Consider the following 57671-nt stretch of genomic DNA (forward strand, 5'->3'; position numbering starts at 1 on the left):
AGTCGGCCCCTAAGGCGAGGCTGAAAAGCGTAGTCGATGGGAAACGGGTTAATATTCCCGTACTTGGTAAAGCTGCGATGTGGGGACGGAGAAGGTTAGGTTAGCGTACTGTTGGAGATGTACGTTTAAGTTGGTAGGTGGGTAGACTAGGCAAATCCGGTCTACTGTCAACACAGAGAGATGATGACGAGGCTCTAAGGAGCTGAAGTAACTGATACCACACTTCCAGGAAAAGCCACTAAGCTTCAGGCTTTACTAAACCGTACTGAAAACCGACACAGGTGGTCAGGTAGAGAATACTCAGGCGCTTGAGAGAACTCGGGTGAAGGAACTAGGCAAAATAGCACCGTAACTTCGGGAGAAGGTGCGCTGGCGTAGTGTGAAGTTCTTTGCGAATGGAGCATGAACCAGTCGAAGATACCAGCTGGCTGCAACTGTTTATTAAAAACACAGCACTCTGCAAACACGAAAGTGGACGTATAGGGTGTGATGCCTGCCCGGTGCTGGAAGGTTAATTGATGGTGTAATCGAAAGAGAAGCTCCTGATCGAAGCCCCAGTAAACGGCGGCCGTAACTATAACGGTCCTAAGGTAGCGAAATTCCTTGTCGGGTAAGTTCCGACCTGCACGAATGGCATAATGATGGCCAGGCTGTCTCCACCCGAGACTCAGTGAAATTGAAATCGCCGTGAAGATGCGGTGTACCCGCGGCTAGACGGAAAGACCCCGTGAACCTTTACTATAGCTTGACACTGAACCTTGAATTTTGATGTGTAGGATAGGTGGGAGACTATGAAGCGGTAACGCCAGTTATCGTGGAGTCGTTGTTGAAATACCACCCTTTAACGTTTGATGTTCTAACGAAGCGCCTGAAACGGGTGTTCGGACAGTGTCTGGTGGGTAGTTTGACTGGGGCGGTCTCCTCCCAAAGCGTAACGGAGGAGCACGAAGGTTTGCTAATGACGGTCGGACATCGTCAGGTTAGTGCAATGGTATAAGCAAGCTTAACTGCGAGACAGACAAGTCGAGCAGGTGCGAAAGCAGGTCATAGTGATCCGGTGGTTCTGAATGGAAGGGCCATCGCTCAACGGATAAAAGGTACTCCGGGGATAACAGGCTGATACCGCCCAAGAGTTCATATCGACGGCGGTGTTTGGCACCTCGATGTCGGCTCATCACATCCTGGGGCTGAAGTAGGTCCCAAGGGTATGGCTGTTCGCCATTTAAAGTGGTACGCGAGCTGGGTTTAGAACGTCGTGAGACAGTTCGGTCCCTATCTGCCGTGGGCGTTGGAGAATTGAGAGGGGCTGCTCCTAGTACGAGAGGACCGGAGTGGACGCATCACTGGTGTACCAGTTGTCTCGCCAGAGGCACTGCTGGGTAGCTAAATGCGGAAGAGATAAGTGCTGAAAGCATCTAAGCACGAAACTTGCCTTAAGATGAGTTCTCCCTGACTTTAAGTTGGTAAGGGTTGTTTGAGACTAAGACGTAGATAGGCTGGGTGTGTAAGCGATGTGAGTCGTTGAGCTAACCAGTACTAATTGCCCGAGAGGCTTAACTATACAACACTCAAGGGTTTTGGCTTGTTTTTGATTGAAAGAGTAGGGATTTTAGAGCGTAAGGCTTTGAAGTCTGTGAAGAAGAGATAAGATTTAGATGAGATAAAGAATTATCTTGGCGGCGTTAGTGCAGTGGACCCACCTAAATCCATGCCGAACTTAGAAGTGAAACGCTGTAACGCCGATGGTAGTGTGGGAGTTTCCCATGTGAGAGTAGGGCACCGCCAGGTTTTGAATGAGAGAAGAACGCCATTGAGGGAACTCAGTGGTGTTTTTTGTATTTGGAGGGAATGAAAGCAGATAAGTATCAGTGAGAATGAATAGGCTATAGTCATTTCAAATAAAAATAATATGGTTATTACTAGCCCCTTATGTATGTATTAGTTGTACGTAGCGGTCGCTGTCACCTTGTCTTATTTTCATTTTAAACGATTATAGAAAAAGGAAAATCACCTTATCTTCTATACCTCAAATAAATTATTGATTAAGGCATAGGATCAGACTAATGCTAAATTAATTTTCATTTCTAGAATGGCTTTTTGTGCATTGTCTAATAAATCCTGATCGGAAATAATTCGATCAAATTCATTTAATGCACAAATATGAAAGGTTGCGCTTTTTCCGTATTTAGACGAATCTGATACTAAAACTTTCCGTTGGCTAGATTGCAAAATCGCGCGCTTCACTGGCAGCTTGTTTTCATCTGGTGTAGTAAGTCCTTTTAAATTCCAAGAGGAGGTGGAAATAAAGGCAATATCAATAGCCAGTTGCCTTAAGAGTTGGGCTGCTAACTCACCCACTGAAGAATAATTAGATTTATTTACCGTTCCACCGCAGTGTATCAACTCACATTGCCCATTTTTCATTAGAAAATCTGCGATAATAAAATCATTGGTAACCACCAAGAGATCTTCCCTATCAATAATTCGATGGGCGATTTCCAGCGTTGTCGTGCCGGCATCTAAATAGATTGTTGTATTTTGTGGAATGGATTGGGCGGCACAAATACCGATATTTTCTTTCTGTGATGTAGAGAGTAAAGATTTTGCATTATGAGTAAGTTCATCTGATAAATGTTCTAATAATTTTACACCACCAGAAACGGAAACCACACGCCCTTCTTGCTCTAGTTTTTGAATATCTCGGCGGATTGTCATATGGGATACGCCAAGTGCTTCGACTAATTGTGCGATACTAATAATATTATGCTGTCGAATAAGATTAAGCAGTTGTTTTTGTCGCTCTGCAGGAATCATCACATACTCCGAAAGGATTAATTTCCCCTATTATAAAGTCTTTCTCAGAAAAATCCTATTTAATGAATTAACAATATTTAACATTTAATGTTAAATGTTGTGATCTTTGTCGCAGTTTTTTATTTCAGAATAGGTAAAATGACTTGCATCTTAATCATTATTGCAGAGGAGAATGGGAATGAAAAATTATTCAGTTGCAGTTATTGGCTTAGGTGCGATGGGAATGGGCGCAGCGAAATCTTGCGTGAATGCAGGGTTAAATACCTATGGTGTAGATCTCAACCCTGCCGCCTTAGAAACCTTAAAACAATATGGTGCGAAAGCGGTGAGTCAAAGTGCGGTGGATTTTTCACAGCAATTAGATGCTGTCATTTTATTGGTGGTCAATGCTACACAAGTGAATGCGGTATTATTTGGGGAAAATGGCTTAGCTCAGTATTTAAAACCAGGAACAGCAGTGATGGTCTCTTCTACTATTTCTGCACAAGATGCAAAAATAATTTCACAAAAATTAACAGAATTAGATTTGTTAATGCTAGATGCTCCAGTTTCTGGTGGTGCAGCAAAAGCAAGTGCAGGGGAAATGACTGTGATGGCATCAGGTTCAAAACAGGCTTTTGATAAATTGCAACCGGTGTTAGATGCCGTTGCCGGTAAGGTTTATAACATTGGTGAAGAAATTGGGTTAGGCGCAACGGTAAAAATTATTCATCAGCTTTTAGCGGGGGTACATATAGCCGCAGGTGCTGAAGCAATGGCGTTGGCTGCGAAAGCAGGTATTCCACTTGCATTGATGTACGATGTTGTGACCAATGCAGCAGGAAATTCGTGGATGTTTGAAAATCGAATGAAACACGTTGTAGAGGGTGATTACACGCCACTTTCAATGGTTGATATTTTTGTTAAAGATTTGGGTTTAGTGAATGACACTGCGAAATCCCTCCATTTTCCACTTCATTTAGCGAGTACTGCTTATTCAATGTTTACCGAAGCGAGTAATGCAGGCTATGGTAAAGAAGATGATAGCGCGGTCATCAAAATTTTTAGTGGCATTACCTTGCCAAAAAAAGAGGAGAATTAAGATGTTAGGGGTGATTGCAGATGATTTTACTGGCGCGAGCGATATTGCCAGTTTCCTTGTTGAAAATGGGCTTCGCACCGTGCAAATGAATGGTGTACCAACACAACCTTTGCAAGACAGCGTTGATGCCATTGTGATTAGTTTGAAGTCTCGTTCCAATCCAACTGAGGAAGCAATTCAACAATCGTTACACGCATTAGATTGGTTAAAACAAAATGGTTGCTCACAGTTTTATTTTAAATATTGTTCCACCTTTGATAGTACCGCAAAAGGGAACATCGGTCCGGTAACTGATGCTTTGTTGAACGCGTTAAATGATGATTTTACCGTGATCACGCCAGCATTGCCGATTAACGGTAGAACTATTTTCAATGGTTATCTGTTTGTAGGTGATGTGCTACTCAATGAATCGGGGATGCGTCATCACCCCATTACGCCAATGAAAGATGCCAATTTGTTACGTTTAATGGATGCCCAGGCACAAGGAAAAACAGGCTTAGTAGCTTATGCAGATGTGATTCAAGGCAGTGAACAGGTTAAAGCACGCTTTGCTGAATTAAAGCAACAAGGTTACCGCTATGCGGTGGTTGATGCGGTAGATAATCAACAACTTGCTGTGCTGGCAGAAGCTGTTGCTGAGTTCAAATTAGTAACAGGCGGTTCAGGATTAGGCGCTTATATGGCGGCACGTTTAAGCGGAGGGAAGAAAGGAGAAAACGCATTTGTTCCACAAAAAGGAAAAACGGTGGTGTTATCTGGCTCTTGTTCTGTAATGACTAATCAACAAGTGGAAAATTATCAGAAAAAAGCACCGCACTTATTTCTTAATGTAGAACAGGCTATTCATCAGTCTGATTATGTAGATACCTTATATCAATGGACGATATCAAATTTGCAGTCGCCATTCGCACCTATGATTTACGCCACCGTGCCACCCGAGCAGTTAAAAGCCATTCAGCAGCAATTTGGTGCAGAACGTGCTAGCCACGCGATTGAACAAACTTTCGCACATTTAGCTAAAAAACTCAAAAATGCAGGGGTGACCAATTTCATTACTGCTGGAGGCGAAACTTCGAGTATCGTGGTGCAACAACTTGGTTTTAGTGGCTTCCATATTGGTAAACAAATTGCTCCAGGTGTGCCTTGGCTAAAAGCGCTGGAAGAACCTATTTATCTTGCGTTGAAATCGGGTAATTTCGGCAAAGTGGATTTCTTTGAGTTTGCACAAGGAATGGCAGTATGACAGAACGAGAACAAAAAATTGAAATGGTAAATCTTGCCCGTTCGTTTTATGAACGAGGTTATAGTGTGGGTGGGGCTGGAAACTTATCTGTTCGTTTAGATGAAAATCGGATTTTAGTGACGCCAACAGGCTCTTCTTTAGGTCGATTAGATGTTGAAAAACTCTCTATTGTGGATATGCAAGGTAATTGGCTGGCTGGTGATAAACCTTCTAAAGAATATGTGTTTCATTTGGCGCTGTATCAGAACAATCCGCAATGTAATGCGGTTGTTCATCTTCATTCCACTTATTTAACCGCACTTTCTTGTTTGGAGGGATTAAATCCAACCAACGCAATGCGTGCCTTTACTCCCTATTATGTTATGCGAGTCGGTAAGCTACCTGTGATTCCTTATTATCGCCCCGGTGATGTAAATATTGCGCGTGAATTAGGGGAGCGAGCTTTATCTGGCAACGCTTTTTTGCTTGCTAATCACGGTGTTGTTGTGACGGGAACGAGCTTGGTTGATGCGGTGGATAACACGGAAGAATTGGAAGAGACCGCCAAACTGTTCTTTATCTTACAAGGACAAAATATCCGTTATCTCACTGATATGGAAGTAAAAGATTTAGAAAACAGAGGAAAATAATTATGCCGAAATTTGCAGCAAATCTCACAATGATGTTTAACGAAGTGCCATTTTTAGATCGTTTTGAAGCAGCAGCTAAAGCCGGTTTCAAATATGTAGAATATTTGTGGCCTTATGAATATCCAGCCATAGAATTAAAACAACGTTTAGATCAATTTGGCTTAAAACAAGTGTTATTTAACACGCAAGCAGGTGATGTTACCCAAGGAGAATGGGGCATTGCAGCAATTCCAGGGCGAGAAAATGATGCACGCCGTGATATTGATTTAGCGTTGGAATATGCCCTTACCTTACATTGTCCGAATATTCACGTTATGGCGGCAGTTGTTCCTGAGGGGAAAGAGCGTGAAGTGTATAAAGCGATATTTATTGAAAATGTACGCTATGCGGCGGATAAATTTAAGCCTTATGGCATTAAGGTGCTACTTGAGGCACTTAGCCCGGAAGTCAAACCCAATTACTTACTGAAAAGCCAATACGATACGTTAGAAGTGGTTGAATTGGTTAATCGCGATAATGTGTTTGTTCAGTTAGATTATTTTCACGCACAAAATGTAGATGGCAATTTATCCCGCTTAACGGACAAACTGGCGGGTAAATTTGCACATATCCAAATTGCTTCTATTCCCGATCGCGTTGAGCCTGATGAAGGAGAAATTAACTATCAATACCTCTTTGATAAGTTAGATGCGATGGGTTATGAAGGCTATATCGGGTGTGAATATAAACCAAGAGCAAACACAGAAGAAGGGCTAGGCTGGTTTATTCCTTATCGCCATAACTAGTTAGTACATCAGATTTTCATTCTCTTATTAGATTTATTTGCGTACTGGTGAAAGCCAGTGCGTTGGGTGCTTTCATCTTGTCATTTAGCCAATATAAGGAGACAACTATGTTTATGTATTTATCTCACCCTCTTGATCCGAAAGACGTCGCTTGGCCAGGAGAACCTGTCGTAAAAGTAACAAGATGTACAGATGTTACGGAAGACTGTCCATTTAGTAGTTTTATTAGTGAAATACCGAATCATTGTGGCACACATATGGATGCCCCACGTCATTTTGTAAAGGATGGGTTGAGCATTAATGAATTACCGATAGATTATTTTTGCCACAAAAAAGTCGCATTAATTGAAATACCCAAAGGAGAGGCAGAAGGGATTACTAAAGAAGATCTAGAACCTTATGCTGAGATGCTATCTCAAGTCTCTTTTGCTTTTTTACGTACAGGATTTGAAAAATATCGTACAGAAAATCCCGCACTTTATCAAAATGAAGGCCCTTATATTGCCACCAGCGCAGGAAAATATTTATCTGATACTTTTCCAAATTTGAAAGGTGTTGGTATTGATTTCCTCGCCTTAGGTTCACCATCATCACGCATACCAGACAGTGAAAATCCGAAACATTGCCATCAAGCCATTTTAGGTTATCACACCGGACGTTTTACTACGGTGATTGAAGATATGCACCTAGCTGAGCTACCACATAATGCGAAGATTGTGCAGTTTATTAATGCACCCTTGCGTATTACTGGGCTTGATTCTAGCCAAGTAACTTGCATTGTTGAGTTGGAATAATCGGTGAATAGATGTGCTGTAAGGTGCATCTATTTTTCTTGCAGAAGGAGGTCATTATGGAAAATTTGAACCTTTACCTTGGTGAATTGGTAGGAACGGCCTTTTTTATGGTATTAGGGTTAGGTGTTTGCGCCAATATTTCCTTAAAAAAATCAGGAATGTACGGTAGTGGTGGTATTGTCGCCGCTTGTGGTTGGGGACTAGCGATGGTTTCTATTGCTGTTATCTTTGGGCCGCTAACTGGGGCGCACGTTAATCCTGCCGTTACCATTGGCTTTTGGGCAGTAGGGCGTTTCCCTGCATCTTTAGTCGCAGGATATATTCTCGCTCAGTGCATTGGTGCTTTTATCGGTGCGGTAATAATTTGGCTGTTATTTAAAGATCATTTAGATGAAGAAGATAATGAAAATAGCAAATTAGGTGTGTTTGCAACTATTGCATCTAACCAAAATAATTGGCGTAACTGTCTGTCTGAAGCCGTTGCCACTTTCTCATTATTATTCATTTTATTTGCCTTAGGACATCAAATTCCAGCTAATGGTATGGCAATGTTTTTTGTCTTTGCTGCGGTAGCAGGGGGCGTAATGTCTTTTGGCGGTCTGACAGGGTATGCAATTAATCCAGCAAGAGATTTTATGCCGCGATTAGTGCATTACTGCTTACCTATTAAAAATAAAGGGCGTTCGCATTTTGACTATGCTTGGGTGCCTATTGTTGGCCCCATAATCGGCGCCTGTTTAGCCGCTTTATTATACCGAGCATTATTTGCCTCTTAATTTATTCGTCGCAATTGAATATGTATCCACTTCTCATAAAAGGAGCGCACAATGAAAATCGTCATTACTGGCGGGCAAGGATTCCTTGGACAACGCTTAGCAAAAGCCTTACTCACACAAACCAGACTTCCTATTGAAGAACTGGTATTAATTGATCTCGTCAAACCTATTGCGCCAAATAATGATTCAAGAGTACGTTGTATCGAAATGGATCTACGTCAACCGCAGGGGCTAGAGGAAATCATTACCACAAAAACCACCGCACTTTTTCATTTGGCTGCTATTGTGAGTAGCCACGCGGAACAAGATCCTGATTTAGGTTATGAAATTAACTTTCTTGCTACTCGTCATTTATTAGAAGTATGTCGGAGAATTAACCCTAATATTCGTTTTATTTTCTCCAGTTCTTTAGCAGTATTTGGTGGTGAATTACCTACGGTGATTACTGATAGTACAGCTGTAACGCCACAATCTACTTATGGTTCACAAAAGGCAATGTGTGAGCTATTGATTAATGATTATAGCCGTAAAGGCTTTGTCGATGGTTTAGTAGTACGTTTACCCACCATTTGTATTCGTCCGGGTAAACCAAATAAAGCGGCATCTTCATTTGTAAGTAGCATAATGCGTGAACCGTTACATAGCGAAGAGAGTATTTGTCCCGTTTCAGACGATCTCGGTTTATGGCTCTCTAGCCCTAATACTGTCGTGAATAACTTCATTCATTGTTTGCAATTAGCCAAATTACCAGAACGGAGTTGGCATATTGTGAATTTACCCGGCTTTAGCATTTCAGTGAAAGAAATGTTAGCTAATCTTGCGGAAATAAAAGGTCAAGACATTTTACAGTATGTTAAATACCAATTTGATCCACAAATCAATGACATTGTAGCAAGTTGGCCTGCGCACATTGATAACTATAAAGCGTTGGCATTAGGTTTTAAAGCAGATAAGGATTTTAAATCCGTCATTCATCAATTCATTCAATACGATATGTAAGGAGACAATATGTTTGGTTTACCTACGCCAATCATTGGCTTAATTATCGCTGTTTTTGTACTCGTTTATTTAGTTTTGAAAACCCGTGTTCACGCCTTTATTGCGATGTTAATTGCGTCCTCCATTGCTGGATTAATTGGTGGAATGACGGCTCAAGAAACCTTAGGGGCGATTTCCAAAGGATTTGGCGGCACCTTAGGGGGAATCGGAATTGTGATCGGTTTAGGTGTGATGATGGGAAGCATCCTTGAAGTATCGGGTGCGGCCGAAAAAATGGCATATAGTTTTATCAAAATACTTGGTAAGAAAAAAGAAGAATGGGCATTAGCGATTACCGGTTATATTGTGAGTATCCCCATTTTTGTAGATTCTGCTTTTGTGATTTTATACCCCGTAGCAAAAGCTTTAGCTAAAAATGGTAAACGTTCTCTACTTACACTCGGCGTTGCACTTGCAGGGGGCCTAGTGGTAACGCACCATACTGTGCCGCCAACACCAGGTCCTTTAGGCGTTGCTGGGCTATTTAATGTGGATATTGGGGCAATGCTATTGGTTGGTATGTCAATGGCCGCATTTCCGGTTATTGGTATCGTTCTCTATGCAAAATGGCTTGATAAAAAATATCCTGACTTTAATCAACAGGTTTTCACTCAAGAAGAACTTAAACAAAAATATGATGACTACATTGAAAGTCGTGAAAAGAAAAATTTACCAAGTTTAGGGCTTTCTTTACTGCCAATTTTATTACCTATCGTGTTAATTTTTATTAAAGCGATTTTAGATTTAATTGCTAAAAGCGCTCCAGAATTATCACATAATGTAATTTATCAAACCTTTGTCTTCCTTGGGCATCCTATCATCGCTCTGGCGATTAGTGTATTAATTTCTGTTTATGCACTCTTACCAAATGTAGATAAAAATACCACCGCACTTCATTTAGAAGAAGGGGTAAAAACGGCAGGGATTATCTTATTAGTAACAGGTGCCGGTGGCGCATTAGGTGCGGTATTACGTGAAAGTGGTGCAGGGGCTGAGTTAGCCAAACAAGTAGCAGCTTTACCGATTTCCCCTATCTTAATTCCTTTTATTGTTTCAACACTTGTTCGCTTTATTCAAGGTTCTGGCACCGTGGCGATGATTACCGCTGCCTCTATCTCAGCACCAATTTTAGCGCAAATTCCGGGGGTGAATATGTTACTTGCTGCACAAGCTGCCACAATGGGATCACTCTTTTTTGGTTATTTCAATGACAGTTTATTCTGGGTGGTAAATCGAATGATGGGCATTAGTGATGTGAAAAAACAAATGATTGTGTGGTCTGTTCCTACTACTATCGCTTGGGCTATAGGGGGTTCTATGGTGATTTTCGCAAATCTAATTTGGGGAAATGATGGCTCTATTTTCGATTTAATTCTTCCTCTTGGGGTATTGGGGGGCATTTTGTTGTATGTCAATAGACAAAATAAACAACTTTAACGTTACATAAATTCCGTGTGTTGTTTTCAATACACGGAATTTTTCTTATGGAGGAAATATGAAAAAGTGTGGTCTTTTATTTTGTAGTTTTTTATGTGGGCTAAATATGGCTAATGCCAATGATCAGCCCAAACCATTGGATAAACCTATAAAAATGAGCTTAATTGGTGAGATTACTGAACAAGGGCAAAAAATTAGTGGCATCGCCTTAGAGTATGAAGACAATATTTTATCGGGATCAAACTTACGCCAGCTTTATCGGGTTCAAACCATATTGGATCAACAAGCACCAATTTCTCGGACTGTGTTGAAAGCCTATGTTAATAATCAAGCGCAAAAAGCTTATCAAGCAAAGGCTGGGAAATTTGTTATTATTGAGCTAGATACCCAAGATAAAAATGCCATTCCTTATAGGTTACGCGAAGAAAATGCACAACCAATGAGATTTCAAGCAAAGGATAAAAATGGCAAGATTATTTCCGTGGAAAAAGTCCAACGCTCAAAAGTTCCTGAATATTACAATGATCGATTAATTTATACCGTTGAACAAACCAGTCTGCTTAAATTAACGAATGGCAAAACCTTAGATAAAACAAGTATTAAGAAATCAGCCAGTCAAGCAATGATCCATACACCTTATCTTGATGAATTTATTGCCAAAACAGTGGAAGGAAATGCTGATGAAAATCAATTAGCTTATCGTTTTTATCGTCCACAACTTAATACTAATCAAACTTATCCGCTCACCCTATTTCTACACGGTTCAGGGCAAGTGGGAACAGATAATCTTGCTCATTTACTGTCTAGTAAAGGTGCTATTGCAACCTTAATTTATGAAGCAGGGTTTGTACTTGCTCCACAATATCAGACGGTATTTGATCCCTTTGAACCACAAGGTGGTATTCATTGGCAAACTGATAATCGCCTTGATTTATTGCTCAAAATGATCGATCGCACTTTAGAGAATGAACCGCAAATCGATCCTACACGGATTTATTTAATTGGATTGTCACGTGGCGCAGAAGGGGCATTAAAACTTTTGCAAAAACGACCGCACTTTTTTGCGGGAGCCTTATTAATGAGTGGGCGAGAAGCGAATACATTAGAGTGGATTGAGGGGAATGCGAATGTGGCTAATTTAGCAATGCTCAAAAATGAAAATATTTGGTTTTTTCATAGTAAAGAAGACAAGGTTTCCCCAGTGAATGGCTCTAGGATTAATTACCACATTTTGCACGACAAGCTCAATGCACCAAATGTGAAATATACCGAATTTACTATGCAACAGGCAGGTGATAACGGCATTGTAAATGCGAATCCACATAACACTTGGGATGCAGTGTTTAATAGCCCCGAAATAATTCATTGGTTGTTAGCGCAACGCAGAGCCATTAAACCATAGAGGAAACAAATAATGAACACCAAAACGAACTATATCATTGCCTTAATCTTTCTTATCATTGCAGGATTGTCTTCTTACTTAGGTTTTCAAATTGAGCGCGATTTTGGGCGTATTGATGTACGAACAATCACGATTCCCACAGAAGAAAAACAACCAATGGTGGCAAAACTTTATCGTCCACTTTCTGCCACAGCTCAAGCACCAAAACCCGCCTTGTTAGCGCTATACGGTTATCAAAGTGATAAAGAAGCAACAAATACTTTTGGTGCATTAGAGCTGGCGAAAAGAGGGTTTGTTGTCCTTGCAATCGATCATTTTGGACACGGTTATTCCACCAAATTACCTGCGTCCAATAAAACCATTAGTGGTGCCAATAATGGCTATCAATATTTAAAAACGTTACCTTTTGTTAATAAAGATCAGCTTGGGATTTTCGGTCATTCCACAGGGGCATTAAATGCTATTCGTGTGGCAAAATTAAATCCTGACCATAAAGCGGTAAATGGCTTAAGTAGTCATGGTGGTGATCCTGAATTGCATAATTATCTACTCACACAGGGATTATATGAAGAAATAGGAGGTTACCGTGAAAAAACTTTTCCTGTCAAAGAGTTAGTAAAAAATTCAGCTCGCTTAAATGCTTTTTCTTTGCCTCACAATGCCCAATTAAAATGGGATCATACCTACGGTTCTTTTGAGAATGGAAGTGCAAGGCGTGCCGCTTTAGTGAATGGCACACATCTTGGCGTGATGATTGCAGAACAAAGTAATAAAGAAGCGATTTTATGGTTTAACCAAGCACTACAAAATGGCGTGAAAGATAAGGATTGGATTGATCCTGACCAGCAAACTTATTGGTACAAAGAATTTTCTGGCTTAATCGCATTATTTAGTGCAGTTCTTTCAGCATTATTTTTAATTAATGGATTATTAAAACGACCTTATTTTTCTGCAATTACTCAGCAAATTTCTGAGAAAACCGCACTTTCTTGTAAGAAATGGTGGTATTTTGCTGGAATTAATATTGTACTTACAATGTTGCTCTACCCTATTTTTACCCAATGGGGCGGTGCCAATGAACCGATCGCAGCAAAACTCAGCTTTATGCCGCTTGAAATGGGAAATGGTATTATTAGCTGGCTTTTTGTAAGTGCGGTCATAAATTTACTCTTTTTTGTATTATGGAAAAAAGCCAATCAAACGATTTCATTACAGGAATTGGGGCTTCTTAATCAAGCGAGTATTAGTTTGATTTCATTAGTGTTACGCACGTTATTATTAAGTATGATTGCAGTAGGTTATCTTTATGTTTTAACTTGTTTTTTACACGCTTGGTTGGGTGTAGAATTGCGTTTCCTATGGCCACTGTTAAAGCCACTCACCATTGAACGAGCAGAATTGTTTTTGATTTATTGGTTACCTATTTTATTCTTTTTCTTCGTTTTCAATGGGTTGATCATCGGCGTGCAAATGAAACAACCATTACAGAAAACATTTTCTGCGACATTAATGATGTGGTCGATAAAAACGCTTATCTTTGCTGTCAGTGGCTTAGTTATTTTATGGCTATTTCACTTCATTCCTGATTTTATGCAAATCGGACCGGGATTTGATCTCATTGGGTTACCACAATTTGGTGGGCGTTGGATGATGATGCTTGCTGTGATTATCCCACAATTTATTGTATTCATTGTGATCAATCATTGGTGTTATCTCAAAACAGGATATATTTATCTAGGCGTGTTTTTTACTTCAATGCTAATGACCTGGATTTTAGTTGGCGGACAAGTTATTGGACGGTTTTTGGCTTAGTAAAATTTAATCAGTAGGCAAGGGGCTGTTGCCCCTTTTTAGATCTTATTCTCATTATAACTTTGTAAAACAATATGCCAGTTTTTCTCATTAAAGAAAATGTTTCGTTTATTTCCCTCTTTATTAAAAGAGCGGTGTAATCTGGCGAGATTTTTGGCTTTCCAACTATTCCCCGATTTTTCTGTGCATTTGTCGAAATCTAATAGCCAATATTTTTGTTCTGGCGTGGCGAAATGTTGTACTAAAATATTATGGGCGTTGAGGTCGGTGTGGCAAATTTGTCGGTCGTGTAATTGGCGGATTAATTGCCCGATTTGTTGCCAACTTTCAGCAGGCAAACTATGGTGTTGTAACAGCACAGTGAGATCTTGTGCATTTTCGATTTTTTCACTGAGTAAATCCGCTTGATAGCAAATGCCTGTTTTGCCTTTGATAATTCTTGCGCCAATCGGTTTTGGCACGGGTAACCCCTCTTGATGTAATTTATTTAACAGATGAAATTCAGCGAAACTACGCGTGTGCTGAAGATCGCTGAACCAATAGCGATCTTTATTTAGTCTGCCTAATAAACCACCGCGATAATAATGACGTAAAGCCCCATTCACGCCAAACAGATCGGCGCTTTTTACGAACCAAGTGATACCCCGCCCTTTGGCCGAACCAAGAATACGCTGTTGTTGCTGCCAAAATTGCGGTTCAAAATAGAGGCTTGGCTCCGCAGGTTGCGTTTCCAGATTAAAAATAAAATATTGGTTTTGCTGTTGCAGTTCAAGCATATTGGGTTGATTTCTTATAGAATAGATGAATGAAAACATTCTACTGAAAATAAAAAAGAATGCTATATTAAACAGAAAAACGAAGGTAAATCTATGGCACTTTTTTCCACGCCTCCAAAATCCATTTGTATTTTACGCCTTTCCGCCATTGGTGATGTATGCAATGCCTTGTCGGCAGTGCAACAAATTCAACGTTATTGGGAAAATACCCAAATTACTTGGATTGTTGGCAAAACAGAAAGTCAGTTATTGCAAAATGTGAAAGGTATCCGCTTTATTCCTTATGATAAAAAAACTGGCTGGAAAGGCATTTGGGCGTTATGGAAAACATTGCGTAATGAACATTTTGATGTGCTATTGAATATGCAAACCGCATTGCGTGCTTCAATGATCTCCTTAGGTATTAAAGCCACTTATAAAGTTGGATTTAGTCAAAATCGTGCGCGAGAAGGGCAATGGCTATTTACCAATCGTAAAATCAATGAGCCGAATAATCCGCACGTTCTAGCAGGATTTTGGGCCTTTGTGGATTATTTGGGCTTGCCTATGGGCGATCCGAAATGGGATTTAGGGATTGGGGAAAAAGAACGCTCTGCGGTTCGACAATTTATTGATCCAACAAGAAAAAATCTACTCATTTCGCCTTGTTCAAGTAAATCAGAAAAAGATTGGTTGGCCGAACGCTATGCTGAAATTGCCAATATTGCGCACAGTCAAAATATCAATGTGATTTTATGTGGATCAACAGCATTCAGAGAGCAAGCAATGATTGAAAAAATCATCGCATTGTGTGATTTTCAACCAGTAAATGCGAGCGGAAAAACCTCATTAGTGGAATTGGCCGCACTGATTGGAATGGTTGATTTGCTGATCGCGCCTGATAGTGGCCCCGCCCATATTGCGACTGCACAGGGTACGCCAGTTATTGGCTTGTATGCTTATCATAATCCCTTGCGAACAGGGCCTTATTATAATTTATCAGAAGTGGTTTCCGTGTATGAACAAAATGCTCAGCAAGAATTCGGCAAACTTTCCTATCAGTTACCTTGGGCAACCAAACTGAAAGGCAATCAGTTAATGACACAAATTTCTGTGGCAGAGGTGTTAGAGAAAATGCGACAGATTGGCTTTGTGAAATAAAACTGTTAAAAAATAGCCAAGCATTCGCTATAATACGCCAATTTTTGCGTTCGCGAATGGCAAAAATAAAGTGCGGTGGAAAATCTCTGAATTTTTCACCGCACTTATCCTTTTGTTTTATCTTGCGAACCTGTCTTTTTATTTTTAGGAAAAACGATGTTTAATAAAATTTTCGAATGGTTTGAAAGCCGTCTAAATGCCTATCCAGAGCAATCGCCAAAAACGCCCGAAAAAGGCTTAATTCGCTTTATTTGGTCGAATATGGAAGGAATGCGTGGCTGGATTTTGTTGCTTGCGTTGCTTACCGTAGGAACGGGGGTGATGGAAGCGGTGTTGTTCCAGTTTATGGGAATCGTAGTGGATTGGCTTGGGAAATACACGCCAGCCACCTTGTGGCAAGAAAAAGGTCATTGGCTTTTAGCAATGGCAGGCTTGTTGATCTTTAGTGTATTCTGGTCGTTCAGCGCATCAGCGGTTCGTTTACAAACCTTGCAAGGGGTATTTCCAATGCGTTTACGTTGGAATTTCCACCGTTTAATGCTTGGACAAAGCCTGAGTTTCTATCAAGATGAATTTGCAGGGCGTGTTTCAGCTAAAGTGATGCAAACAGCCCTAGCGGTACGCGATACCGTACTGACCATTGCCGATATTATGGTTTATGTTGTTGTGTATTTCATCACCTCAGGTATTGTGCTGGCTGCATTGGATGCGTGGTTCTTATTGCCTTTTGCCTTATGGGTTGTTGCGTTTATTACTATTTTACGCATTATTATTCCCAAATTAGCTAAAACTGCCGAGCGCCAAGCGGATGCCCGTTCATTAATGACAGGACGGATTACCGATTCTTATGCCAATATTGCCACAGTAAAACTGTTCTCACATGGGGCTAGAGAAGCCAGTTATGCCAAACGTTCTATGGAAGAATTTATGGTGACGGTACACGCACAAATGCGTTTAGCCACCTCCTTAGATACCATCACTTACGCCACCAATATTACCTTAACCCTCAGCACGGCGATCCTTGGCATTGTGCTGTGGAAGCAAGGCAGTGTTGGGGTTGGTGCGATTGCCACTGCCATTGCAATGGCATTGCGTGTGAATTTTATTTCTCGTTGGATTATGTGGGAATCCGCACGTTTATTTGAAAATATTGGTACTGTCAATGATGGTATGAATACGCTCACTAAACCGCATACTATTGTCGATAAACCGCAAGCATTGCCATTAAAAGTGAGCAAAGGCGAAATCCATTTCAATGATGTGAGCTTTTCCTACGATCCGCAAAAACCATTACTCAGCCATTTTAATCTCACCATTAAACCCGGGGAAAAAGTGGGATTGATTGGGCGTTCTGGGGCAGGGAAATCCACCATTGTGAACTTACTGTTACGTTTTTACGAGGCAAATCACGGTGAAATCACGATTGACGGGCAAAATGTATGCGAGGTAACCCAAGAAAGTTTACGTAGCCAAATTGGTTTAGTGACCCAAGACACCTCTTTATTACACCGTTCTGTGCGAGAAAATATTCTTTATGGTCGTCCAACAGCGAGTGATGAAGAAATGTTTTCAGCGGCGCAACGTGCTGAAGCCTCTGAATTTATCCCATTTTTGAGTGATGCAGAAGGTCGAACAGGCTATGACGCACACGTCGGTGAGCGTGGCGTGAAGCTTTCTGGGGGACAACGCCAGCGGATTGCCATTGCCCGTGTGATGTTAAAAGATGCACCTATTCTTTTATTAGATGAAGCAACCAGCGCCTTAGATTCGGAAGTGGAAGTGGCGATTCAAGAAAGCCTAGACAAAATGATGGAAGGCAAAACCGTGATTGCAATTGCTCACCGCCTTTCTACCATTGCCGCAATGGATCGTCTTATCGTATTAGATAAAGGACAAATTGTGGAACAAGGTACGCACAATGAATTACTCGCCCAAAATGGGCTTTATGCCAAATTGTGGCATCATCAAAGCGGTGGCTTTTTGAGTGAAGAATAATGCTAGACTATGATGATAAAAAGCAAGATTGTTGAGTAATCTTGCTTTTTTATAATTAAAGCAATTTAACCCTGTTCAAAGAAAATTAATACCCATTTTCCTGTGTATTTATTCCTTTCACAATTGCCACCCCCGCGCTTACTCCTAAACGGGTTGCTCCCGCATTAAGCATTGCAATAGCCGTGGCTGTATCACGAATGCCACCAGAGGCTTTTACACCAATTTCATCACCGACAATGCGCTTCATCAAAGTAACGTCCTCAACAGTTGCACCACCTGTGCTAAAACCAGTAGAGGTTTTTACAAAAGCCACCTTGAGTGTTTTGCAGATTTCGCAAACTTTGATGATTTCTTCTTTGGTTAAGAGACAGGTTTCTAAAATCACTTTTAAGGTTTTTCCTTGGCAAGCAGAAAGTACCGTTGCGATATCTTGTTCCACGTCTTGCCATTGTTGAGATTTTACCCACCCTACATTAATGACCATATCAATTTCATCTGCGCCCTGAGCAATTGCTTGTTCCGCTTCAAACGCTTTCACTTGGCTTAAACTTGCCCCTAAAGGAAAGCCAACAACGGTACAAATTCTCACCGCACTTTGTGCAAGTGCCTGTTTTGCCAGAGGAATATACGCCGAGTTAATACACACGGAGCAAAATTGATGTGTTATTGCTTGTTGGCATAAATTAAGAATGTCTTGTGGCGTTTTATCCGCAGCAAGGGCTGTGTGGTCAATGTATTTTGCAATATCTTGTGGTTGCATCATATATCCTTAATCTTGGCTGAATTTGTGCTATATCATAACCTAAAAGAGGGGGTGAGCGCGAAATTTCTTTAGCCCTTATTAGCAAAATCCTTTAGAATAAACGCCAATAGTAAAATCAAATGAGGATTGAAAAATGATTATTGTAACTGGCGGCGCAGGCTTTATTGGCAGTAATATCGTAAAAGCGTTAAATGAGATCGGGCGCACGGATATTTTGGTGGTGGACGATTTAAAAGATGGCACAAAATTTGTCAATTTAGTGGATTTAGATATTGCCGATTATTGTGATAAAGATGATTTCATCGCATCCATTATGGCGGGTGATGATTTAGGTGATATTGATGTCATTTTCCACCAAGGTGCTTGTTCAGCCACAACCGAATGGGACGGCAAATTCGTAATGGAAAATAATTATGAATATTCCAAAGAATTATTGCATTATTGTTTAGAGCGTCAAATTCCGTTTTACTACGCGTCAAGTGCGGCAACTTATGGGGGCAGCAAAACCTTTGTCGAAGCACGTGAATTTGAAAAACCGCTAAATGTATATGGCTATTCTAAATTCTTATTTGATGAATATGTGCGTAAAATCTTGCCAGAGGCAACTTCACCTGTGTGCGGTTTTAAATATTTCAATGTCTATGGGCCAAGAGAACAGCACAAAGGGAGTATGGCAAGCGTGGCATTCCACCTTAATAACCAAATTTTGAAAGGGGAAAATCCAAAATTATTTGCAGGCAGCGAACATTTCTTGCGTGATTTTGTTTATGTTGGCGATGTAGCTGCGGTAAATATTTGGTGCTGGCAACACGGCATTTCGGGGATTTATAACTGCGGAACAGGCAATGCGGAAAGTTTTGAGGCAGTGGCACAAGCTGTATTAAAATTCCACGGCAAAGGACAAATTGAGACCATTCCATTCCCAGAACATTTGAAGAGCCGCTACCAAGAATACACCCAAGCCGATCTCAGTAAACTGCGTGCCACAGGATATGACAAATCGTTCAAACCTGTTGCTGAAGGTGTCAGCGAATATATGGCGTGGTTGAATAAATAACATCACTACGCAATTAAATGAAATGAGGGGCGAACCTGTGTGTTCGCCCAAAATAAATAGGATTCGTCGTAAAAAATTGTCAAAATTTCCACCGCATTTTATTTTTAGGCAAATAGAAGTGCGGTGGAAAAAGCGTGATTTTGAGTGGGCGGACACATAGGTCCGCCTCTACGATATGAAATTATTGCGCGATTACACAAATAATTTTGACTATTTTTGTAGATAAACATAGCAAATTGTAGGGACGAACCTGTGTGTTCGCCCGAAATAAATAGGATTCGTCGTAAAAAATTATCAAAATTTCCACCGCACTTTTATTTTTAGCCAAATAGAAGTGCGGTGGAAAAACGTGATTTTGAGTGGGCGGACACATAGGTCCGCCCCTACGATATGAAATTATTGTGCGATTACACCAATAATTTTGACTATTTTTGTAGATAAACATAGCAAATTGTAGGGGCGAACCTATGTGTTCGCCCGAAATAAATAGGATTCGTCGTAAAAAATTGTCAAAATTTCCACCGCACTTTTATTTTTAGCCCAATAGAATTGCGGTGGGAAAGTGCGATTTTTTTGAGTGGGCAGGTTTATAGTTCCCCTTGGCAATTGATATAATTCACAAATTGATGAGAACCACGAAATGAACATCTTAATAATTGGCCCCTCCTGGGTTGGCGATATGATGATGTCGCACAGTTTATATCAATGTTTAAAACAGCAATATGCTCACTGTCAAATTGATGTACTTGCGCCCAATTGGTGTCGCCCTCTGTTAGAAAGAATGCCAGAGGTGCGTCAGGCTCTTCCAATGCCCATTGGACACGGCACTTTTGGCTTGAAAGCACGCTATGAAATTGGAAAAGGTTTAAGAAATCAATATGATATGGCAATTGTGTTGCCAAATTCGCTCAAATCTGCGTTTATTCCAGTGTTTGCTAAAATTGCGTGTCGCCGTGGTTGGAAAGGGGAAAGCCGTTATTTCTTTTTGAATGATTTACGTGCAAATAAAAAAGATTACCCTATGATGGTGCAACGCTATGTGGCATTGGCCTATGAAAAAAATGCTGTGCCGACCGCTTCGCAAATGCGCTTTCCTTATCCTTATTTACAGGTAAGCAGCCAGCAAATTGAGCAAACCAAAGGTCATTTTCACGCGCAACTTGCACAGGCGCAACATCGCCCTGCTATTGGTTTTTGTCCGGGGGCAGAGTTTGGTCCAGCCAAGCGTTGGCCGCATTATCATTATGCCGAGCTTGCACAAATGCTCATTGAAAAAGGTTACAGCATTCGCCTCTTTGGTTCAGCGAAAGATGAGCAAGTGGGGGAGGAAATTCGTACCAGTTTGCCTGAAAATTTACAGCCTTATTGCTTAAATTTGGCAGGGCAAACAAGCCTTAATCAAGCGGTAGATTTGATTGCAGATTGTCAAGGCGTGGTAACCAATGATAGTGGTTTGATGCACGTTGCGGCGGCAGTGCAACGTCCACTTGTGGCACTTTATGGCCCAACAAGCCCACAATATACGCCACCATTATCTCACCAAGCGGTGATCATTCGTTTACAAAAAGGCGGATTAGAAAAAATTCGTAAAGCTAAAGATAGTGCCGAAGGCTATCACCAAAGCCTTATCGACATTACCCCAGCAATGGTAATGGAAAAATTAAACGAAATTTTACCGCACTTTGAACAGGCATAAATAAGGCATAACAATGCGAATTTGCTTAGTGAAAACCTCCTCAATGGGGGATGTAATCCACACATTGCCCGCATTGACGGATGCACAAAAAGCTTTGCCTAATTTGCAAGTGGATTGGGTGGTGGAAGAAAATTTCGCGGAAATTCCCGCTTGGCATTCTGCGGTGAAGCGCGTGATCCCGATAGCGATTCGCCGTTGGCGTAAACAGCTTTTACAACGCAACACGTGGCAAGAATGGCAAGCCTATCGTCAATTACTCCAACAAAATCAATATGATGCAGTGATTGATGCGCAAGGTTTAGTAAAAAGTGCGTGGTTTGCTGTGCGCCTAGCGCAAGGGATAAAGCACGGTTACGACAAACAGTCCGCACGCGAACCTTTGGCAGCATTGTTTTATGATAAACACTATGCCATTGATTATCAGCAACACGCGGTAGAACGCATTCGTCAGTTACTTGCACAGGTCTTGGATTATAGGTTGCCGAACCAGCAAGGGGATTATGGCATTGCACAGCATTTTGCCGTGCAACAAAGCGTGCCGCCTTATGTGTTATTGATTCACGCCACCACTCGTGCGGATAAACATTGGTGTAATCAAGAATGGAAAAAATTAGCACAAAATCTCACCGCACTTGGTTTTGCTGTGCATTTGCCTTGGGGCAATGAAAAAGAAAAACACACCGCCGAATGGATCGCGCAAGGCATTGAAAATGCCGTTGTTCTGCCTAAAATGTCCCTCACCACACTCGCCCAACAGATTGCCAATGCCAAAGCGGTGGTTTCTGTGGATACGGGATTAGCTCATCTCAGCGCCGCCTTAGATAAACCTAACCTCACCCTTTATGGCGCGACCAATCCAGAGTTAATCGGCACTTATGGCAAAAATCAATATCACTTACAAGCGCCAACAATGGCACAGATTTCTGCTGAAAAGGTAATGGAATACTTACGTCCCGTACTTTAGTGGGATGTTAATGCTGCTTGCAAGCGCCCTTGATTTTTGCTTAATAATTGTACCGCAGTGGGATAATCCACATCTGCCAGTAACATCAATATTGCTACTTTGGCGTTATTATGGGCTACGTTGAGGGTTCGCTCTGCCTGTTCAGCTGTGCAATCCGTTGCTTGCATTACGATACGCACAGCTCGCGCCACTAATTTTTGATTGCTCGCTTGCACGTCCACCATTAAATTTTGATAGCATTTCCCCATTAGCACCATACTGGCGGTAGTGAGCATATTCAACACCAATTTTTGTGCTGTGCCAGATTTTAACCGACTTGAGCCAGTGAGTACTTCCGCGCCGACGACTGTGATGATGGCAATCTCTGCGATTTGTGTCATTGGCGAATTCGCATTGCTGGCAATGGCAACGGTTGTTGCCCCTAAGGCGTTGGCATAATCCAAGCCACCTAGCACATAAGGCGTGCGTCCACTGGCGGCAATCCCGACAAGAATATCCTTTTTGTTAAAATCAATTTCTCGCAAATTTTCCACCGCACTTTGTGGATTATCTTCCGCCCCTTCAATAGGATAGCGTAAAGCCCGTTCGCCCCCAGCAATAATGCCTTTTACCATTTCGTGAGAAACACCAAAGGTAGGTGGACATTCTGAGGCATCAAGCACGCCTAAGCGCCCACTTGTGCCTGCGCCAAGATACACTAACCGCCCCCCTTGCTGAAAGGCTTGCACAATTTTTTCCACCGCCCTAGCAATTTGTGGCAAGCATTTCTCAATAGCCTGTGGCACGTTTTTGTCTTCTGCATTCATTAACTGCACAATTTTTAACGCAGAAAGCTCGTCTAAATTCATTGAATTTGGATTGCGTTGTTCTGTTGTAAGCTGAGAAAGTTGATTGAGTAATCTGTTGTCTTTCATTTTTTTATCTCTTGGGTTTCGGGCGAACACATCGGTTCGCCACTTGGGTAAAGTGCGGTGAGAAAATCACTATTTTTTGCCGCGATAATTTTTTTGTTTATCTACAAAAAGCTTAAAATAACTTCTTTAAATCATATCTCGTAGGGGGGAACTGTGTGTCCGCCCGTTTAAAAACCTCTTTTTTAATCGCGGTTTATTTTGTCAAAAACAAAAGTGCGGTAGAAATTCTGACGGTTTTCCTGCGATTAAATTTTTGGTTTCGGGCGAACACATCGGTTCGCCCTACTGGGTTTTCAGGTTTTCCTGATTTAATCATCTTTAGGATAAATCACGCCTAAACTCACTGCCTTTGTTGCCCCTGTTACACTCGGTTGGTTAGAGGGTAAATTATGTATTCGGCGATAGGCTAACCACGCAAAGGCTGCGGCTTCTAAATAATCTGCGTCTAAGCCGTAGTCTGTTGTGGTGGCAATTTGCCATTCAGGAAGTAAACGACCGAGATGCGCCATAATAACAGGATTTTTCGCACCACCGCCACAAACGAGTAATAAGCAGGGAAGATCATTGTGTTGGCTTAAATGCCGTAGCTCTTGTGCCGTGCATTGTGCGGTAAATTCTGCCAGCGTAGCTTGCACATCTTGCGGAGGCAGTGCGGTATGTTTTTGCAGAATTTTTTCTAGCCAAGTGAGATTAAATTGCTCTCTCCCCGTGCTTTTGGGTGCGGGTAAGGAAAAGTATGGATCAGCCAATAACGCTTGTAATAGAGCTGGGTAACTTTGTCCTGAAGCCGCCCATTCGCCATTTTTATCATAGCTTTTTCCTTGATGTTTCGCGATCCAACTATCTAGCAACGCATTGCCCACGCCCGTGTCGTAACCTAGCACGGGCTGGTTTGGAATAAGCACAGAAATATTGCTAATCCCACCAATATTTAACACCACGATATTTCGCGTAGGATCAGCAAACACATTATGGTGAAAAGCAGGCACAAGCGGTGCGCCCTGTCCGCCATAAGCCATATCTTTACGGCGAAAATCCGCCACAGTGGTAATGCCTGTGCGAGCAGCAATAATATTGGCATCACCCAATTGCCAAGTAAAGGGCGATTGCCCTTGCGGTGCGTGCCAAATGGTTTGCCCGTGGCAACCCACCGCCTGAATTTGTTCTGCACGGAGAGAATGTTTTGCCAAAAACTGGTTGATGCTTTCCGCATAAAGTACGCCAAGTTGATGATCGAGTTCACCAATATGGTGTAGGGTGCTTTGTCCAGAATGTAAAAGTGCGGTGAGATTTTCTCGTAAATTTGGTGGCATTGGCACAAAATCGGTGGCAATCACCTGAGCAGATTGAGCAGAAAAATCCATCAGTGCGAGATCAACGCCGTCAAGACTGGTGCCAGACATTACGCCAAGGTAATAATGAGGGAGCATAAACTTTTCCATTGAAAATTTGAATTGGCGATATTCTATTATAAAATAGCGCAGATTTTTATCTTAAACCGACAGAACAAGGATTTTTATGAACAAGTTAAGTGTAGTGATTTTGGCAGCGGGCAAAGGCACAAGAATGTATTCCGACTTGCCAAAAGTGTTGCATAAAGTCGCGGGTAAGCCAATGGTGAAACACGTTATTGATACCGCGAAACAGCTCAATGCCGATAATATTCATTTAATTTATGGCCACGGCGCAGAATTATTACAACAACACCTTGCCGATGAAAATGTAAACTGGGTGCTACAACCCGTGCAACTTGGCACAGGACACGCGATGCAACAGGCTGCGCCCTTTTTCGCCGATGATGAAAATATCGTAATGCTTTATGGCGATGCGCCACTTATTACGGCGGAAACGTTGCAAAAATTGATTGCAGCGAAACCAGCAAATGGCATTGCCTTATTAACCGCGCATTTAGCAGATCCAACTGGCTATGGGCGAATTATTCGTCAAGCGGGGAATGTGGTCGCCATTGTAGAACAAAAAGATGCCAGCCCAGAACAGTTGGCGATTCAAGAAGTGAATACGGGGGTAATGGTTTCCAGTGGTGCGAGTTTCAGAAAATGGCTAGCAAAATTGGATAATAACAATGCACAAGGCGAATATTATATGACCGATGTGATTAAATTTGCTAACCAAGACGGTTGTAAAGTGGCGGCAGTGCAAGCGGAAGATTTAATGGAAGTAGAAGGCGCGAATAACCGCTTACAACTGGCTGAGCTTGAGCGGTATTATCAACGTAAACAAGCAGAAAAATTATTGCTTGCGGGGGTAAGTTTGCGTGATCCAAACCGTTTTGATTTGCGTGGCGAAATCACCCACGGTAAAGATGTGGAAATTGACGTGAATGTGATTATCGAAGGCGTCGTAACATTAGGTAATCGTGTAAAAATCGGCGCGGGTTGTGTAATTAAAAATTGCGTGATTGGCGATGATGTGGAAATCAAGCCTTACTCGGTATTTGAAGATGCAGTCATTGGGGAAAGCGCGCAAATTGGACCTTTCTCAAGAATTCGTCCCGGTACAAAACTTGCCGCACAAACCCATATCGGCAATTTTGTTGAAGTGAAAAAATCACACATTGGCAAAGGCTCTAAAGTGAACCACTTGAGCTATATTGGCGATAGCGAAATTGGCGCAAATTGTAATATTGGGGCAGGGACGATCACTTGTAATTATGATGGTGTGAATAAATTCAAAACCGTGATTGGTGATGAGGTGTTTGTCGGTTCAGACAGTCAACTTGTTGCTCCCGTTACTATCGCGAAAGGGGCAACCATTGGCGCTGGTACAACGGTAACCAAAGATATTGCGGAAAATGAACTGGTGATCTCACGCGTTCCACAGCGTAATATTCAAGGGTGGAAGCGCCCAGAAAAACTTGCCAAAAAATAACTGGTTTACTTCATTGCTTATTACGATGATTTTTTAGTCAAAAGCGATTTTCTCACAGCACTTTACCCAGTAGGAGCGAACCGATGTGTTCGCCCGAAGCCAAGGAATTAATCGCGGAAAAATCGTCAAAATTTCTACCGCACTTTTGTTTTTGACAAAATAAAGCGCGATGAAAAAAGAGATGTTTAAACGGGCGGACACACAGGCCCGCCCCCATGAGATATGATCTAAATAAGTTATTTTAGGGTTTTGTCGATAAACAGAGACAATTATCGCGGCGAAAAATAGCGATTTTCTCACCGCACTTTATCCTGTAGGGGCGAACCGATGTGTTCAGAAATCAATCGAGGAAAAACCGTCAAAATTTCTACCGCACTTTTGTTTTTGACAAAATAAAGTGCGATGAAAAAAGAGATGTTTAAACGGGCGGACACACAGGTCCGCCCCTACGAGATATGATTTAAATAGGTTTTTTAGGCTTTTTGTAGATAAACAGAGAAAATTATCGCGGCGAAAAATAGCGATTTTCTCACCGCACTTTACCCAAGTGGCGAACCGATGTATTCGCCCGAAGCCAAGGAACTAATCGCGGGAAAACCGTCAAAATTTCTACCGCACTTTTGTTTTTGACAAAATAAAGCGCGATGAAAAAAGAGGTTTTTAAACGGGCAGACACACAGGTCCGCCCCTACGAGATATGATTTAAATAGGTTATTTTAGGCTTTTTGTCGATAAACAGAGACAATTATCGCGGTGAAAAAAAGTGAAAGTGAACGGAACATCTCGTCAATCTTTTTGACTAAATAGCGATGCCGTTATGCAACGTTCATCAACAATAAGTAATGATGCCCTGCGATAAAGTGCAGTGCATTTTATCGCTGTTTTTATTTTTAATGATCGAAAGGAAAGTTTATGACAACTGAAAATGCTCAAGCCGCAGAAAATACGGTGGATATTCAAGCGCAAACCTCAGCGTTAATTGATAAAGTTCATTCAATGGATATGAACACGCTCTTGAATGATTATGTGATCCCTTATGGTACAAAAATTTTGCTTGCCATTGCGATCTATGTGATTGGTAAAAGTATCGCTCGCTTGCTCAGCCGCTTGCTTGGTAAAGCTGTATTACATTCTACTAAAGACGAAATGTTACACAGCTTTGTCTCATCAATCAGCTATTTTTTATTCCTCTTAATGGTGATTATTGCCGCACTTTCACAGCTTGGTATCAACACCACATCCCTTGTTGCATTAATTGGCGCAGCAGGTTTGGCGATTGGTTTAGCCTTACAAAATTCCCTCCAAAACTTTGCCGCTGGGGTAATGATTTTAATCTTCAAACCTTTCCGCAAAGGGGATTTAATTGAAACGGGTGGCGTTTTAGGTTCAGTGGAACAGATTGGTTTATTAGTGCTTGAACTGCGTACCGCAGACAACAAAACGGTGTTAATTCCAAATGGTAAAGTGTTTGGGGATAGCATTACCAACTATTCTAGCAACAGCACACGCCGTATTGATTTTATTTTCGATATTGCCTACAAATCCAATATTGAACAAGCAAAAGCCATCGTAGCAAACATTTTGGCACAAGATCCACGCGTGTTGAAAGATCCTGAGCCAACCATTGCCGTGGGCGCGTTAGCGGCAAACAGTGTGCAACTGGTCGTTCGCCCTTGGGTAAACACGGCGGATTACTGGGCAGTGCATTTTGATGTCACTGAAAAAGTCAAACTTGCGTTTGATGAGGCGGGTATTGAAATCCCATTCCCACAAATGAATATTCACTTACCTGAAAATGCTGAATTGAAGGTTGAACAGAAGTAATCTTCTTATAAAAGAAAAAACGTATTTGGCTTTTGCTCAAATACGTTTTTTTATATCCATTTTTAACATTCCACATTTTTTACTGATGTAAACCTCGGGACTTTTGGCATTCTTAATTGAATACGTTCGCGGTTGATTTTTAGCGCCTGTTCCGTGGGCTGATAATCTTGCCATAGGCTAGGATCTAGGGGTAAATCCGCCGACCAAAAATATTGTACGTTAAAACCACGCGCTTGGCATTCTTGGTGTAATAAGTCATAACGTTTTTTTAGAAAGGCGAGCTTATTGAAGAAAAATCGAACGTGTCCTTCACCTAATTTGTAGTCTGCTGGTTGCCCTGTGAGGTTGTATTTCCCTTTTGCAACCGCATTGGGAATACGAGTGAGTTCACGATGCTCAGCAAGCAAGTGCTGATCACAAAGTTCTTGTGGTGGGACAACATTGATCCTTGTCATTGTTTCTCCTTACTTATGAAAAAGTTAAGCTCAAATCAATCTCTTTTAATAATTTGTTTTCAGCGATGAGATCATTTCGTACTAATGGATTCTGTGCTAAATAATTTGTGTCAAATTGGATTGTCCATTGGGCTAAAGTGCGGTCGATTTTGAGTGAATTTTTTTCACTTAATACCGTGGCTTGGCGGGATTTATTGAGCAAAATTGCTAAACGCAATAAACGCACAAGGGCGAGGATATCTTGCTCAGCATAACGAGAAAATTTAGTGAAATCCGTTCGTTTGATGTTGTTGATTTGATAGCGTACTAAGGTGGTGAGCAAGCGTTGTTGCTCTTTATCAAAGCCGGGCAGTTCCATATTTTGTAGAATGTAGGCAGAGTGCTTTTGCAAGCCTTTATGATTGATGACAATGCCCACTTCGTGTAGTCGCGCCGCCCAAAGTAGAATTTCCACCATTTCTTCTTGTAATGTACTGTTTTGCCAAGTGTGATACTGCTCCGCAAGCTGTTTGGCGCATTGATAGACCCGTTCAGATTGTGCCACATCAAGGTTAAATTGTTCTGCAAGGGCAAGGGCGGTGCGCTGGCGGATATTACTTACTTGGAAATTTTTTTCTAGGCTATACATTACGCCTTCACGTAATGCCCCGTCGGAATAACGCATTTGCTCAATACCGAATACTTCAAATACCGCCGTGAGAATGGCAAGTCCCGGTACGAAAACGTCTGCACGATCTTCGTTTAAACCGTCTAAATGTAGATCGTCAAAATGGGCGACTTGCAAGACTTTCTCGCTGAGCTGGGCTAAACGCTGGGCGGTGATAATTCCGTTGGGGTCAAGATTTGCACTAATGACTTGATAGACGGTTTTAATCGTTCCTGATGATCCTAGAACCGATTGCCAACCTAATTTGCGATATTCAAAAGCCAAATCTTCAATTTTATTCACCGCACTTTGTTTTGCGCGCTGAAAGTTTTCGGCAGAGATTTGTCCTTGAGGGAAGAATTTTTTGGCAAAGCTCACACAACCCATATGGCGACTTTCTGCAATCAGTGGATGAAAATCATCGCCGATAATCATTTCTGTTGAGCCACCGCCAATATCTACGACAAATTTTCGCCCTGTTTCTGGTTGTGTGTGAGAAACGCCAGCATAAATGGTTTTCGCTTCCATTTGTCCTGTGATAATGTTAATTGGGTAAGGAAAAACCTGCTCGGCTTGGCGTAAAAATTCTGCATTATTGACGGCGGTACGTAGGGTGAATGTTCCCACCACATTGACATTTTCAGCCTTAAAACCTTGTAGCCGTTCAGCAAAGAGGGCAAGACAATTGACTCCACGTTGAATCGCCTCTTGGCTTAAGTGATTATTTTCATCTAGCCCTTCAGCAAGTTGAACTTTTTGTTTGAGGCGTGAAAGCACTTGGATTGAGCCATTAATAATGCGGGCGATAATCATATGAAAGCTGTTTGAACCCAAATCAATGGCTGCGATTTCCCGTGCTTCGCCACGCTGATGTAAATAATCAGAGGCTTTGGTTAGAAGGTTTTCGTTATTCATAAAATTGCCCTAAAATTCAAAATGATAAAGTAGATCAAAGGCTTGATTTACCCCTGAAACAGATTGTAAATAAAGCTGTGGTAACAATTTGTAGCGTACCGTAAATTCAGCTAGGCCGTCAAATAAGCCCACACCGTATTTAAGCTGTAGGCGTGGGGTAATGTTACCGCTGACAGTCACTTTTGAACTATCGCCCACCCCTTGCGTGCCTAGACTGAGGTTTTGAACGCCAAAGGCCTCACCAATTCCGCCAACCAATTTTCCACTTTTCGCTAAGCCCATACCAAGTAATGCCGCCCCGATCGAACCACCCGAACCGGCCTCTCCACTATTTTCTAGTGAACGCCCTGTTAGTAAATAAGAAAGGGCTTCATCTTGTGAACTTGCTGGATCAGAAAACACGGTAACTTGTGGCGTTGTCGCTAAGCCGATCACTTTTACCCCAGCGGTAATGTTGCTATTTTCCATCGCCGTTGGATTGCGAATCGCCTCAATATTTAACATCGGCTGGGAAGGCAAGCCAGAAAAACTAATTTGTCCTTTACGGATTAATAAATCTTGCCCATAGGCGGCATAGCGTCCATTTTTGAGATAAATTTGCCCGAATAACCCCAATTTTCCTTTATCTTGTTTAACTGAAAGCAAGCCGTTTAAGCTCGTGTTTAAGCCGTAAGCGTTGAGGGTAACATCATTACCAATACTAATTTTCAGATCAGAACGAATCTCCATACCGCTTTTCGTACGTGCTTTAATTTCACCGTTTTTTAGCCCCACTTTGGTTTTATCCGGGCCGTCTAAAATCACTTCATCGCTACTCACCGCAACGGCGCTGTCGGGTAATTGTTCAATGGCAATTCTTGCCCAAGGAATATCGACTGTACCAGAAATATCTAGCAGTTTTGGATTGGCGTTGAGTTCTACATTTGGGCTAATTTTTAATTTTGCCATTGATGGAATATTCACATTAAAGCGATCCGCTTTCGCCTGCACGTGGGTGTTCCAATGATCTATATCCTTCCAATCGGCGTTGCCCGTAATGTCTAAACGGCTTTCGGGACTTTCCACATAGCCTTGTAACGTCGAACGATTGCCGGCAAAACGCATAGATAAATTACCATCTTTAATAGTAAATGGCAGAGATTTCATCGTTGCAGTGAGATGGTTTACATCAAAATTACCGTGAATCAGTGGGCTATTGAGATTGCCACCGAAAGTTAAGTCGGCTGCAATTTCACCCTTTACCTTTTCACCACTGGAAAGCAGTTGATTGGCTAAATTGAGGTTTAAACGATGAATACTCAAGCTTCCTCCTAAGGTACGAGATTTGGCTAAATCTTGTAATTTTAGGTTGCTGGTCACTCGCCCCTGATCCGCTAAATCAATGGCGGAATCTAAATTCAGGTTGTTGTTTTCCATTTGTGCGTTAATATCCACTTTTGGAATGGCAAGGTTAAAGGTGCGATAATCAATTTTCTGCGCCACAGATAAATGATTGCCCGTTACTTGCACATTCAGCTTAAGTGGTTTATCACTAAACCACGCCACCGATCCCTGACTTTGTAATTGCCCTTTGATCTGCGTTTGGTTTTGTTCTTTATCTAATAATTTGTTGATTAGTGCTAAATCTAATTTACGCACTTGGAATGGCACCTCACCGTTTTTTCCAGCGGTGAAAGTTTGTGGAAAACACAGTTCAATATCACTGTTTAACCAACAATGTGAGGAAACGGTAGCTGCAATCTTATTTTGATTATAATTTACAGTAATTCCTTGATTTGTCTGCCATTTCCCAACAGGTGATTGAATATCTATGCCGCTAATTTGTCCTTTCCAGTTTTGTGAAGTGCGGTCGAAATTTCCCACAATTTTTAGATTGGCTGCCACGGGTTTGCCTTGTGATTGCAGTTGTAGTTGGTGATTTTTTTCATCGCCCGATAACGCAAGGGTTGCTTGGTTAATGGCTACATCAGCATATTTCAAGCCTGCGACATTGGCATTTAACTCACCGCTAATGATTTGATGTGAGCGAATATCCCCTTTAATCGCGAATTTATTCAGCTGTAATTGTTGGAAGTGAATATTGTTACCTGTTAAATCCACGCTTAAATTTGGCTCGCGAATATCCCCTTTTAATTTGGCATAACCAAATAAGGTGGCAGAAAGTTCAGGCAATAAACCACGTAAATTTGGTGCGTGAATATCAAGGGATAAATCGGATTGTTGGCTAATTTCCCCTTGCATTGCAATGCGGTTTTCACCGTAATTAAGTAACAGATTTGGCACACTTAACCATTTGGTGCTATCCGCACTCAGTTTCCCTTTTAGGCTTAATGGCTGGCGTGAAAGCGTACCGTTAATTGTTAAATCTGGTACTTGAATAGCCCAATTTTGCTCGTCAATTTGTCCTTGTGAGCTGAAATTGCCTGACAACAACGCTGGCATTGATGGTAAATATGGGGTGAGATTTAATTGTGAAAAATCCACCGCACTTTGCCATTGCACGCCTTTTTGCCAGTTTACTTCACCGCTTAGATGAGCATTACCTTGTAAGGCATTAAGTTCAAATTGTTCAATACTTACCTGCCAAAGTTTACCGTGAAGTTGGCTTGCCAGCTGTGTTTTTGGGGCGCCCATTCCTGAAACCTCTGCATTAAGCTGAGCGTGGTAAGCAAGCAAATCTCCGTTGAGATTAAGCATAACATTTTGTACTTTGAGTGGATCTTTTTCTTTTTTATCAAAAGGATACTGTAAGTTTTTACTCGTTAATTTGAGATCAAAAGGTGTTTTTTCTTGGTTGAGTGCGATATTCCCCACCAGCTCTGCATTAATATCCCCTTTGCTTTGCAAATGAAGTTGCGTTTGCCCACGCAATTTTCCAGAAAGTTGCACGTTGAGATCCGCTTGTGGGATTGTTAATGGTGCATAGCCTTTCAGTTGGCTATTAAGTTGAAAATTAAGAGGAAAATCTTCATCCAGTTGCATTGTGCCTTGCCCTTCTAACGTTCCCACTGAGCTTGTGATATTCAGGCTCTGCAGTTGAATTTGATCGCCTGTGGCATCGGCTTTTATTTGTAACGAAGGGACATCAATCTGTTGTGCATCAGCGGGTGTGGATTCATTTTTCGCCGTGTTATTTTGGCGGTTAAAATGGGGTTGATATTGCCAGTTTTTACCTTGAATATCCGTAATATGCAAATCGAAAGGCAGTTCAATTTTGCTTAAATTGGCAAGCAATGCGGGGGTAAGTGTCTGTTCTAGCTGTTGCCAATCAATGGTTTGCGCCGTTGGTTTGGTTGATTTTACCGCGATTTTTTCTGCGTTTTTTTCTTCTTCTGATAAGGCGTAAGTTTGCACTAACAAATCATTAATGTATGTTGGTGCAAGGGTAAAACCGCTTTCATTATTTAGGCTAAGTGCGGTGGAAAAATGAGCTAAATTGATTTGTGTTTGATCGATATTTAACGCTAAATCCTGCACTTGCACATTATCTACTTGTACTGCCACAGGGAGGTGGATTTTTTTCATTGGGCTAGGATTGTTATCCTTTTCTTCTGAAGGCGGAAGCCGTGAGGTATCAATCTGAATTTTCGGTTGTTGAATGCTGAGATCATTCAGGCAAATTTTGGCTTTTAACAAGCAAGCTAAATCCAGTTGCAGATGGGCTTGTTGAACTTGAGTATCGATGCCCTCTGACTGAAATTTCACATTATGCAGGGTGAGTCCATTTTGCAAGCCGCCTTCCACTTGCTCAATAGAAAGGCTATCCATAAGTTTATCAACAAGCTGAATAAGACCGCGCTGACCTTGGCTAGTCGCAAGAGTGGCAAGCAAGACAAAAATGGGTAAAAAAATCACCGCACTTAGGCATAGTAACATTCGCCATAGGGAACGTTTTTTCTTTGGTGAAGGGGATTGTTCCGTCTGATTTTCTCCGCTTTGCTGTTCAGCAGTTTGATGTTGTGTCTCTTGGCTGGACGGCATTGGTTGTTGCGTTTCTTTTGTCATTTTTTCTGCCTATAATTCTGAACCTAACCCAATGTAAAATTGCACATTTTTACTTTTGTCTTTATCCCGAACGGGCGTGGCAATATCCAATTTTACTGCGCCAATTGGTGATGCCCAACGTACCCCGATGCCTGCGCCATAACGTAATTCATCAACGGAGTACGTATTTGCTGCAAGCCCTGTATCCGCAAAGGTGGCGAGCCACCAGTTTTCATAAACTTGGTATTGATATTCCAAACTTCCAGCCATAAGGTGAGTTCCCCCTATAAGCTGTCCATCAGAATTTTTAGGTGAGATTTTTTTATAGCCGTAACCACGCACACTGCGATCGCCCCCAGCAAAAAAACGAAGTGCGGGGGGAATTTTCTCAATATTTTTGGTGTGCAACCAACCAATTTCACCTCGTAAAACAAATCGATGATTATCGGCAAAGGTACGAATCCAAGCGCTAGACGCCTGAATTTTTAAGAAATTTGCATCAGAAAGCCATAATTTACGTCCTAAATCCACCGTCAAACGCTGTGCATCGCCCCAAGTGGGGAATAATCCTCCTTTTAAGCGTGTTCGGCTGATTGAGCCTGTTGGGTAAACCAGCCACGTTCTATCAGAATGATCGGCTTGGGTAAAAGAATCATAACGTACACGCAATCCTAGTGCGTGTTGCCAGCCAGAAACGCGATTCCAATAACGTAATGCGGCAAAGGTGCCTGACGACGTTTCGGTATCATTTGTTTTTTCACGTTCATAACCGGTGGAAAATTCATAATAATAACGTAGGGGATTTTTTAACAATGGCATTTTATATACCGCTTCCACCGTTTGTTTCGGTGCAGAAGCATACAGATTAAAACGGAAGCTATGCCCACGACTGTTGATCCAAGGTTTTGTCCAGCCCCATTGGAAACGAGGTCCTACATCGGTGGAATAACCGATACCGAGATCCATCGCATTTTTTTTGCGTGGCGTGAGTAACACATCGACATCAACGATTTTGTTTTTTTCATCAAGGTGAGGTTGCACTAACACGGAGCTAAACCAGTTAGTCGAGGTATAATCATTGGTAAAGTTTGAGAGATCATTAATTAAATAAGGTTGCCCTTCTTTAATTTCCATCATATTACGCAAATAATCTTCGCGAATTTGTGAGCGTTCAAAGGTAAACTTGCCGAAGCGATAACGTTCGCCACTATCAAAAATAATCTTCCACCAGCCTTGATAGGTGGAAGGGCGAACTAAAAGCTGGGAAACATTAAAATCTGCATCGAAATAGCCTCGGGCTAGGGCTAATTGTTGTAATTCACTTTTGTAATCTTCGTATTTGGAGTGATAAAGCAATTCCCCAAGTTTGGGTAATTTTTTATTCAATGCTTGAAAAGTGTCATCTTCCTTTGCTTGTCCCAAAATTTGAATATCCATTCCCGTCAGCAAAACAGGTTTACCTGCATTGACATCGGCGATGAGAACAGGGCGTTTTCCCCCTTTCGCAGGTTGCAAGGTGAAATCAATATTAATGTTGTAATAGCCGTAAACGCGCAAGGCTTTTTTGATCGCTTCGCTTACGATATATTGATAGCGTTCTGAACCATCGGCTTCTTCAGGATCGATCATCTTGGTGTAAATATCGACATTCTCAATGGCTTTTACCCCTTTTACACCAATGACTTTGAGATCGACAGTATGCTCAGCGTAAACATTTAGACTGGTTAAAACACAAGTCGCCAGCAAACTCAGCACACTGAGTGAATGGCGTTTTTTCTGCTGTAATAATTTCATAATGTTCCCCAATAATCTTGTGTTAGTTTACGTTTTCGCAATGTGCTTCGCAAATATTCAACGCTAAAGTGCGGTATTTTTTAGTGAAATTTTTTGTTATTTTGATAATACTGTCTATGAATGTACTAAATGGCGTTTGCGGATGCCTAAAAGTAGCAAAGTACCGCCATAAATCAGTGCGGCGAGTGCGATGAGCCACACTAGCCAGTGAATACGCTGAAGCAATGCCATTTGTTGCCACTGAATTAAACTTGGGCAATAGTGCCAAACCACAGCCCCCATTATTAGCCCAGCGGTAAAAACTTTGACAAAAAACACCGCACTTTGTTTACTAAAGTGATACACATTGGCTTGCGCCAGACCACGGTAGAGTAAATAGGCATTTAAGGTAGCAGACATTGCCGAGGCAATGGCAAGGCCAACATAACTAAATGGAATCGCAAGCAGGTTGAATGCCATATTGCTCACCATCGCAATAATACCGATTTTCACCGGCGTTTTGGTATCTTGACGGGCATAATAGCCATTGGCCAGAATTTTGATTAGCATAAAACTGAGTAACCCCATATTAAATGCCCATAAAGAATAAGACGCGGCTTGCACATCAGAAAATAAAAATTCACCGCGCATAAAGAGAACGAGTAACATTGGTTGGGCGAGTACTCCGATGCCAATCATTGCTGGCACACCAAGCAATAAAATCATTCGCACTCCCCAATCCATCGTGTTACGAAAATCCAGCGCACTTTTTTCTGCATTATCTGTACGATTAACGTGGTGGCGCGCGAGTGTTGGCAAAATCACAGTAGAAATCGCAATACCAAATAACCCAAGAGGAAATTCGAGCAAGCGATCGGAATAATAAAGCCAGCTGATGGATCCTGTCATCAAGAAACTGGCGATAAAGGTATCAAGCAATAAATTGATTTGACTGACGGAAACCCCGAATAAGGCTGGGAGCATCAGTGTGCGGATTTTTTTTACCCCTTCATCATTCCACGCCCATTTCGGTTTTACTAATAATCCCGCTTGTTTTAAAAAAGGCAATTGAAATAAAAACTGCAACAAACCACCAATAAAGATCCCAATGGCAAGCGCAAGATCTGGGCTGGCAGTGTGGGGGGCGAGGAAAAGGGCGGCGCAAATCATTGCAATATTAAGTAACACGGGCGAAAATGCCATTACACCAAATTTACCTAGCGTGTTTAAAATTGCCCCCGATAAGGCAACAAAGGTAATAAACCATAAATAAGGAAAGGTAATTTTGAGTAACAGCGAGGCTTGCTCAAATTTCACCCCATTTACCCCATCATTCAACCAATCAATAAACCAGCCCGTGCCGAAAATGGCGGCAACCACTGGAGAGAAAACCATCGCAAAGGCGGTAACAAGGGTGACTAAGCCCCCTAATGTTCCCGATACTTTACTGATAAATTGTTGCGTTTTGTTGAGATCACCTGTTTTTTGGTATTCTGCTAAGACAGGGACAAAGGCTTGGGAAAATGCCCCTTCAGCAAATAAACGGCGTAAAAAATTAGGGATACGGTTGGCGAAAAGAAACACATCAGCACTTAAACCCGCCCCAATAATGTGGGCGATAATCACATCTCGTACCAGTCCAAGCACGCGAGATAATAAAGTCATTGTACTGACGATAATGCCAGATTTTAATAATCGTTTACTCAAAATTGCTTTCTCATCAAGAAAAATTTGGCTTAATTGTATAGAAATTTCGTTTTTAAGCTATATTCTAGGCAAAAAAACTGATAAAATTCGCCCACATCGTTTCGGTGGGCTAATTTCAAGCCAAATTTTTAGCGAACGATGCAAATTTTTCGGTTGTGTCTCACCGAGCCTCAGACAGTATTTAATAAATTGTTTTATTGACAATTGTATAGAGAAAAGGCATAGTTCACGCCTTTATTTGTAAATTCAACAGAAATTTTAGGAGTTTGACCTTGGCTAATATCAAGTCAGCTAAAAAACGCGCGATTCAATCAGAAAAACGTCGCCAACACAATGCAAGCCAACGCTCTATGATGCGTACTTACATTAAGAAAGTATATGCTGCAGTTGCTGCAGGTGAAAAAGCGGTTGCACAAGCGGCTTTCTTAGAAATGCAAAAAGTTGTGGACCGTATGGCATCTAAAGGCTTAATCCACAAAAATAAAGCAGCAAATCACAAATCTAAATTATCTGCTCAAATTAAAAAATTAGCATAATTTAAGATTAAAAAATTTAGCAAAATTAAACCGCACTTTTAAAAGTGCGGTTTTTTTATGCTTTATTTTTAAATCGTCTGCGTTTGCGATGATAGGTTAAACGGTTTGTTGGAGAGGATGGCTTTTTAACCGGTTGTGAAAGCTCAAGTTGTTTGCGTTTCACTCGGCGATAACGGCTCAAAAAATAATGAATGGAACTGGCAAATAGCACGCCAGTGAGAAACACAATAATGATCTCACCGTAAAGACGGTTAAAAATCAGGTTGATTTTGCTTTGTGTCGTTTGTCCATATTTATTATTGAAGGTAACACGCAAAAAACCTTCTACCCCCTCAGAAGAATAAATTGGTTCAACAATTTGCTGATTGATGATTTCTTTTGCTACGGGCTGATCAAGCCCTAATTGCAGACGTAACAATGAAGCATTGGAACTCTGTGCTAACAGCTCGCCCCGCTGAGAATAAACCGAGGCGTCAAGGATAAAATCTTCTTTCACAAAATTATCCAAGTTTTCGGTTAGTTGTTCTGATTTTGCATTATTGAGCAAGAGCATTGAAAATAAATTCGCTTGCTGACGCACTAATAAATGGGAAAGATTGGTGACTTGGTTAATACTGGCTAATTGTGATCCTAGCTTAAATTGCTGCACGCCGAATAAAATCACGCCCATTATGCCAAGGCAAAATAAGATGATGATAAAAATCATCGCAATTTTTAGTGCTTTTTCTTTAATAAGTTGCACGTTATTTTCCCCAAGATTTCACAAAATAAGCTAGAATAAGGCGTTATTTTAGTCTATTTATGATTGCACGACACAATAAATCGTAAAAATGCCGATAATTTACAGGATTTTCTATGCAAACACAAAATCTCAGTCAATTACAACAACATTATCCTAATCTACCTTGCCCGTGGCAAAAGGAACAACCTGCTTCCACAGGACAAGATTATTTTATGCTTTATGGTGAAACATTAAGTCTTGCCAAGTTACAGCAATTCCAACAAAAGTGCGGTGAAAATTTTATCATTTTTGACTATTGGCTCGAAGGGCATTATCTTGCAGTGCTATTACAAGGTCATTGGCAATCACAATGGCAAGCCTACGCACAGCAATTAGAGGTGGATATTGCATTACTCAATTTTTCTGCTCATTTGCAGAAAAAAGGCTTATTAGTGATGGATATGGATTCCACCGCCATTCAAATTGAGTGTATTGATGAAATTGCGAAATTGGCTGGCACCGGTGAGCTGGTATCTGAAATCACCGAGCAAGCAATGCGTGGTGAATTAGATTTTGAGCAAAGCTTGCGTCGCCGTGTCGCTACATTAAAAGGGGCGAAGGAAACAATTTTGCAACAAGTGCGAGAGAAATTACCACTCACCTCAGGTTTACGCGAAACCATTCAAGGTTTGCAAAAATATGGTTGGCGAACGGCAATTGCTTCAGGCGGCTTCACTTATTTTGCCGATTATTTAAAAGCCGAATTAGGGCTTGATGCAGCAGTTTCCAATCAATTTGAGATTGTGGACGGAATTTTAACCGGTGAAGTACAAGGTCGCGTAGTGGATGCGCAATATAAAGCGGAAACCTTACGTCAATTAGCCGAACAATATGGCGTGCCAATGGAAAACACGGTTGCTATTGGTGATGGCGCGAATGATTTACCAATGATGAACGTCGCAAATTTAGGGGTGGCATTCCACGCTAAACCGAAAGTGCAACAACAAGCACAAATTGTGGTAAACTTTGCCGACTTAACCGCACTGTTATGTATTTTAGGTGCGAATGACCGAATAACGAAAAACGAGGAGTAATGATGCCTTCATTTGATATTGTTTCTGAATTAGACGCACACGAAGTGCGTAATGCGGTAGAAAATGCCAACCGTGATTTAGCAAACCGTTGGGATTTCCGCAATGTGCCTTCTTCTATCGAACTAAACGAAAAAAATGAAACCATTAAAGTCGCAAGTGAATCGGATTTCCAAGTGGAGCAATTGGTGGATATTTTGCGTAATGCCTGTATTAAGCGTGGCATTGATTCTGCGTCATTGGCTATTCCTACTGAATACGAGCATAGCGGAAAAACCTTCAGTAAAGAAATTAAGCTGAAACAAGGGATCGAAACGGAGATGGCAAAAAAGCTCACTAAGTTGATCAAAGAATCTAAGCTCAAAGTGCAAACTCAAATTCAAGGAGAGCAAGTGCGTGTTACAGGAAAATCTCGTGATGACTTGCAAGCAGTGATCCAATTAGTGAAAAATGCCGAACTAGGGCAACCTTTCCAATTTAATAACTTCCGTGATTAAAAGGAAGATCATATTCGCTTAATGCCGCATATTTATGCGGCGCTTTTATTGGGTGAAAAACGCAATGTGCGGTTGTTTTTATTGGCGTTTTAGCGGAAAGCCGTTAAACTATGCCGACAGTTTTAGCAAAGGAATAATGAATTTATGGCATTACTTGATGTATTGATTTACCCCGATGAGCGCCTTAAAACCGTCGCGCAACCGGTGGAAAAATTTGACCAAGAATTACACCAGTTGATTGAGAATATGTTTGAAACAATGTATCACGAACAAGGGATCGGCTTAGCGGCAACCCAAGTTGATGTACACCGTCGTTTGATTGTGATCGACATTGAAGGCACGAAAGAAAATCAAATTGTGTTAATTAACCCTGAAATTATCGAAAGTTCTGGCGAAACAGGCATTGAAGAAGGTTGTTTGTCTTTGCCCGGAATGAACGGCTTTGTGCCACGCAAAGAAAAACTTACAGTACGCGCATTAGACAAAAACGGTAAAGATTTTTCACTTAATGCCGATGGCTTATTGGCGATCTGTATCCAGCACGAAATTGATCATTTAAATGGTATTGTTTTTGCCGATTATCTTTCTCCGCTTAAGCGTCAGCGTATGAAAGACAAACTGACCAAGCTGAAAAAACAGTTGCAAAAAGCCTAACTGTTAATAAAAGAAAACCTGCGATTAAGCAGGTTTTTTGTTGGAAAAATTGACTCAAAAAGCACCGCACTTTATTTGATGGGCTTTTCCTTTTGGGCGGCGTAGGCGGCACCTTTAGCCAGCATTCGCAGTTGTAAGATCACCCGTTCTTTGAGCAACTCACGCTCTTCCTTATTCATATCCAACGCGTTTGCGCCCGCAGTAAATACCAGCGTAACAATGCCTTCTGCTTGGATATACGCAATGTGGCGTGAATAGCCATTACGTTCGGCGATATATTCTGCCAGTTCATCAATAAAATGTTTAATCTCGCGTGCTGCCGCTGTGCGGAAAGCGTGCGAAGTACCAGAGCTTTCACGCAATAAAAGACGGAAAACGTTAGAGCTGTGCGTGATAAATTCAAAGAAAGTATTGACCGAAATCACAATGACGCTTCCACCATTTTCTAGCCGTTTGCGTGCTTGGCGCATTAATTGGCGGAGCATTAGACCGGCTTCATCAACCATTTCTAATCCGAGTTCGTCCATATCGCGAAAATGGCGATAAAAAGAGGTGGGGGCAATGCCTGCTTCTCTCGCCACTTCACGCAAGCTCAGATTGGAAAAACTTTTTTCTGCGCTGAGCTGATTAAACGCGGCACTGATTAATGCACGTCTGGTTTTTTCTTTTTGAATTGCGCGAACACCTGCCATTTTGCCCTCTTATTTTTGCTGAAGGATTGGGGAGATAATCTGACTAATGGTGTTTGCCACACGTTCATAACGCATTCTTAGCGGTGAGCCGGGACGATAAATTAATGCCACAGTGCGTGAAGGCTCAGGCACACAAGGAAGGTATTTTACTCCAGTTCGGTTCCCTTCGTTTAATACCGCAAGCTCCGGCATTAACGTCATTCCTGCATTGGCAGAAACCATATTGCGTAAGGTTTCAAGGCTGGTGGCTTGGAAATGTGGATTTTCTTTTGCCCCTGCGGTGAAGCAATAGCCTAGCGCTTGATCACGCAAGCAATGACCGTCATCTAACATCAGCATTTCACAACCTTTCAATTTGTCCATTGGGATACTTTTCTCTTTCGCCCAAGCGTGTTCTTGAGAAATGGCAAGCAACATTTTTTCTTTAAATAATGGCACTTCAATAAAGGCTTCTGTTTCTGGCACAGTGGCAAGAATGGCACAGTCTAAACGTCCACTTTCTAGTTGTTCTAACAACTGGTGAGTTTGTGCTTCATATAAAAATAGCTCTAAATCAGGAAAGGCTTGTTTCAGCGCTGGCATAATGTAAGGTAAAAGATAAGGCCCAAGAGTTGGAATCATTCCAATATGTAATGGCCCAGTCATTTCTTTACCTTGATTGCTTGCCATTTCTTTTAGCACTTTGACTTCACGTAATACGGTGCGGGCTTGTTCTACAAGAAGTAAACCCGATTGAGTAAATAATACTTTACGGCTAGTACGTTCTAATAAAATAATGCCCAGTTCATCTTCCAACTTGCGGATTTGTCCGCTTAAGGTTGGTTGGCTAACGTGGCAAGCATCGGCAGCACGGCGAAAATGTTTATGTTCGGCGAGTGCGACTAAATATTCTAAATCACGGATATTCATATTTTCCTCAGCTTTCCTCATCATAGAAAGGAACAATTAAAAGGATAGGTATTAATCGTTTGTAACTATATCACGATTTTCACTATAATTCACCCCGTCAATAAGAAATCATTACTTTAATCGCAATAGGAGAAAGATGATGACAGCAACAATGGAAGGAAAAAAAGTTCCTCAAGTAACATTCCATACTCGTCAAGGTGATCAATGGGTTGATATCACCACCTCAGAATTATTTGATAACAAAACGGTCGTGTTATTTTCATTACCGGGCGCATTTACCCCAACTTGTTCATCAACACACTTACCACGTTATAATGAATTAGCTTGTGAATTTAAAGCATTAGGTGTGGACGATATTATCTGTTTATCCGTAAACGATACCTTCGTAATGAACGCGTGGAAAGCGGATCAAGAAGCAGAAAACATCACCGTAATTCCAGATGGTAACGGTGAATTTACTGAAGGTATGGGTATGCTCGTTGATAAAGATGACCTTGGTTTTGGTAAACGTTCTTGGCGTTATTCAATGCTTGTGCGTAATGGCGTGGTGGAAAAAATGTTTATTGAGCCAAATGAACCGGGTGATCCGTTCAAAGTCTCTGATGCCGATACAATGATCAAATATTTAAAACCTGATTGGCAAGCAAAACCTTCGGTATCAATCTTCACTAAACCGGGTTGCCCATTCTGTGCAAAAGCAAAAGGGTTATTAAAAGTGAAAGGTTACACCTTTGAAGAAATCGTGTTAGGCCGTGATGCAAGTACCATTTCTGTGCGTGCTATTACAGGTAAAACAAGCGTACCACAAGTCTTCATCGGTGGAGAATACATTGGCGGTAGCGACGATTTAGAAAACTATTTCGCAAAATAAATATTAATCCCATAGCATAAATTAGAAACTTCCTATAAAAACCTTTGGCTAATCCTTGTGATTAGCCTTTTTTCTGTGTTTAATAATGAGGCGGCGGCGTTTCTTCTGCTTGACTCGCAATATTGGAAGGTTGCAAATCTTTTAACTTCGCCGCTAAATGACGTAGCTGTAACTGCATTTTCTCAAGTATAAATTGTTGTTCCACCAAGGCTTGGTTTAACTCCTCAATAGCGTGTTCCTGAAATGCCACTTTTGTTTCTAATTCGGCAATTTGTTTTGCGTGTTCAAGTTGAATTTGCATAAATAATCCTTAAATAATGGTTGTTAAATTGTGCAATACAATTTAACCTATCAAAAATTCCGATTCATTATAAAGGATGATAAACAATGTTAAAAATTCAAAAATTCTCTCTTATCACCCTCGCATTAAGTGCGGTGGTTTCTAGCTCCGTTTTTGCTGATCAAGCAACGGATAAAAATTTCAATGATGAAGCTTCTTATGTGGTGGGTTATGCCACAGGAAAACAATTCCTTGAGACCTTAATTAATGATCAAAAAGATGTGATCAATTATGACAAAACCCGTGTATTACAAGGGGTAAAAGATGCTTTAGACGGAAAAGGCGATCTCACCGAACAACAAGTTCAAGAAAAATTAAAAGCGATTGGCGACAAAGTCTATGAAGCACGTCAAGCAAAAGTGAACGCTGAAAATGAGAAATTCGCCGCTGAATTTATGAAAAAAGAGGGCGCGAAAAAAACTGCTTCTGGCTTAATGTATCGCATTGAAAAAGCAGGCGAAGGCGTGGCGATCAAACCTGAAGATAAAGTGAAAGTACATTACACAGGAAAATTAGCAGATGGCACGGTATTTGACAGTTCTGTTGAACGTGGTCAGCCAGCAGAATTCAAATTAAATCAAGTCATTAAGGGCTGGACGGAAGGACTTCAGCTCGTGAAAAAAGGCGGTAAAATTGATTTATTAATTCCTGCTGACTTAGCTTATGGTAAACAAGGCGCAGGTCCAATTCCACCAAATGCAACGTTATATTTTACGGTTGAAGTATTAGACGTAATCCCTGAGAAAAAATAATCAAAAATGACCGCACTTTATTTCTTAAAAGCAAAGTGCGGTCGATTTTTCCATCATTTTGAGAAAAAACCAATGCTAACAGATAGACGCCCTTTTACGGATGAAGATCGTGCTATTTTAACCTCTTATGTCGCAGTAGTAGATGGTGTGAGTGCATTAATCGGCAGCCATTGTGAAATTGTGCTACATTCTCTTGAAGACTTTGAGCATTCTGCCATTTGCATTGCTAACGGGCATAATACCCATCGTCGAGTTGGCTCGCCCATTACGGATTTTGCGTTGAAATCGCTCAAAACAATGCAAACGGAGAATGTTTCCAAGCCCTATTTTACCCGCGCAAAGGGTAACGCATTGATGAAATCAGTGACCATTGCGATTCGTAATCGTGAAAAACGGATCATCGGTTTATTATGTATCAATATCAATTTAGATGTCCCCGTGAACCAATTTATTCAAGCATTAATGCCACCTGCGGAACAACATTCTGCTTCAGAAGTGAATTTTGCCAGTTCTGTTGAGGAATTAGTTAGCCAAACCATCGAACAAACGGTAGAAGAAATTAGCACCGATCCCCAAGTTGCGAATAACAATAAAAATCGTCAAATTGTCCTTTCTTTATATGAAAAAGGCATTTTTGATATTAAAGATGCAATTAATTTAGTGGCGGAACGCTTAGATATTTCTCGTCATACCGTGTATTTGTATATTCGCCAAATTAAACAAGATGAGCTTAAATAATGCGTTATGTCATCGCCGTAAAACAGCCTATTTATGGTTCACAAGGTGCATTTCTTGCCTACCAACTTGCCCAAGCCTTGATTGAAAAAGGGCATCAAATCAGCCAAGTATTTTTTATGCAAAATGGGGTAAGCAACGGCAATGGTTTTGTCTATCCCGCCAATGACGAATTTAATTTACAACAACATTGGCAAACCCTGAGCAAACAGCATAACATTCCTTTGCATCTTTGTATTGCCGCTTCACAACGCCGAGGTATTGTGGACGCATTAAGCAGCAAAGATAAACAACAAAATAATTTAGCAGAAAACTTTGTGTTAGCCGGACTTGGCGAATTTAGCCAAGCATTATTGCAAGCAGATCGAGTGATAACCCTATGATTAAACTGGCTTTTGTATTTACCCAACCGCCTTACGGCACAGCAACAAGCCGAGAAGGTTTAGATGCCCTACTTGCCGCCACTGCTTTTTGTGATGAAAGTGAAATTGCCGTATTTTTCTTAGATGACGGGATTTTTAATTTAATTGCTTATCAAAAAAGCGAAGAAATTTTACAAAAAAACGTGAGCCAGCCTTTTAAATTACTCGATTTATACGATATTGAACAGCGTTATCTGTGCCAACAATCGGTGCAAGCCTTACAGCTTGAAAAAACAAATTGGCTGATTGATTGCGAAATACTCCCCCGTGCCGTGTTGATGGAAAAATTACAACAGGCAGAAAAAGTACTGACATTTTAACCTGTTTCGTTTCATTCTTTTTTCAGGAAATCATTATGCTTTATACCTTCGCCAAAGCGGATTACGACAGCCAAACCCTCGCCCGTTATTTTGCTCATTTCACCCAACAAGATTGCCTTGTATTGTGGCAAGACGGTGTACTTCTTCCCCTCAAACACCCTGAACTTTTCGCGCAATTAAGCCAGCCTTATTATGTGCTAGAAAACGACATTCACGCCAGAAATTTACAAAAAATCGCACCGCACTTTGTGAATAACGATGAAAATAAAGTGCGGTTAATTTCTTTGCAGAATTTAGTGGAACTCACTGAGCAATATTTCCCACAGGTGGGGTTGTAGGCAACTTAATGATCAGGTGGGAGGCTTCACCCTTTGCTTGTTCTATGACTTGACATTCTTACTCTCTAAGATTAAAATTCGGCGTCTATCTATTCTAAGGTAGAACAAAAAGTAAACATTCTTTTATGAATAACAATTAATAAACTGGAGCTTTTTTAATGGCAACTATCAACCAATTAGTACGTAAACCGCGTGTGAAAAAGGTTGTAAAAAGCAACGTTCCTGCATTAGAGGCTTGCCCGCAGAAACGTGGCGTGTGTACTCGTGTGTACACAACTACACCTAAAAAACCGAACTCAGCATTACGTAAAGTGTGCCGTATTCGTTTAACAAATGGTTACGAAGTAACTTCTTATATCGGCGGTGAAGGTCATAACCTTCAAGAGCACAGCGTTGTGCTTATCCGTGGCGGTCGTGTTAAAGATTTACCAGGTGTGCGTTATCACACTGTGCGTGGTGCATTAGACTGTGCTGGCGTTAAAGATCGTAAACAAGGTCGTTCTAAATACGGCGTTAAACGTCCTAAAGCTTAATGGTTCTCCGTTAAGTAAGGCCAAACGCTAATTAAATTAAATAATTATCATAAACTCCAGTAAACGTAAGATCTCTTACACAAAGAGTTTTGGATAATCCTGAAGATTAAAAAACGGAGAAATTGCAATGCCACGTCGTCGTCGTATTGAACCACGCAAAATTCTTCCAGATCCAAAGTTCGGATCAGAATTACTTGCGAAATTTATTAATGTATTAATGGTAGATGGTAAAAAATCTATCGCAGAATCAATCGTTTATGGTGCGTTAGAAACCTTAGCGCAACGTACAGGTAAAGAAGCTTTAGAAGCATTTGAAATCGCACTAGAAAACGTACGTCCAACCGTTGAGGTTAAATCTCGCCGTGTTGGTGGTTCTACTTATCAAGTGCCAGTTGAAGTGCGCCCAGCTCGTCGTAACGCATTAGGTATGCGTTGGATCGTTGAAGCAGCACGTAAACGTGGTGATAAATCAATGGCTTTACGTTTAGCAAATGAATTATCTGATGCATCAGAAAACAAAGGTGCAGCAGTGAAAAAACGTGAAGACGTTCACCGTATGGCTGAAGCTAACAAAGCGTTTGCTCATTACCGTTGGTAATCAGTTAATCAAACGATTTTTAGGCTTCATCACATTTTGCTATGCGGTGAAGCCTTATCCATATTTAAAATTTTAATTTATTGAATTCCAAACAAGGAAATAATAATGGCTCGTGTAACTCCTATTGAGCGCTATCGTAATATCGGTATTAGTGCTCACATTGATGCTGGTAAAACAACAACCACAGAGCGTATTCTATTCTATACAGGTGTTAGTCACAAAATTGGTGAGGTGCATGATGGTGCAGCTACCATGGACTGGATGGAACAAGAACAAGAGCGTGGTATTACCATTACTTCTGCGGCAACAACGGCTTTCTGGTCTGGTATGTCTCAGCAATATCCTCAACACCGTATCAACGTTATCGATACTCCGGGACACGTTGACTTTACTATCGAAGTAGAACGTTCAATGCGTGTTCTTGATGGTGCGGTAATGGTTTACTGTGCGGTAGGTGGGGTTCAACCTCAGTCTGAAACTGTATGGCGTCAAGCAAACAAATATAAAGTACCTCGTATCGCGTTCGTAAACAAAATGGACCGTACTGGTGCAAACTTCCTACGCGTTGTTGAGCAAATCAAAACTCGCTTAGGTGGTAATGCTGTTCCTTTACAACTTCCAATCGGTGCAGAAGAAAACTTCAAAGGTGTTGTTGACTTAATCAAAATGAAAGCAATCAACTGGAATGAAGCCGATCAAGGTATGACATTTACCTATGATGATATTCCTGCAGATATGGTTGAATTATGTGAAGAATGGCACCAAAACCTTGTTGAAGCAGCAGCAGAAGCTTCAGAAGAGTTAATGGAAAAATACCTTGGTGGTGAAGAGCTTACTGAAGAAGAGATCAAAGGTGCGTTACGTCAACGTGCGTTAGATACTGAAATTATTCTTGTAACTTGTGGCTCAGCATTCAAAAACAAAGGTGTTCAAGCAATGCTTGATGCGGTAATTGATTTCTTACCAGCACCAACTGACATCGCTTCAATCAAAGGGATCAATCCTGATGAAACTGAAGGTGAGCGTCACGCAGATGATAATGAACCATTCTCTGCACTTGCATTCAAAATTGCAACTGACCCATTCGTAGGTAACTTAACCTTCTTCCGTGTATATTCTGGTGTGGTTGAGTCTGGTGCGACAGTATTAAACTCTGTAAAAGAAAAACGTGAGCGTTTTGGTCGTATTGTTCAAATGCACGCAAATAAACGTGAAGAAATTAAAGAAGTTCGTGCGGGTGATATCGCTGCTGCTATCGGTTTGAAAGATGTTGGTACAGGTGACACATTATGTGCAATTGATGCCCCAATTATTCTTGAGCGTATGGAATTCCCAGAGCCGGTAATTTCTGTTGCAGTAGAACCAAAAACGAAAGCTGACCAAGAAAAAATGGGCTTGGCTTTAGGTCGTCTTGCACAAGAAGACCCTTCATTCCGTGTTCATACTGATGAAGAATCAGGTGAAACCATCATTTCAGGTATGGGTGAGTTACACTTAGACATCATCGTTGACCGTATGAAACGTGAGTTTAAAGTGGAAGCGAATATCGGTAAACCACAAGTATCTTACCGTGAAACTATCCGTACTGCGGTGAAAGATGTTGAAGGTAAACACGCAAAACAATCTGGTGGTCGCGGTCAATATGGTCACGTTGTTATCGACTTGTATCCATTAGATCCAGAAGGTCCAGGTTACGAATTTATCAACGAAATCAAAGGTGGTGTAATTCCTGGCGAATATATCCCTGCAGTTGATAAAGGTATCCAAGAGCAACTTAAATCTGGTCCATTAGCGGGTTACCCAGTGGTTGATATCGGTGTTCGTTTACACTTCGGTTCATACCACGATGTGGACTCATCTGAGTTAGCGTTTAAACTTGCTGCATCATTAGCGTTTAAAGCAGCGTTTAGCAAAGCAAACCCAGTATTACTTGAGCCAATTATGAAAGTGGAAGTGGAAACGCCACCTGAATATGTGGGTGATGTAATTGGTGACTTAAGCCGTCGTCGTGCAATGGTAAACGGTCAAGAAGCAAGCGAATTTGTTGTTAAAATCAATGCAGAAGTTCCACTTTCTGAAATGTTTGGTTATGCAACAGATCTTCGTTCACAAACTCAAGGTCGTGCATCATACTCAATGGAACCATTGAAATATGCTGAAGCACCAGCAAGTGTTGCAGCAGCAGTTATTGAAGCACGTAAAAAATAATTGAATATTAAACGCCGTAGTGCAGTAATGTGCTACGGAACTTTACTTAAAGGAAACATTAGCAATGTCTAAAGAAAAATTTGAACGTACAAAACCGCACGTAAACGTGGGTACAATCGGCCACGTTGACCATGGTAAAACAACTTTAACAGCAGCGATCACAACCGTATTAGCAAAACACTACGGTGGTGCGGCACGCGCATTTGACCAAATTGATAACGCGCCAGAAGAAAAAGCGCGTGGTATCACCATCAACACCTCACACGTTGAATACGATACCCCAACTCGCCACTACGCACACGTTGACTGCCCGGGACACGCGGACTATGTAAAAAATATGATTACAGGTGCGGCGCAAATGGACGGAGCAATCTTAGTAGTAGCAGCAACAGACGGTCCAATGCCACAAACTCGTGAACACATCTTATTAGGTCGCCAAGTAGGTGTACCATACATCATCGTATTCTTAAACAAATGCGATATGGTAGATGACGAAGAGTTATTAGAACTAGTTGAAATGGAAGTGCGTGAACTTCTTTCTCAATATGACTTCCCGGGTGATGATACCCCAATCGTACGTGGTTCAGCATTAAAAGCGTTAGAAGGCGATGCACAATGGGAAGAAAAAATCCTTGAGTTAGCAAACCACTTAGATACTTACATCCCAGAGCCAGAGCGTGCGATTGACCAACCGTTCTTATTACCAATCGAAGATGTATTCTCAATCTCAGGTCGTGGTACCGTAGTAACAGGTCGTGTAGAACGTGGTATCATCCGTACAGGTGATGAAGTAGAAATCGTTGGTATCAAAGAAACTGCAAAAACAACCGTAACTGGTGTAGAAATGTTCCGTAAATTACTTGACGAAGGTCGTGCAGGGGAAAACATCGGTGCATTATTACGTGGTACAAAACGTGAAGAAATCGAACGTGGTCAAGTATTGGCGAAACCAGGTTCAATCACGCCACACACCGACTTTGAATCAGAAGTTTACGTATTATCAAAAGAAGAAGGTGGACGTCATACGCCATTCTTCAAAGGTTACCGTCCACAATTCTATTTCCGTACAACTGACGTAACAGGAACAATCGAGTTACCAGAAGGTGTAGAAATGGTAATGCCAGGCGATAACATCAAAATGACAGTAAGCTTAATTCACCCAATCGCGATGGACCAAGGTTTACGCTTTGCGATCCGTGAAGGTGGCCGTACAGTAGGTGCGGGTGTTGTAGCGAAAATCATCAAATAATGATTATTGCTAGGTAACACTAGAAAGCTATCAGAAAGCGAAAGAGGGCATCGAAAGATGCCCTTTTGTTTTTTACTGCTAATTTAAAAATGTTGCGCAAACTGAGTTGATTGGGCAAATGAAAAACTTCACGAAAAAGCACCGCACTTTGATTTTAAGAATCGTTGATTAATTTGCTAAATTGGGTCAGGCTATCTCTTTGTTACTTCTAGAAATAGAGTGGTTACTATTCCCTTATTATTCGTATGCTTTACATCTAATAATTATTTGCTTATTAAGTTAAAAGCAAAAATTTACTGGAAAGGCACCGCACTTTAGATGATGAAAGATGTGATCTCTTCGTTGAAATGATAGGGAATGATTAATTTCTTTTTTGTAAGAAATCGTTAAATTTTCTATGATTTTTGATAGGCAACAAAATAAGAAAATGCTACAATTGCGCGTTCAGAACAGCATCCCGATTTTATTGAATAATGGATACAATTATGGCGTCAAATATTGATAAAAAGAAACACGCTGAACAAGCGGAAGATCTTCAGAAGTCAAAAGGACTAAATACCTTTTTATGGCTACTCAGTATGGTAATTATTGCTGTGGCAGCAGTTGGAAATATTTATTTTGCAGACCAATTTTCTACTCCAATCCGTGTGGTTGCAGTGGTGATTCTATTACTTATTGCCTTGGGCATTTTAGCTATTACTAACCAAGGGACAAAAGCACGCGCCTTTTTGAAAGACTCTAGAATAGAATTAAGAAAAATTGTATGGCCAACACGTTATGAGGCAATGCAAACAACCTTGATTGTTATGGCTGTTACGATGATTGTTTCTCTCATTTTATGGGGACTTGATTCTATTATTGTTTCTGTAATTAATTTCTTAACAAATTTGAGGTTCTAAGATGACAGAGAATACACCAAAAAAACGCTGGTATGTGTTACAAGCATTTTCTGGCTTTGAAGGCCGTGTAGCAGCAACATTGCGCGAATATATTAAATTGCACCAAATGGAAGATCAATTTGGTGAAGTACTTGTTCCTACAGAAGAAGTGGTTGAGAACGTGGGCGGTAAGCGTCGTAAAAGTGAACGTAAATACTTCCCTGGTTATGTCTTGGTACAAATGGAAATGAATGATTACACTTGGCAGCTTGTGCGTAGTGTGCCACGCGTAATGGGATTTATTGGTGGTACACCAGATAAGCCCGCGCCGATTAGTAACCGTGAGGCTGATATTATTTTAAATCGTCTAGAGCAAAATTCTGACAAACCAAAACCAAGAACTGTCTTCCAACCTGGTGAGGAAGTGAGAGTTAAAGAAGGTCCGTTTGCAGACTTTAATGGAACGGTTGAAGAAGTCGATTACGATAAAGGTCGTCTGAAAGTATCGGTTTCTATCTTTGGTCGAGCTACACCAGTTGAACTTGAGTTTGGTCAAGTAGAAAAAAATAATTAATAAACATCTAATTATAAATGGCAAGTTGATACTTGCCATTTTTTTAGTATCATCAAATTGTAATTTTTGCTTGGCAATATTCGCAAGAATTTGTATAATTCGCGACCTTACGCGTAAATCTTTCGCGTATTGTTATGTAATCGCACGATAAGTGCTTTCGATCACGGGGAGCTGAAAAGCGTTATCACCCATAACGAGGAAATTAAAATGGCAAAGAAAGTTCAAGCCTATATTAAGTTGCAAGTTGCAGCGGGTATGGCTAATCCTTCACCACCAGTTGGTCCAGCATTAGGTCAACAAGGTGTGAATATTATGGAATTCTGTAAAGCATTCAACGCTCGTACTGAGAGCTTAGAAAAAGGTTTACCGATTCCAGTGGTTATCACTGTTTATGCAGACCGTTCATTTACTTTTGTAACTAAAACCCCACCAGCAGCGGTATTATTGAAAAAAGCAGCTGGCATCAAATCAGGTTCTGGTAAACCGAACAAAGATAAAGTCGGTAAAGTAACAAAAGCACAAATCCGTGAGATTGCTGAAACAAAAGCAGCGGATATGACGGGTGCAACAATTGAAACTAAGATGAAATCTATTGAAGGTACTGCACGTTCAATGGGTTTGGTAGTGGAGGACTAATTAATGGCTAAACTCACCAAACGTATGAAAGCAATCAAAGCGGGTGTTGATTCAACTAAAGCTTATGAAATCAATGAAGCGATCGCAGTATTAAAACAATTTACGAGTGCTAAATTCGTAGAGAGCGTTGATGTTGCAGTAAATTTAGGGATTGATGCACGTAAATCTGACCAAAATGTTCGTGGTGCGACAGTATTACCAAATGGTACAGGTCGTAACGTTCGCGTTGCGGTATTCACTCAAGGCGCGAATGCAGATGCAGCGAAAGAAGCTGGTGCAGATTTAGTGGGTATGGAAGATTTAGCAGAGCAAATCAAGAAAGGCGAAATGGACTTTGATGTTGTTATCGCTTCCCCTGATGCAATGCGCGTTGTTGGTCAATTAGGTCAAATTTTAGGACCTCGTGGCTTAATGCCAAACCCGAAAGTAGGTACTGTAACCCCAAATGTGGCTGAAGCAGTCAAAAATGCGAAATCTGGTCAGGTTCGTTACCGTAATGATAAAAATGGTATTATTCATACCACAATCGGTAAAGCAGACTTTAGCCCAGAGCAATTAAAAGAAAACTTACAAGCTTTATTAGCGGCTTTAACAAAAGCAAAACCTGCTTCTGCTAAAGGCGTATTTATTAAGAAAGTAAGTCTTTCTACCACTCAAGGTGCGGGTGTTGCAGTAGATCAAAACAGTCTATAATTTGAGTTTAAAAAACGGCTTATTGTATTAATAAGCCGTTTTTATATTGGGTTTTATACTGAGAAAATGGCTCTTCAATGGAACTTTTTATTTACATTGATGATAAATCTCTCTATAATGCCCGACCTAAATCTGTTTCGGCAGATTTTTGATGGTGCTTACTATCAAGCCCCGTCCAAGACCGTAGGTGAAATGGTTTCATTTCTTAATAGCAATGCCTGCGTAGATGGTGGACAGACAGAATTTTCTGCTTCTGGACACCTTAGCCTCAAAGAGAAACCTCGCAAATTTAAAGTGCGGTTATTTTTTTGAGATTTTTTAGAAGTTCCGCTTAGGCGGAGTGTATCAGGAGCTAACAGCCAATGGCATTAAATCTTCAAGACAAACAAGCAATTGTTGCTGAAGTAAATGAAGCAGCCAAAGGTGCCCTGTCGGCAGTTATCGCGGATTCCCGTGGTGTGACTGTTGATAAAATGACTGAATTACGTAAAGCAGCTCGTGAAGCTGGTGTTTCAATGCGTGTTGTGCGTAACACCTTGTTACGTCGTGCAGTTGAAGGCACAGATTATGAATGCTTAAAAGATGCGTTTGTAGGTCCAACACTTATCGCATTTTCTACTGAACACCCGGGTGCAGCAGCACGTTTGTTCAAAGATTTTGCAAAAGCAAATGATAAGTTTGAAATTAAAGGTGCAGCCTTTGAAGGTAAGATCCAAGATGTTGAATTCTTAGCAACATTACCGACTTACGAAGAAGCAATTGCACGTTTAATGGGTACAATGAAAGAAGCTGCGGCAGGCAAACTTGTTCGCACTCTTGCAGCATTACGCGACAAATTACAAGAAGCAGCTTAATTACAGCGTTTCTTATTCGGTTTAATTTATTTACTTTAGGAATTGATTGTTATGTCATTAACTAACGAACAAATCATTGAAGCGATTGCTTCTAAATCAGTAACTGAAATCGTAGAATTAATCTCTGCGATGGAAGAAAAATTCGGTGTTTCAGCAGCAGCGGCTGCAGTAGCAGTAGCAGCAGGCGGTGACGCAGCTGCAGCAGAAGAGAAAACTGAATTTGATGTAGTACTTGCAGCAGCTGGTGCAAACAAAGTAGCAGTAATCAAAGCAGTACGTGGTGCAACTGGCTTAGGCTTAAAAGAAGCGAAAGACTTAGTTGAATCTGCACCAGCAGTATTAAAAGAAGGTATTGCTAAAGCAGAAGCTGAAGCACTTAAGAAAGAATTAGAAGAAGCTGGCGCACAAGTAGAAATCAAATAATTTTGATTTTTCCGCGACCAATTCTGGTTCTGAAAGCCCCGATAGAAATATCGGGGTTTTTATTTATATAGCTTCTAGTTGCTTGACTTTTATTTATCCATTCTTATATAATCATCAGCCATTTTTAATTCCGCTAAATAGTTTGGATTAAAAATATACTGAATAATCACCGTTTTGTTGCGTGAATCAGGCTAGTTTTCTGGTAGTTTGATGGCAACCCGCTCATCAGAAGTAAGGTTCAGAGTGCGGTATCTGGAAACGGATTCATCATTGATTGAAAATAAGCGAAAAAATGACCGCACTTTTATTTTCTTTCAACTCGGTCTCACTAAAATTTATTGAGGAAAACCAATGGGTTACTCCTATACTGAGAAAAAACGTATTCGTAAAGACTTCGGCAAGCGTCCGCAAGTTTTAAATGTACCATATTTATTAACAATTCAACTTGATTCTTTTGATAAATTTATCCAAAGAGATCCTGAGGGTCAACAAGGTCTAGAAGCGGCATTCCGTTCTGTATTCCCGATTGTCAGCAATAATGGCAATACAGAATTACAATATGTCAGCTACCGTTTAGGTGAACCTGTATTTGATGTGCGTGAATGTCAAATTCGCGGTACCACTTATGCTGCGCCATTACGGGTAAAATTGCGTCTTGTTAGCTATGATAAAGATGCTGCACCAGGTACGATCAAAGATATTAAAGAACAAGAAGTGTATATGGGTGAAATCCCATTAATGACAGATAACGGAACATTTGTGATTAATGGTACTGAGCGTGTAATTGTTTCGCAATTGCACCGTAGCCCGGGTGTGTTCTTTGATAGCGACAAAGGTAAAACGCACTCATCAGGAAAAGTACTTTATAACGCACGTATTATTCCTTATCGTGGTTCTTGGTTAGATTTTGAATTTGATCCAAAAGATAACTTATATGCACGTATTGACCGTCGCCGTAAATTACCTGCGACCATTATTTTGCGTGCTTTAAATTACACGACAGAAGAAATTTTAGATTTATTCTTTGATAAAGTCGTTTTCCAAATTGAAAATAACAAATTATTAATGACCTTAGTGCCAGAAAGATTGCGTGGTGAAACGGCAACTTTCGATATTGTGGCAAATGGAAAAACCTATGTTGAAGTGGGGCGTCGTATTACCGCTCGTCATATTCGTGCGCTTGAAAAAGACAATGTGACTCAGGTTGAAGTGCCAACAGAATACATTGTAGGCAAAGTGGCTGCGAAAGACTATGTTGATCTTGAAACGGGTGAAGTGATTTGTCCAGCCAATGGTGAAATGACACTAGAGGTTTTAGCAAAATTATCACAAGCAGGTTACAAAACCATTGAAACCCTATTTACGAACGATTTAGATTACGGTCCATATATTTCAGATACCTTACGCGTTGATCCAACCACTGATCGCTTGAGTGCATTGGTTGAAATTTATCGAATGATGCGTCCAGGTGAGCCACCAACAAAAGAAGCGGCAGAAGGCTTGTTTGATAACCTTTTCTTCTCGGCAGATCGCTACGATTTATCGGCGGTAGGTCGAATGAAATTCAACCGCTCTTTAGGCATTGAAGAAACAACGGGCAGCGGTATCTTAAGTAAAGAAGATATTGTCAATGTGATGCGTAAATTGATTGATATCCGTAATGGTCGTGGTGAAGTTGATGACATTGACCACTTAGGTAACCGCCGTATTCGTTCTGTGGGTGAAATGGCAGAAAACCAATTCCGTATTGGTTTAGTGCGTGTTGAGCGTGCAGTGAAAGAGCGTCTTTCTTTAGGCGATCTTGAAGCAGTAACTCCACAAGATTTAATTAATGCGAAACCAATTTCAGCCGCGGTGAAAGAATTCTTTGGTTCATCACAACTTTCTCAATTTATGGATCAGAATAACCCGCTTTCAGAAGTGACGCATAAACGCCGTATTTCTGCATTAGGGCCGGGCGGTTTAACTCGTGAACGTGCAGGCTTCGAAGTGCGAGATGTTCACGCAACCCATTATGGACGTGTGTGTCCAATTGAAACGCCTGAAGGTCCAAACATCGGTTTGATCAACTCGCTAGCGGTGTATGCGCGTACTAACGATTACGGTTTCTTAGAAACCCCATACCGCAAAGTGGTAAATGGTCAAGTTACGGAAGAAATTGAATACTTATCAGCCATTGAAGAAGGCAAATATATCATCGCACAGGCAAACTCAAATTTAGATGAGGAATTACGCTTTACCGATACTTTCGTAACCTGTCGTGGTGAGCATGGGGAATCTGGTTTATATCGTCCAGAAGAAATTCACTATATGGATGTATCAACACAGCAAATCGTTTCTGTGGCAGCAGCGTTGATTCCATTCCTTGAGCACGATGATGCAAACCGTGCCTTGATGGGGGCGAACATGCAACGCCAAGCCGTGCCAACCTTGCGTGCAGATAAACCATTAGTCGGTACAGGTATGGAAAAACCTGTGGCATTAGACTCTGGGGTAGCGGTAGTCGCAAAACGCGGTGGAACAATCCAATATGTTGATGCTTCACGTATCGTGGTTAAAGTAAACGAAGATGAAACTATCGCAGGCGAAGCGGGGATTGATATTTACAATCTTGTGAAATATACCCGTTCTAACCAAAACACCTGTATCAACCAAATTCCTTGTGTGCAATTAGGTGAGCCTATTGAACGTGGTGAAATCCTTGCTGATGGGCCATCAACAGATTTAGGTGAACTTGCGCTTGGGCAAAATATGCGCGTCGCATTTATGCCTTGGAATGGTTATAACTTTGAAGACTCAATGTTAGTGTCTGAGCGAGTCGTACAAGAAGATCGTTTC

52 protein-coding genes and 2 rRNA genes (2 of these 54 cut by a window edge) are annotated in these 57671 nt (G+C 41.1%); 40 read left to right on the top strand and 14 right to left on the bottom strand.

What is annotated here, in order from left to right:
• Together L4F91_RS00150 and rrf are read left to right on the top strand one after the other, a co-directional pair.
• A 23S ribosomal RNA gene (locus L4F91_RS00150) occupies positions 1-1561 on the top strand (it extends 1338 nt beyond the left edge of the window).
• A 111-nt stretch (positions 1562-1672) separates the two neighbouring features.
• Positions 1673-1788, top strand: a 5S ribosomal RNA gene (rrf, locus tag L4F91_RS00155).
• Between the two features lie 267 nt (positions 1789-2055).
• On the opposite strand, the gene L4F91_RS00160 is transcribed toward rrf, so the two are convergent.
• Positions 2056-2814 (bottom strand): DeoR/GlpR family DNA-binding transcription regulator, encoded by a 759-nt coding sequence (locus L4F91_RS00160; protein WP_250364608.1) that lies wholly within the window; start codon positions 2812-2814, stop codon positions 2056-2058.
• Positions 2815-2986: 172 nt separating this feature from the next.
• Here L4F91_RS00160 and ltnD point away from each other — a divergent pair, with 172 nt between their 5' ends.
• The 10 genes from ltnD (at position 2987) to L4F91_RS00210 (ending at position 13811) form a co-directional block, all read left to right on the top strand.
• Positions 2987-3895 carry an L-threonate dehydrogenase gene (ltnD, locus tag L4F91_RS00165; RefSeq protein ID WP_250363786.1) on the top strand — a complete coding sequence of 303 codons (909 nt, stop codon included), beginning with the start codon at positions 2987-2989 and terminating at the stop codon, positions 3893-3895.
• Between the two features lies 1 nt (position 3896).
• Entirely contained in the window at positions 3897-5138 is a 1242-nt protein-coding gene (otnK, locus tag L4F91_RS00170) for a 3-oxo-tetronate kinase (protein ID WP_395896580.1), read from the top strand.
• Positions 5135-5767: an aldolase gene (locus L4F91_RS00175; protein ID WP_265762499.1), complete on the top strand. Its 633-nt coding sequence runs from the start codon at positions 5135-5137 to the stop codon at positions 5765-5767. The genes otnK and L4F91_RS00175 overlap by 4 nt, the downstream gene beginning before the upstream one ends.
• Before the next feature lie 2 nt (positions 5768-5769).
• Positions 5770-6552: a 2-oxo-tetronate isomerase gene (gene otnI, locus L4F91_RS00180; protein ID WP_395896582.1), complete on the top strand. Its 783-nt coding sequence runs from the start codon at positions 5770-5772 to the stop codon at positions 6550-6552.
• A 107-nt stretch (positions 6553-6659) separates the two neighbouring features.
• On the top strand, positions 6660-7346 hold the full coding sequence (locus L4F91_RS00185; RefSeq protein ID WP_265762501.1) for a cyclase family protein: 687 nt from the start codon (positions 6660-6662) through the stop codon (positions 7344-7346).
• Between the two features lie 56 nt (positions 7347-7402).
• Positions 7403-8122 carry an MIP/aquaporin family protein gene (locus L4F91_RS00190; protein ID WP_250351201.1) on the top strand — a complete coding sequence of 240 codons (720 nt, stop codon included), beginning with the start codon at positions 7403-7405 and terminating at the stop codon, positions 8120-8122.
• 51 nt (positions 8123-8173) lie between these two features.
• Positions 8174-9121 carry a D-erythronate dehydrogenase gene (gene denD, locus L4F91_RS00195; RefSeq protein ID WP_395896585.1) on the top strand — a complete coding sequence of 316 codons (948 nt, stop codon included), beginning with the start codon at positions 8174-8176 and terminating at the stop codon, positions 9119-9121.
• A gap of 9 nt (positions 9122-9130) precedes the next feature.
• Positions 9131-10597, top strand: a complete 1467-nt coding sequence (locus tag L4F91_RS00200; protein ID WP_250351199.1) for a gluconate:H+ symporter — start codon at positions 9131-9133, stop codon at positions 10595-10597.
• 58 nt (positions 10598-10655) lie between these two features.
• Positions 10656-11999, top strand: a complete 1344-nt coding sequence (locus L4F91_RS00205; protein ID WP_395896587.1) for a phospholipase — start codon at positions 10656-10658, stop codon at positions 11997-11999.
• 12 nt (positions 12000-12011) lie between these two features.
• Entirely contained in the window at positions 12012-13811 is a 1800-nt protein-coding gene (locus L4F91_RS00210; RefSeq protein WP_395896589.1) for an alpha/beta hydrolase, read from the top strand.
• A gap of 38 nt (positions 13812-13849) precedes the next feature.
• Here L4F91_RS00210 and L4F91_RS00215 read toward each other — a convergent pair whose 3' ends face one another.
• A complete protein-coding gene (locus L4F91_RS00215; protein WP_395896591.1) occupies positions 13850-14587 on the bottom strand; it encodes a 3-deoxy-D-manno-octulosonic acid kinase in 738 nt (245 codons plus the stop codon).
• Positions 14588-14680: 93 nt separating this feature from the next.
• Here L4F91_RS00215 and L4F91_RS00220 point away from each other — a divergent pair, with 93 nt between their 5' ends.
• Both L4F91_RS00220 and L4F91_RS00225 read left to right on the top strand, forming a co-directional pair.
• Positions 14681-15727: a glycosyltransferase family 9 protein gene (locus L4F91_RS00220; RefSeq protein WP_395896593.1), complete on the top strand. Its 1047-nt coding sequence runs from the start codon at positions 14681-14683 to the stop codon at positions 15725-15727.
• Positions 15728-15883: 156 nt separating this feature from the next.
• On the top strand, positions 15884-17722 hold the full coding sequence (locus L4F91_RS00225; RefSeq protein WP_265762507.1) for an ABC transporter ATP-binding protein: 1839 nt from the start codon (positions 15884-15886) through the stop codon (positions 17720-17722).
• Between the two features lie 85 nt (positions 17723-17807).
• Here L4F91_RS00225 and deoC read toward each other — a convergent pair whose 3' ends face one another.
• Positions 17808-18482, bottom strand: coding sequence for a deoxyribose-phosphate aldolase (gene deoC, locus L4F91_RS00230; protein WP_395897775.1), 675 nt, complete (start codon positions 18480-18482; stop codon positions 17808-17810).
• A 136-nt stretch (positions 18483-18618) separates the two neighbouring features.
• Here deoC and rfaD point away from each other — a divergent pair, with 136 nt between their 5' ends.
• The 3 genes from rfaD to rfaC all read left to right on the top strand — a co-directional run bounded on the left by rfaD (position 18619) and on the right by rfaC (position 22202).
• Positions 18619-19542: an ADP-glyceromanno-heptose 6-epimerase gene (rfaD, locus tag L4F91_RS00235; RefSeq protein ID WP_395896595.1), complete on the top strand. Its 924-nt coding sequence runs from the start codon at positions 18619-18621 to the stop codon at positions 19540-19542.
• A 640-nt stretch (positions 19543-20182) separates the two neighbouring features.
• Entirely contained in the window at positions 20183-21238 is a 1056-nt protein-coding gene (gene waaF, locus L4F91_RS00240) for a lipopolysaccharide heptosyltransferase II (protein WP_395896597.1), read from the top strand.
• A gap of 13 nt (positions 21239-21251) precedes the next feature.
• Positions 21252-22202, top strand: coding sequence for a lipopolysaccharide heptosyltransferase RfaC (gene rfaC / locus L4F91_RS00245; RefSeq protein WP_395896599.1), 951 nt, complete (start codon positions 21252-21254; stop codon positions 22200-22202).
• Here the strand turns inward: rfaC and murQ are convergent.
• Together murQ and L4F91_RS00255 are read right to left on the bottom strand one after the other, a co-directional pair.
• On the bottom strand, positions 22199-23116 hold the full coding sequence (gene murQ, locus L4F91_RS00250) for an N-acetylmuramic acid 6-phosphate etherase (RefSeq protein WP_395896601.1): 918 nt from the start codon (positions 23114-23116) through the stop codon (positions 22199-22201). The two genes, rfaC and murQ, sit on opposite strands and share 4 nt — an antisense overlap.
• A 308-nt stretch (positions 23117-23424) precedes the next feature.
• A complete protein-coding gene (locus tag L4F91_RS00255; RefSeq protein ID WP_395896603.1) occupies positions 23425-24546 on the bottom strand; it encodes an anhydro-N-acetylmuramic acid kinase in 1122 nt (373 codons plus the stop codon).
• An 88-nt stretch (positions 24547-24634) separates the two neighbouring features.
• Here L4F91_RS00255 and glmU point away from each other — a divergent pair, with 88 nt between their 5' ends.
• Positions 24635-26005 (top strand): bifunctional UDP-N-acetylglucosamine diphosphorylase/glucosamine-1-phosphate N-acetyltransferase GlmU, encoded by a 1371-nt coding sequence (gene glmU / locus L4F91_RS00260; RefSeq protein ID WP_395896605.1) that lies wholly within the window; start codon positions 24635-24637, stop codon positions 26003-26005.
• A gap of 912 nt (positions 26006-26917) precedes the next feature.
• A complete protein-coding gene (locus tag L4F91_RS00265) occupies positions 26918-27829 on the top strand; it encodes a mechanosensitive ion channel family protein (RefSeq protein ID WP_265762512.1) in 912 nt (303 codons plus the stop codon).
• A 62-nt stretch (positions 27830-27891) separates the two neighbouring features.
• On the opposite strand, the gene L4F91_RS00270 is transcribed toward L4F91_RS00265, so the two are convergent.
• The 5 genes from L4F91_RS00270 to murJ all read right to left on the bottom strand — a co-directional run bounded on the left by L4F91_RS00270 (position 27892) and on the right by murJ (position 37309).
• Entirely contained in the window at positions 27892-28284 is a 393-nt protein-coding gene (locus L4F91_RS00270; protein WP_250363769.1) for a pyrimidine dimer DNA glycosylase/endonuclease V, read from the bottom strand.
• Positions 28285-28297: 13 nt separating this feature from the next.
• Positions 28298-29845 (bottom strand): exopolyphosphatase, encoded by a 1548-nt coding sequence (gene ppx / locus L4F91_RS00275; protein ID WP_395896607.1) that lies wholly within the window; start codon positions 29843-29845, stop codon positions 28298-28300.
• A 9-nt stretch (positions 29846-29854) separates the two neighbouring features.
• Positions 29855-33850, bottom strand: a complete 3996-nt coding sequence (locus L4F91_RS00280) for a translocation/assembly module TamB domain-containing protein (RefSeq protein ID WP_395896609.1) — start codon at positions 33848-33850, stop codon at positions 29855-29857.
• Positions 33851-33859: 9 nt separating this feature from the next.
• Positions 33860-35623, bottom strand: coding sequence for an autotransporter assembly complex family protein (locus L4F91_RS00285; RefSeq protein WP_395896611.1), 1764 nt, complete (start codon positions 35621-35623; stop codon positions 33860-33862).
• 114 nt (positions 35624-35737) lie between these two features.
• Positions 35738-37309, bottom strand: coding sequence for a murein biosynthesis integral membrane protein MurJ (murJ, locus tag L4F91_RS00290; RefSeq protein WP_395896613.1), 1572 nt, complete (start codon positions 37307-37309; stop codon positions 35738-35740).
• Between the two features lie 272 nt (positions 37310-37581).
• Here murJ and rpsT point away from each other — a divergent pair, with 272 nt between their 5' ends.
• Positions 37582-37845, top strand: a complete 264-nt coding sequence (rpsT, locus tag L4F91_RS00295; protein WP_250363764.1) for a 30S ribosomal protein S20 — start codon at positions 37582-37584, stop codon at positions 37843-37845.
• Between the two features lie 55 nt (positions 37846-37900).
• On the opposite strand, the gene L4F91_RS00300 is transcribed toward rpsT, so the two are convergent.
• Entirely contained in the window at positions 37901-38587 is a 687-nt protein-coding gene (locus tag L4F91_RS00300) for a YtjB family periplasmic protein (RefSeq protein WP_250351182.1), read from the bottom strand.
• 113 nt (positions 38588-38700) lie between these two features.
• Between L4F91_RS00300 and serB the strand changes: the two genes are divergently transcribed.
• The 3 genes from serB (at position 38701) to def (ending at position 40808) form a co-directional block, all read left to right on the top strand.
• A complete protein-coding gene (serB, locus tag L4F91_RS00305; protein WP_395896616.1) occupies positions 38701-39660 on the top strand; it encodes a phosphoserine phosphatase in 960 nt (319 codons plus the stop codon).
• A 2-nt stretch (positions 39661-39662) separates the two neighbouring features.
• Entirely contained in the window at positions 39663-40154 is a 492-nt protein-coding gene (locus L4F91_RS00310; RefSeq protein ID WP_250351617.1) for a YajQ family cyclic di-GMP-binding protein, read from the top strand.
• A 144-nt stretch (positions 40155-40298) separates the two neighbouring features.
• Positions 40299-40808: a peptide deformylase gene (gene def, locus L4F91_RS00315; RefSeq protein ID WP_395896618.1), complete on the top strand. Its 510-nt coding sequence runs from the start codon at positions 40299-40301 to the stop codon at positions 40806-40808.
• 71 nt (positions 40809-40879) lie between these two features.
• Here def and fabR read toward each other — a convergent pair whose 3' ends face one another.
• Positions 40880-41500: an HTH-type transcriptional repressor FabR gene (gene fabR / locus L4F91_RS00320; RefSeq protein ID WP_250351179.1), complete on the bottom strand. Its 621-nt coding sequence runs from the start codon at positions 41498-41500 to the stop codon at positions 40880-40882.
• Between the two features lie 9 nt (positions 41501-41509).
• A complete protein-coding gene (oxyR, locus tag L4F91_RS00325) occupies positions 41510-42409 on the bottom strand; it encodes a DNA-binding transcriptional regulator OxyR (RefSeq protein ID WP_265762519.1) in 900 nt (299 codons plus the stop codon).
• Positions 42410-42545: 136 nt separating this feature from the next.
• On the opposite strand from oxyR, the gene L4F91_RS00330 reads away from it, so the two are divergent.
• On the top strand, positions 42546-43280 hold the full coding sequence (locus L4F91_RS00330; RefSeq protein WP_395896620.1) for a glutathione peroxidase: 735 nt from the start codon (positions 42546-42548) through the stop codon (positions 43278-43280).
• 79 nt (positions 43281-43359) lie between these two features.
• Here the strand turns inward: L4F91_RS00330 and L4F91_RS00335 are convergent, their stop codons facing one another.
• Complete coding sequence (locus tag L4F91_RS00335; RefSeq protein ID WP_265754589.1) at positions 43360-43581, bottom strand: SlyX family protein; 222 nt, start codon at positions 43579-43581, stop codon at positions 43360-43362.
• Between the two features lie 86 nt (positions 43582-43667).
• On the opposite strand from L4F91_RS00335, the gene L4F91_RS00340 reads away from it, so the two are divergent.
• From L4F91_RS00340 to rpoB, 16 genes are all read left to right on the top strand, one after another.
• Positions 43668-44372 carry an FKBP-type peptidyl-prolyl cis-trans isomerase gene (locus L4F91_RS00340; protein ID WP_250363759.1) on the top strand — a complete coding sequence of 235 codons (705 nt, stop codon included), beginning with the start codon at positions 43668-43670 and terminating at the stop codon, positions 44370-44372.
• A gap of 72 nt (positions 44373-44444) precedes the next feature.
• Positions 44445-45110 (top strand): transcriptional regulator, encoded by a 666-nt coding sequence (locus L4F91_RS00345; RefSeq protein WP_250351175.1) that lies wholly within the window; start codon positions 44445-44447, stop codon positions 45108-45110.
• Complete coding sequence (gene tusD, locus L4F91_RS00350; RefSeq protein WP_250351174.1) at positions 45110-45490, top strand: sulfurtransferase complex subunit TusD; 381 nt, start codon at positions 45110-45112, stop codon at positions 45488-45490. The genes L4F91_RS00345 and tusD overlap by 1 nt, the downstream gene beginning before the upstream one ends.
• On the top strand, positions 45487-45849 hold the full coding sequence (tusC, locus tag L4F91_RS00355; protein ID WP_250351173.1) for a sulfurtransferase complex subunit TusC: 363 nt from the start codon (positions 45487-45489) through the stop codon (positions 45847-45849). Before tusD ends, tusC begins: the two co-directional genes overlap by 4 nt.
• Before the next feature lie 35 nt (positions 45850-45884).
• The gene (locus L4F91_RS00360) at positions 45885-46187 is read left to right on the top strand and encodes a DsrH/TusB family sulfur relay protein (protein ID WP_265777619.1); all 303 of its coding nucleotides are present in this window, start codon (positions 45885-45887) and stop codon (positions 46185-46187) included.
• A 158-nt stretch (positions 46188-46345) separates the two neighbouring features.
• Complete coding sequence (gene rpsL / locus L4F91_RS00365) at positions 46346-46720, top strand: 30S ribosomal protein S12 (RefSeq protein WP_013745731.1); 375 nt, start codon at positions 46346-46348, stop codon at positions 46718-46720.
• A 127-nt stretch (positions 46721-46847) separates the two neighbouring features.
• On the top strand, positions 46848-47318 hold the full coding sequence (gene rpsG / locus L4F91_RS00370) for a 30S ribosomal protein S7 (protein ID WP_103853509.1): 471 nt from the start codon (positions 46848-46850) through the stop codon (positions 47316-47318).
• A 105-nt stretch (positions 47319-47423) separates the two neighbouring features.
• Positions 47424-49526, top strand: a complete 2103-nt coding sequence (fusA, locus tag L4F91_RS00375; protein WP_395896626.1) for an elongation factor G — start codon at positions 47424-47426, stop codon at positions 49524-49526.
• 64 nt (positions 49527-49590) lie between these two features.
• Positions 49591-50775 carry an elongation factor Tu gene (gene tuf, locus L4F91_RS00380; protein WP_046097610.1) on the top strand — a complete coding sequence of 395 codons (1185 nt, stop codon included), beginning with the start codon at positions 49591-49593 and terminating at the stop codon, positions 50773-50775.
• A 485-nt stretch (positions 50776-51260) separates the two neighbouring features.
• Positions 51261-51674, top strand: coding sequence for a preprotein translocase subunit SecE (gene secE, locus L4F91_RS00385; protein WP_395896628.1), 414 nt, complete (start codon positions 51261-51263; stop codon positions 51672-51674).
• A gap of 1 nt (position 51675) precedes the next feature.
• Positions 51676-52227 carry a transcription termination/antitermination protein NusG gene (gene nusG / locus L4F91_RS00390; protein WP_265762975.1) on the top strand — a complete coding sequence of 184 codons (552 nt, stop codon included), beginning with the start codon at positions 51676-51678 and terminating at the stop codon, positions 52225-52227.
• 207 nt (positions 52228-52434) lie between these two features.
• Positions 52435-52863 (top strand): 50S ribosomal protein L11, encoded by a 429-nt coding sequence (rplK, locus tag L4F91_RS00395; RefSeq protein WP_265762974.1) that lies wholly within the window; start codon positions 52435-52437, stop codon positions 52861-52863.
• A 3-nt stretch (positions 52864-52866) separates the two neighbouring features.
• Positions 52867-53556, top strand: coding sequence for a 50S ribosomal protein L1 (gene rplA / locus L4F91_RS00400; RefSeq protein WP_265778488.1), 690 nt, complete (start codon positions 52867-52869; stop codon positions 53554-53556).
• 362 nt (positions 53557-53918) lie between these two features.
• Positions 53919-54410: a 50S ribosomal protein L10 gene (rplJ, locus tag L4F91_RS00405; protein ID WP_103854415.1), complete on the top strand. Its 492-nt coding sequence runs from the start codon at positions 53919-53921 to the stop codon at positions 54408-54410.
• Positions 54411-54461: 51 nt separating this feature from the next.
• A complete protein-coding gene (rplL, locus tag L4F91_RS00410) occupies positions 54462-54833 on the top strand; it encodes a 50S ribosomal protein L7/L12 (RefSeq protein ID WP_265762972.1) in 372 nt (123 codons plus the stop codon).
• A 351-nt stretch (positions 54834-55184) separates the two neighbouring features.
• On the top strand, positions 55185-57671 hold the 5' portion of the coding sequence (gene rpoB, locus L4F91_RS00415; RefSeq protein ID WP_250351165.1) for a DNA-directed RNA polymerase subunit beta. Its footprint extends 1542 nt past the window's final position; 2487 of the gene's 4029 nt are visible here — the first part of the coding sequence; the start codon lies at positions 55185-55187; its stop codon lies beyond the right edge, outside the window.

It is taken from the genome of Avibacterium sp. 20-126 (genome assembly GCF_044358625.1).
Taxonomy (GTDB): domain Bacteria; phylum Pseudomonadota; class Gammaproteobacteria; order Enterobacterales; family Pasteurellaceae; genus Avibacterium.

Coding starts and splice junctions, on each gene's coding strand:
- tuf (WP_046097610.1), top strand. CDS start 49,591: ATGTCTAAAGAAAAATTTGAACGTACAAAACCGCACGTAAACGTGGGT.
- tusC (WP_250351173.1), top strand. CDS start 45,487: ATGATTAAACTGGCTTTTGTATTTACCCAACCGCCTTACGGCACAGCA.
- L4F91_RS00285 (WP_395896611.1), bottom strand. CDS start 35,623: ATGAAATTATTACAGCAGAAAAAACGCCATTCACTCAGTGTGCTGAGT.
- L4F91_RS00340 (WP_250363759.1), top strand. CDS start 43,668: ATGTTAAAAATTCAAAAATTCTCTCTTATCACCCTCGCATTAAGTGCG.
- rplJ (WP_103854415.1), top strand. CDS start 53,919: ATGGCATTAAATCTTCAAGACAAACAAGCAATTGTTGCTGAAGTAAAT.
- oxyR (WP_265762519.1), bottom strand. CDS start 42,409: ATGAATATCCGTGATTTAGAATATTTAGTCGCACTCGCCGAACATAAA.
- ltnD (WP_250363786.1), top strand. CDS start 2,987: ATGGGAATGAAAAATTATTCAGTTGCAGTTATTGGCTTAGGTGCGATG.
- fusA (WP_395896626.1), top strand. CDS start 47,424: ATGGCTCGTGTAACTCCTATTGAGCGCTATCGTAATATCGGTATTAGT.
- rfaC (WP_395896599.1), top strand. CDS start 21,252: ATGCGAATTTGCTTAGTGAAAACCTCCTCAATGGGGGATGTAATCCAC.
- L4F91_RS00220 (WP_395896593.1), top strand. CDS start 14,681: ATGGCACTTTTTTCCACGCCTCCAAAATCCATTTGTATTTTACGCCTT.
- ppx (WP_395896607.1), bottom strand. CDS start 29,845: ATGAATAACGAAAACCTTCTAACCAAAGCCTCTGATTATTTACATCAG.
- fabR (WP_250351179.1), bottom strand. CDS start 41,500: ATGGCAGGTGTTCGCGCAATTCAAAAAGAAAAAACCAGACGTGCATTA.
- secE (WP_395896628.1), top strand. CDS start 51,261: ATGGCGTCAAATATTGATAAAAAGAAACACGCTGAACAAGCGGAAGAT.
- rplL (WP_265762972.1), top strand. CDS start 54,462: ATGTCATTAACTAACGAACAAATCATTGAAGCGATTGCTTCTAAATCA.
- denD (WP_395896585.1), top strand. CDS start 8,174: ATGAAAATCGTCATTACTGGCGGGCAAGGATTCCTTGGACAACGCTTA.
- deoC (WP_395897775.1), bottom strand. CDS start 18,482: ATGCAACCACAAGATATTGCAAAATACATTGACCACACAGCCCTTGCT.
- L4F91_RS00280 (WP_395896609.1), bottom strand. CDS start 33,850: ATGACAAAAGAAACGCAACAACCAATGCCGTCCAGCCAAGAGACACAA.
- L4F91_RS00310 (WP_250351617.1), top strand. CDS start 39,663: ATGCCTTCATTTGATATTGTTTCTGAATTAGACGCACACGAAGTGCGT.
- nusG (WP_265762975.1), top strand. CDS start 51,676: ATGACAGAGAATACACCAAAAAAACGCTGGTATGTGTTACAAGCATTT.
- L4F91_RS00270 (WP_250363769.1), bottom strand. CDS start 28,284: ATGACAAGGATCAATGTTGTCCCACCACAAGAACTTTGTGATCAGCAC.
- L4F91_RS00200 (WP_250351199.1), top strand. CDS start 9,131: ATGTTTGGTTTACCTACGCCAATCATTGGCTTAATTATCGCTGTTTTT.
- L4F91_RS00215 (WP_395896591.1), bottom strand. CDS start 14,587: ATGCTTGAACTGCAACAGCAAAACCAATATTTTATTTTTAATCTGGAA.
- tusD (WP_250351174.1), top strand. CDS start 45,110: ATGCGTTATGTCATCGCCGTAAAACAGCCTATTTATGGTTCACAAGGT.
- L4F91_RS00345 (WP_250351175.1), top strand. CDS start 44,445: ATGCTAACAGATAGACGCCCTTTTACGGATGAAGATCGTGCTATTTTA.
- waaF (WP_395896597.1), top strand. CDS start 20,183: ATGAACATCTTAATAATTGGCCCCTCCTGGGTTGGCGATATGATGATG.
- L4F91_RS00160 (WP_250364608.1), bottom strand. CDS start 2,814: ATGATTCCTGCAGAGCGACAAAAACAACTGCTTAATCTTATTCGACAG.
- L4F91_RS00185 (WP_265762501.1), top strand. CDS start 6,660: ATGTTTATGTATTTATCTCACCCTCTTGATCCGAAAGACGTCGCTTGG.
- L4F91_RS00190 (WP_250351201.1), top strand. CDS start 7,403: ATGGAAAATTTGAACCTTTACCTTGGTGAATTGGTAGGAACGGCCTTT.
- L4F91_RS00225 (WP_265762507.1), top strand. CDS start 15,884: ATGTTTAATAAAATTTTCGAATGGTTTGAAAGCCGTCTAAATGCCTAT.
- rpsG (WP_103853509.1), top strand. CDS start 46,848: ATGCCACGTCGTCGTCGTATTGAACCACGCAAAATTCTTCCAGATCCA.
- L4F91_RS00330 (WP_395896620.1), top strand. CDS start 42,546: ATGATGACAGCAACAATGGAAGGAAAAAAAGTTCCTCAAGTAACATTC.
- L4F91_RS00265 (WP_265762512.1), top strand. CDS start 26,918: ATGACAACTGAAAATGCTCAAGCCGCAGAAAATACGGTGGATATTCAA.
- L4F91_RS00335 (WP_265754589.1), bottom strand. CDS start 43,581: ATGCAAATTCAACTTGAACACGCAAAACAAATTGCCGAATTAGAAACA.
- murQ (WP_395896601.1), bottom strand. CDS start 23,116: ATGAAAGACAACAGATTACTCAATCAACTTTCTCAGCTTACAACAGAA.
- rplA (WP_265778488.1), top strand. CDS start 52,867: ATGGCTAAACTCACCAAACGTATGAAAGCAATCAAAGCGGGTGTTGAT.
- L4F91_RS00360 (WP_265777619.1), top strand. CDS start 45,885: ATGCTTTATACCTTCGCCAAAGCGGATTACGACAGCCAAACCCTCGCC.
- L4F91_RS00210 (WP_395896589.1), top strand. CDS start 12,012: ATGAACACCAAAACGAACTATATCATTGCCTTAATCTTTCTTATCATT.
- L4F91_RS00205 (WP_395896587.1), top strand. CDS start 10,656: ATGAAAAAGTGTGGTCTTTTATTTTGTAGTTTTTTATGTGGGCTAAAT.
- def (WP_395896618.1), top strand. CDS start 40,299: ATGGCATTACTTGATGTATTGATTTACCCCGATGAGCGCCTTAAAACC.
- otnK (WP_395896580.1), top strand. CDS start 3,897: ATGTTAGGGGTGATTGCAGATGATTTTACTGGCGCGAGCGATATTGCC.
- serB (WP_395896616.1), top strand. CDS start 38,701: ATGCAAACACAAAATCTCAGTCAATTACAACAACATTATCCTAATCTA.
- L4F91_RS00175 (WP_265762499.1), top strand. CDS start 5,135: ATGACAGAACGAGAACAAAAAATTGAAATGGTAAATCTTGCCCGTTCG.
- otnI (WP_395896582.1), top strand. CDS start 5,770: ATGCCGAAATTTGCAGCAAATCTCACAATGATGTTTAACGAAGTGCCA.
- rfaD (WP_395896595.1), top strand. CDS start 18,619: ATGATTATTGTAACTGGCGGCGCAGGCTTTATTGGCAGTAATATCGTA.
- rpsL (WP_013745731.1), top strand. CDS start 46,346: ATGGCAACTATCAACCAATTAGTACGTAAACCGCGTGTGAAAAAGGTT.
- L4F91_RS00255 (WP_395896603.1), bottom strand. CDS start 24,546: ATGCTCCCTCATTATTACCTTGGCGTAATGTCTGGCACCAGTCTTGAC.
- glmU (WP_395896605.1), top strand. CDS start 24,635: ATGAACAAGTTAAGTGTAGTGATTTTGGCAGCGGGCAAAGGCACAAGA.
- rplK (WP_265762974.1), top strand. CDS start 52,435: ATGGCAAAGAAAGTTCAAGCCTATATTAAGTTGCAAGTTGCAGCGGGT.